At 47.2% G+C, this 56,680-nt stretch carries 60 protein-coding genes, 2 tRNA genes and 3 rRNA genes (2 of these 65 cut by a window edge); 48 read left to right on the plus strand and 17 right to left on the minus strand.

Features of this window, described 5'->3' with window-relative positions:
• From EL111_RS00790 to EL111_RS00985, 40 genes are all read left to right on the plus strand, one after another.
• Positions 1-1,238: ribosomal RNA gene (locus EL111_RS00790) — 16S ribosomal RNA — on the plus strand; it begins 303 nt to the left of the window's first position.
• 104 nt (positions 1,239-1,342) lie between these two features.
• Positions 1,343-1,419, plus strand: a tRNA-Ile gene (locus EL111_RS00795).
• A gap of 10 nt (positions 1,420-1,429) precedes the next feature.
• Positions 1,430-1,505: transfer RNA gene (locus tag EL111_RS00800), tRNA-Ala, on the plus strand.
• A gap of 375 nt (positions 1,506-1,880) precedes the next feature.
• A 23S ribosomal RNA gene (locus tag EL111_RS00805) occupies positions 1,881-4,770 on the plus strand.
• 121 nt (positions 4,771-4,891) lie between these two features.
• A 5S ribosomal RNA gene (rrf, locus tag EL111_RS00810) occupies positions 4,892-5,005 on the plus strand.
• The 16S, 23S and 5S rRNA genes sit together here with 2 tRNA genes alongside, the layout of an rRNA operon.
• A gap of 227 nt (positions 5,006-5,232) precedes the next feature.
• Entirely contained in the window at positions 5,233-5,520 is a 288-nt protein-coding gene (locus EL111_RS00815; RefSeq protein ID WP_126325826.1) for a ComEA family DNA-binding protein, read from the plus strand.
• Positions 5,521-5,736: 216 nt separating this feature from the next.
• Positions 5,737-6,108, plus strand: a complete 372-nt coding sequence (rpsL, locus tag EL111_RS00820) for a 30S ribosomal protein S12 (RefSeq protein ID WP_002218431.1) — start codon at positions 5,737-5,739, stop codon at positions 6,106-6,108.
• A 116-nt stretch (positions 6,109-6,224) separates the two neighbouring features.
• Positions 6,225-6,695, plus strand: coding sequence for a 30S ribosomal protein S7 (gene rpsG / locus EL111_RS00825; RefSeq protein WP_123796429.1), 471 nt, complete (start codon positions 6,225-6,227; stop codon positions 6,693-6,695).
• 18 nt (positions 6,696-6,713) lie between these two features.
• A complete protein-coding gene (fusA, locus tag EL111_RS00830; protein ID WP_123796428.1) occupies positions 6,714-8,819 on the plus strand; it encodes an elongation factor G in 2,106 nt (701 codons plus the stop codon).
• Between the two features lie 103 nt (positions 8,820-8,922).
• A complete protein-coding gene (gene tuf, locus EL111_RS00835) occupies positions 8,923-10,107 on the plus strand; it encodes an elongation factor Tu (protein WP_126325827.1) in 1,185 nt (394 codons plus the stop codon).
• A gap of 16 nt (positions 10,108-10,123) precedes the next feature.
• Complete coding sequence (rpsJ, locus tag EL111_RS00840; protein WP_002642322.1) at positions 10,124-10,435, plus strand: 30S ribosomal protein S10; 312 nt, start codon at positions 10,124-10,126, stop codon at positions 10,433-10,435.
• Positions 10,436-10,672: 237 nt separating this feature from the next.
• Positions 10,673-11,317, plus strand: a complete 645-nt coding sequence (rplC, locus tag EL111_RS00845; RefSeq protein ID WP_123795162.1) for a 50S ribosomal protein L3 — start codon at positions 10,673-10,675, stop codon at positions 11,315-11,317.
• Positions 11,317-11,937, plus strand: coding sequence for a 50S ribosomal protein L4 (rplD, locus tag EL111_RS00850; RefSeq protein WP_123795163.1), 621 nt, complete (start codon positions 11,317-11,319; stop codon positions 11,935-11,937). Before rplC ends, rplD begins: the two co-directional genes overlap by 1 nt.
• Positions 11,934-12,242 (plus strand): 50S ribosomal protein L23, encoded by a 309-nt coding sequence (gene rplW / locus EL111_RS00855; RefSeq protein ID WP_172459274.1) that lies wholly within the window; start codon positions 11,934-11,936, stop codon positions 12,240-12,242. Before rplD ends, rplW begins: the two co-directional genes overlap by 4 nt.
• 13 nt (positions 12,243-12,255) lie before the next feature.
• Positions 12,256-13,089: a 50S ribosomal protein L2 gene (gene rplB / locus EL111_RS00860; protein WP_123795164.1), complete on the plus strand. Its 834-nt coding sequence runs from the start codon at positions 12,256-12,258 to the stop codon at positions 13,087-13,089.
• 5 nt (positions 13,090-13,094) lie between these two features.
• Positions 13,095-13,373, plus strand: coding sequence for a 30S ribosomal protein S19 (rpsS, locus tag EL111_RS00865; RefSeq protein ID WP_002215422.1), 279 nt, complete (start codon positions 13,095-13,097; stop codon positions 13,371-13,373).
• Positions 13,374-13,381: 8 nt separating this feature from the next.
• Positions 13,382-13,711 (plus strand): 50S ribosomal protein L22, encoded by a 330-nt coding sequence (gene rplV / locus EL111_RS00870; protein WP_003749277.1) that lies wholly within the window; start codon positions 13,382-13,384, stop codon positions 13,709-13,711.
• Positions 13,712-13,720: 9 nt separating this feature from the next.
• The gene (rpsC, locus tag EL111_RS00875; RefSeq protein WP_066077354.1) at positions 13,721-14,413 is read left to right on the plus strand and encodes a 30S ribosomal protein S3; all 693 of its coding nucleotides are present in this window, start codon (positions 13,721-13,723) and stop codon (positions 14,411-14,413) included.
• On the plus strand, positions 14,397-14,813 hold the full coding sequence (gene rplP / locus EL111_RS00880) for a 50S ribosomal protein L16 (RefSeq protein ID WP_123795165.1): 417 nt from the start codon (positions 14,397-14,399) through the stop codon (positions 14,811-14,813). Before rpsC ends, rplP begins: the two co-directional genes overlap by 17 nt.
• Positions 14,813-15,004, plus strand: coding sequence for a 50S ribosomal protein L29 (gene rpmC, locus EL111_RS00885; protein WP_123795166.1), 192 nt, complete (start codon positions 14,813-14,815; stop codon positions 15,002-15,004). Before rplP ends, rpmC begins: the two co-directional genes overlap by 1 nt.
• Positions 15,004-15,267 (plus strand): 30S ribosomal protein S17, encoded by a 264-nt coding sequence (gene rpsQ / locus EL111_RS00890; RefSeq protein ID WP_123795167.1) that lies wholly within the window; start codon positions 15,004-15,006, stop codon positions 15,265-15,267. The genes rpmC and rpsQ overlap by 1 nt, the downstream gene beginning before the upstream one ends.
• Before the next feature lie 222 nt (positions 15,268-15,489).
• Positions 15,490-15,858: a 50S ribosomal protein L14 gene (gene rplN / locus EL111_RS00895; protein WP_066077345.1), complete on the plus strand. Its 369-nt coding sequence runs from the start codon at positions 15,490-15,492 to the stop codon at positions 15,856-15,858.
• A gap of 11 nt (positions 15,859-15,869) precedes the next feature.
• A complete protein-coding gene (gene rplX / locus EL111_RS00900; protein WP_123795168.1) occupies positions 15,870-16,193 on the plus strand; it encodes a 50S ribosomal protein L24 in 324 nt (107 codons plus the stop codon).
• Between the two features lie 9 nt (positions 16,194-16,202).
• On the plus strand, positions 16,203-16,742 hold the full coding sequence (gene rplE / locus EL111_RS00905; protein ID WP_123795169.1) for a 50S ribosomal protein L5: 540 nt from the start codon (positions 16,203-16,205) through the stop codon (positions 16,740-16,742).
• A gap of 3 nt (positions 16,743-16,745) precedes the next feature.
• The gene (gene rpsN, locus EL111_RS00910; protein WP_123795170.1) at positions 16,746-17,051 is read left to right on the plus strand and encodes a 30S ribosomal protein S14; all 306 of its coding nucleotides are present in this window, start codon (positions 16,746-16,748) and stop codon (positions 17,049-17,051) included.
• A gap of 14 nt (positions 17,052-17,065) precedes the next feature.
• A complete protein-coding gene (gene rpsH, locus EL111_RS00915) occupies positions 17,066-17,458 on the plus strand; it encodes a 30S ribosomal protein S8 (RefSeq protein ID WP_066077332.1) in 393 nt (130 codons plus the stop codon).
• 13 nt (positions 17,459-17,471) lie between these two features.
• Positions 17,472-18,005 carry a 50S ribosomal protein L6 gene (rplF, locus tag EL111_RS00920; RefSeq protein WP_123795171.1) on the plus strand — a complete coding sequence of 178 codons (534 nt, stop codon included), beginning with the start codon at positions 17,472-17,474 and terminating at the stop codon, positions 18,003-18,005.
• Positions 18,006-18,018: 13 nt separating this feature from the next.
• The gene (gene rplR / locus EL111_RS00925) at positions 18,019-18,372 is read left to right on the plus strand and encodes a 50S ribosomal protein L18 (protein ID WP_123795172.1); all 354 of its coding nucleotides are present in this window, start codon (positions 18,019-18,021) and stop codon (positions 18,370-18,372) included.
• 17 nt (positions 18,373-18,389) lie between these two features.
• Entirely contained in the window at positions 18,390-18,908 is a 519-nt protein-coding gene (rpsE, locus tag EL111_RS00930; protein WP_123795173.1) for a 30S ribosomal protein S5, read from the plus strand.
• The gene (rpmD, locus tag EL111_RS00935) at positions 18,901-19,086 is read left to right on the plus strand and encodes a 50S ribosomal protein L30 (protein ID WP_123795174.1); all 186 of its coding nucleotides are present in this window, start codon (positions 18,901-18,903) and stop codon (positions 19,084-19,086) included. The genes rpsE and rpmD overlap by 8 nt, the downstream gene beginning before the upstream one ends.
• 1 nt (position 19,087) lies before the next feature.
• Positions 19,088-19,522: a 50S ribosomal protein L15 gene (gene rplO, locus EL111_RS00940; protein WP_123795175.1), complete on the plus strand. Its 435-nt coding sequence runs from the start codon at positions 19,088-19,090 to the stop codon at positions 19,520-19,522.
• Positions 19,523-19,535: 13 nt separating this feature from the next.
• Complete coding sequence (gene secY / locus EL111_RS00945) at positions 19,536-20,849, plus strand: preprotein translocase subunit SecY (RefSeq protein WP_123795176.1); 1,314 nt, start codon at positions 19,536-19,538, stop codon at positions 20,847-20,849.
• Positions 20,850-20,853: 4 nt separating this feature from the next.
• Entirely contained in the window at positions 20,854-21,072 is a 219-nt protein-coding gene (infA, locus tag EL111_RS00950; RefSeq protein ID WP_003684714.1) for a translation initiation factor IF-1, read from the plus strand.
• 18 nt (positions 21,073-21,090) lie between these two features.
• Positions 21,091-21,204 carry a 50S ribosomal protein L36 gene (gene rpmJ, locus EL111_RS00955; RefSeq protein WP_003697674.1) on the plus strand — a complete coding sequence of 38 codons (114 nt, stop codon included), beginning with the start codon at positions 21,091-21,093 and terminating at the stop codon, positions 21,202-21,204.
• Positions 21,205-21,271: 67 nt separating this feature from the next.
• Positions 21,272-21,634, plus strand: a complete 363-nt coding sequence (gene rpsM, locus EL111_RS00960; RefSeq protein WP_123795177.1) for a 30S ribosomal protein S13 — start codon at positions 21,272-21,274, stop codon at positions 21,632-21,634.
• Positions 21,635-21,653: 19 nt separating this feature from the next.
• Positions 21,654-22,049 carry a 30S ribosomal protein S11 gene (rpsK, locus tag EL111_RS00965; RefSeq protein WP_002216249.1) on the plus strand — a complete coding sequence of 132 codons (396 nt, stop codon included), beginning with the start codon at positions 21,654-21,656 and terminating at the stop codon, positions 22,047-22,049.
• 19 nt (positions 22,050-22,068) lie between these two features.
• Positions 22,069-22,689, plus strand: coding sequence for a 30S ribosomal protein S4 (rpsD, locus tag EL111_RS00970; RefSeq protein ID WP_123795178.1), 621 nt, complete (start codon positions 22,069-22,071; stop codon positions 22,687-22,689).
• Between the two features lie 25 nt (positions 22,690-22,714).
• Complete coding sequence (locus EL111_RS00975) at positions 22,715-23,701, plus strand: DNA-directed RNA polymerase subunit alpha (protein ID WP_123795179.1); 987 nt, start codon at positions 22,715-22,717, stop codon at positions 23,699-23,701.
• A 24-nt stretch (positions 23,702-23,725) separates the two neighbouring features.
• A complete protein-coding gene (rplQ, locus tag EL111_RS00980; protein WP_123795180.1) occupies positions 23,726-24,100 on the plus strand; it encodes a 50S ribosomal protein L17 in 375 nt (124 codons plus the stop codon).
• A gap of 100 nt (positions 24,101-24,200) precedes the next feature.
• Entirely contained in the window at positions 24,201-24,698 is a 498-nt protein-coding gene (locus tag EL111_RS00985) for a CinA family protein (RefSeq protein ID WP_123795302.1), read from the plus strand.
• A gap of 442 nt (positions 24,699-25,140) precedes the next feature.
• Here the strand turns inward: EL111_RS00985 and rsfS are convergent, their stop codons facing one another.
• The 3 genes from rsfS to EL111_RS01000 form a co-directional block, all read right to left on the minus strand.
• Entirely contained in the window at positions 25,141-25,527 is a 387-nt protein-coding gene (gene rsfS / locus EL111_RS00990; RefSeq protein WP_123795181.1) for a ribosome silencing factor, read from the minus strand.
• A gap of 483 nt (positions 25,528-26,010) precedes the next feature.
• Positions 26,011-26,628, minus strand: a complete 618-nt coding sequence (gene nadD / locus EL111_RS00995) for a nicotinate-nucleotide adenylyltransferase (protein WP_123795182.1) — start codon at positions 26,626-26,628, stop codon at positions 26,011-26,013.
• Entirely contained in the window at positions 26,625-27,212 is a 588-nt protein-coding gene (locus EL111_RS01000; RefSeq protein WP_123795183.1) for a beta-class carbonic anhydrase, read from the minus strand. The genes nadD and EL111_RS01000 overlap by 4 nt, the downstream gene beginning before the upstream one ends.
• Before the next feature lie 108 nt (positions 27,213-27,320).
• On the opposite strand from EL111_RS01000, the gene EL111_RS01005 reads away from it, so the two are divergent.
• From EL111_RS01005 to truC, 3 genes are read left to right on the plus strand one after another with little or no spacing between them, the layout of a single operon-like run.
• Entirely contained in the window at positions 27,321-28,217 is an 897-nt protein-coding gene (locus tag EL111_RS01005; RefSeq protein ID WP_123795184.1) for an NUDIX hydrolase, read from the plus strand.
• Positions 28,218-28,230: 13 nt separating this feature from the next.
• Positions 28,231-29,199: an ABC transporter ATP-binding protein gene (locus tag EL111_RS01010; RefSeq protein ID WP_123795185.1), complete on the plus strand. Its 969-nt coding sequence runs from the start codon at positions 28,231-28,233 to the stop codon at positions 29,197-29,199.
• Positions 29,200-29,203: 4 nt separating this feature from the next.
• Positions 29,204-29,941 carry a tRNA pseudouridine(65) synthase TruC gene (gene truC, locus EL111_RS01015; RefSeq protein ID WP_123795186.1) on the plus strand — a complete coding sequence of 246 codons (738 nt, stop codon included), beginning with the start codon at positions 29,204-29,206 and terminating at the stop codon, positions 29,939-29,941.
• 135 nt (positions 29,942-30,076) lie between these two features.
• Here the strand turns inward: truC and EL111_RS01020 are convergent, their stop codons facing one another.
• From EL111_RS01020 to EL111_RS01040, 5 genes are all read right to left on the minus strand, one after another.
• Positions 30,077-31,612 carry an ABC transporter permease gene (locus tag EL111_RS01020; RefSeq protein WP_123795303.1) on the minus strand — a complete coding sequence of 512 codons (1,536 nt, stop codon included), beginning with the start codon at positions 31,610-31,612 and terminating at the stop codon, positions 30,077-30,079.
• Positions 31,613-31,922: 310 nt separating this feature from the next.
• A complete protein-coding gene (locus EL111_RS01025; protein WP_123795187.1) occupies positions 31,923-33,599 on the minus strand; it encodes a cation acetate symporter in 1,677 nt (558 codons plus the stop codon).
• Positions 33,596-34,000, minus strand: coding sequence for a DUF485 domain-containing protein (locus tag EL111_RS01030; protein ID WP_123795188.1), 405 nt, complete (start codon positions 33,998-34,000; stop codon positions 33,596-33,598). The genes EL111_RS01025 and EL111_RS01030 overlap by 4 nt, the downstream gene beginning before the upstream one ends.
• 635 nt (positions 34,001-34,635) lie before the next feature.
• A complete protein-coding gene (locus EL111_RS01035; protein WP_123795189.1) occupies positions 34,636-36,066 on the minus strand; it encodes a basic amino acid/polyamine antiporter in 1,431 nt (476 codons plus the stop codon).
• A gap of 170 nt (positions 36,067-36,236) precedes the next feature.
• Positions 36,237-37,157: a LysR family transcriptional regulator gene (locus EL111_RS01040; RefSeq protein WP_123795190.1), complete on the minus strand. Its 921-nt coding sequence runs from the start codon at positions 37,155-37,157 to the stop codon at positions 36,237-36,239.
• Positions 37,158-37,274: 117 nt separating this feature from the next.
• On the opposite strand from EL111_RS01040, the gene EL111_RS01045 reads away from it, so the two are divergent.
• From EL111_RS01045 to EL111_RS01055, 3 genes are all read left to right on the plus strand, one after another.
• Entirely contained in the window at positions 37,275-38,384 is a 1,110-nt protein-coding gene (locus tag EL111_RS01045; RefSeq protein WP_231998390.1) for an alpha/beta hydrolase, read from the plus strand.
• Between the two features lie 111 nt (positions 38,385-38,495).
• A complete protein-coding gene (locus EL111_RS01050; protein WP_123795191.1) occupies positions 38,496-38,837 on the plus strand; it encodes a cyclophilin-like fold protein in 342 nt (113 codons plus the stop codon).
• A 1-nt stretch (position 38,838) separates the two neighbouring features.
• Positions 38,839-39,396: a sugar O-acetyltransferase gene (locus tag EL111_RS01055; RefSeq protein ID WP_123795192.1), complete on the plus strand. Its 558-nt coding sequence runs from the start codon at positions 38,839-38,841 to the stop codon at positions 39,394-39,396.
• A 327-nt stretch (positions 39,397-39,723) separates the two neighbouring features.
• Here the strand turns inward: EL111_RS01055 and metG are convergent, their stop codons facing one another.
• The 5 genes from metG to EL111_RS10760 all read right to left on the minus strand — a co-directional run bounded on the left by metG (position 39,724) and on the right by EL111_RS10760 (position 48,566).
• Positions 39,724-41,787, minus strand: coding sequence for a methionine--tRNA ligase (metG, locus tag EL111_RS01060; protein WP_123795193.1), 2,064 nt, complete (start codon positions 41,785-41,787; stop codon positions 39,724-39,726).
• 112 nt (positions 41,788-41,899) lie between these two features.
• Positions 41,900-44,212, minus strand: a complete 2,313-nt coding sequence (gene recQ, locus EL111_RS01065) for a DNA helicase RecQ (RefSeq protein WP_123795194.1) — start codon at positions 44,210-44,212, stop codon at positions 41,900-41,902.
• 106 nt (positions 44,213-44,318) lie between these two features.
• Positions 44,319-46,955, minus strand: coding sequence for a DEAD/DEAH box helicase (locus EL111_RS01070; protein WP_197717760.1), 2,637 nt, complete (start codon positions 46,953-46,955; stop codon positions 44,319-44,321).
• A gap of 10 nt (positions 46,956-46,965) precedes the next feature.
• A complete protein-coding gene (locus EL111_RS01075; RefSeq protein ID WP_197717761.1) occupies positions 46,966-48,390 on the minus strand; it encodes a site-specific DNA-methyltransferase in 1,425 nt (474 codons plus the stop codon).
• A gap of 41 nt (positions 48,391-48,431) precedes the next feature.
• Positions 48,432-48,566 carry a hypothetical protein gene (locus tag EL111_RS10760; protein ID WP_269471078.1) on the minus strand — a complete coding sequence of 45 codons (135 nt, stop codon included), beginning with the start codon at positions 48,564-48,566 and terminating at the stop codon, positions 48,432-48,434.
• A gap of 143 nt (positions 48,567-48,709) precedes the next feature.
• Here EL111_RS10760 and EL111_RS01080 point away from each other — a divergent pair, with 143 nt between their 5' ends.
• A complete protein-coding gene (locus EL111_RS01080; RefSeq protein WP_100296699.1) occupies positions 48,710-49,123 on the plus strand; it encodes a transcriptional regulator in 414 nt (137 codons plus the stop codon).
• On the opposite strand, the gene EL111_RS01085 is transcribed toward EL111_RS01080, so the two are convergent.
• From EL111_RS01085 to EL111_RS01100, 4 genes are all read right to left on the minus strand, one after another.
• Complete coding sequence (locus tag EL111_RS01085; RefSeq protein ID WP_100296700.1) at positions 49,124-49,558, minus strand: DNA repair protein; 435 nt, start codon at positions 49,556-49,558, stop codon at positions 49,124-49,126.
• A complete protein-coding gene (locus EL111_RS01090) occupies positions 49,558-50,592 on the minus strand; it encodes an IS1595 family transposase (protein WP_100296701.1) in 1,035 nt (344 codons plus the stop codon). Before EL111_RS01090 ends, EL111_RS01085 begins: the two co-directional genes overlap by 1 nt.
• Before the next feature lie 329 nt (positions 50,593-50,921).
• Positions 50,922-53,549 carry a restriction endonuclease gene (locus EL111_RS01095; protein WP_123795197.1) on the minus strand — a complete coding sequence of 876 codons (2,628 nt, stop codon included), beginning with the start codon at positions 53,547-53,549 and terminating at the stop codon, positions 50,922-50,924.
• 8 nt (positions 53,550-53,557) lie between these two features.
• A complete protein-coding gene (locus EL111_RS01100; protein ID WP_123795198.1) occupies positions 53,558-55,582 on the minus strand; it encodes a site-specific DNA-methyltransferase in 2,025 nt (674 codons plus the stop codon).
• 942 nt (positions 55,583-56,524) lie between these two features.
• On the opposite strand from EL111_RS01100, the gene EL111_RS01110 reads away from it, so the two are divergent.
• On the plus strand, positions 56,525-56,680 hold the 5' end (the start) of the coding sequence (locus tag EL111_RS01110; RefSeq protein WP_123795199.1) for an ABC transporter ATP-binding protein. Its footprint extends 1,695 nt past the window's final position; 156 of the gene's 1,851 nt are visible here — the first part of the coding sequence; its start codon is at positions 56,525-56,527; its stop codon lies off the right edge, out of view.

The following is a 56,680-nucleotide window of genomic DNA, read 5'->3' on the forward strand; positions in this document are numbered from 1 at the left end:
TGATCCGCCACACTGGGACTGAGACACGGCCCAGACTCCTACGGGAGGCAGCAGTGGGGAATTTTGGACAATGGGCGCAAGCCTGATCCAGCCATGCCGCGTGTCTGAAGAAGGCCTTCGGGTTGTAAAGGACTTTTGTCAGGGAAGAAAAGGGAGATGCTAATACCATTTCCTCATGACGGTACCTGAAGAATAAGCACCGGCTAACTACGTGCCAGCAGCCGCGGTAATACGTAGGGTGCGAGCGTTAATCGGAATTACTGGGCGTAAAGCGAGCGCAGACGGTTACTTAAGCAGGATGTGAAATCCCCGGGCTCAACCTGGGAACTGCGTTCTGAACTGGGTGACTAGAGTATGTCAGAGGGGGGTAGAATTCCACGTGTAGCAGTGAAATGCGTAGAGATGTGGAGGAATACCGATGGCGAAGGCAGCCCCCTGGGATAATACTGACGTTCATGCTCGAAAGCGTGGGTAGCAAACAGGATTAGATACCCTGGTAGTCCACGCCCTAAACGATGTCAATTAGCTGTTGGGCAACTTGATTGCTTAGTAGCGTAGCTAACGCGTGAAATTGACCGCCTGGGGAGTACGGTCGCAAGATTAAAACTCAAAGGAATTGACGGGGACCCGCACAAGCGGTGGATGATGTGGATTAATTCGATGCAACGCGAAGAACCTTACCTGGTCTTGACATGTACGGAATCCTCCAGAGACGGAGGAGTGCCTTCGGGAGCCGTAACACAGGTGCTGCATGGCTGTCGTCAGCTCGTGTCGTGAGATGTTGGGTTAAGTCCCGCAACGAGCGCAACCCTTGTCATTAGTTGCCATCATTTGGTTGGGCACTCTAATGAGACTGCCGGTGACAAGCCGGAGGAAGGTGGGGATGACGTCAAGTCCTCATGGCCCTTATGACCAGGGCTTCACACGTCATACAATGGTCGGTACAGAGGGTAGCCAAGCCGCGAGGCGGAGCCAATCTCACAAAACCGATCGTAGTCCGGATTGCACTCTGCAACTCGAGTGCATGAAGTCGGAATCGCTAGTAATCGCAGGTCAGCATACTGCGGTGAATACGTTCCCGGGTCTTGTACACACCGCCCGTCACACCATGGGAGTGGGGGATACCAGAAGTAGGTAGGGTAACCGCAAGGAGTCCGCTTACCACGGTATGCTTCATGACTGGGGTGAAGTCGTAACAAGGTAGCCGTAGGGGAACCTGCGGCTGGATCACCTCCTTTCTAGAGAAAAGAAGAGGTTCTCCGCATTCACACTTATCGGTAAACTGTAGAAGATGCAAGAAGAAGAGCAACAATATTCGATAGGATATATTGCTCACGACCTTGGGTTTGTAGCTCAGCTGGTTAGAGCACACGCTTGATAAGCGTGGGGTCGGAGGTTCAAGTCCTCCCAGACCCACCAAACACATACTGGGGGCATAGCTCAGTTGGTAGAGCACCTGCTTTGCAAGCAGGGGGTCATCGGTTCGATCCCGTTTGCCTCCACCAAAAAGACTTCACAAATTAAAATAAGCTGCTATAATCGCCGCTCATTTTAATTTGCGAAGTCGGACAAAGTCCGCAAGCATCGATCTTTAACAAATTGGAAAGCCGAAATCAACAAACAAAGACAAAGTTGGTCGGATTGGATAGAGAACGGTTGCGACCGTTTAACATCTCTTTTAAGCAAAGCGCAAGCAAAGCTAAAAAGAAAAACAAACCGGCCACAGTATTTGGGTGATGATTGTATCGAGTTGTTCCCGAAACACAAAAGGCGGGAACAATACACAACAAAGCAGTAAGCTTTATCAAAGTAAAAATCTCTAGTCCCTGTTCTAGTCAACGGAAGAGCGGATTAAGTCAGAGAGGTTCTTGAAATGATAGAGTCAAGTGAATAAGTGCATCAGGTGGATGCCTTGGCGATGATAGGCGACGAAGGACGTGTAAGCCTGCGAAAAGCATCGGGGAGCTGGCAATAAAGCTATGATCCGGTGATGTCCGAATGGGGAAACCCACTGCATTCAGTGCAGTATCCATACCTGAATACATAGGGTATGAGAAGCGAACCCGGAGAACTGAACCATCTAAGTACCCGGAGGAAAAGAAATCAACCGAGATTCCGCAAGTAGTGGCGAGCGAACGCGGAGGAGCCTGTATGTGATAGCCGTTGAGATAGAAGAACAAGCTGGGAAGCTTGGCCATAGTGGGTGATAGCCCCGTATTCGAAATCTCATCGGTGGTACTAAGCATACGACAAGTAGGGCGGGACACGTGGAATCCTGTCTGAACATGGGGGGACCATCCTCCAAGGCTAAATACTCATCATCGACCGATAGTGAACCAGTACCGTGAGGGAAAGGCGAAAAGAACCCCGGGAGGGGAGTGAAACAGAACCTGAAACCTGATGCATACAAACAGTGGGAGCGGACTTGTTCCGTGACTGCGTACCTTTTGTATAATGGGTCAACGACTTACGTTCAGTAGCGAGCTTAACCGGATAGGGGAGGCGTAGGGAAACCGAGTCTTAATAGGGCGATTAGTTGCTGGGCGTAGACCCGAAACCGAGTGATCTATCCATGGCCAGGATGAAGGTGCGGTAACACGCACTGGAGGTCCGAACCCACGCATGTTGCAAAATGCGGGGATGAGCTGTGGATAGGGGTGAAAGGCTAAACAAACTCGGAGATAGCTGGTTCTCCCCGAAAACTATTTAGGTAGTGCCTCGAGTAAGAGACTGATGGGGGTAAAGCACTGTTATGGCTAGGGGGTTATTGCAACTTACCAACCCATGGCAAACTAAGAATACCATCAAGTTGTTCCTCGGGAGACAGACAGCGGGTGCTAACGTCCGTTGTCAAGAGGGAAACAACCCAGACCGCCAGCTAAGGTCCCAAATGACAGATTAAGTGGTAAACGAAGTGGGAAGGCCCAGACAGCCAGGATGTTGGCTTAGAAGCAGCCATCATTTAAAGAAAGCGTAATAGCTCACTGGTCGAGTCGTCCTGCGCGGAAGATGTAACGGGGCTCAAATCTGTAACCGAAGCTGCGGATGCTAGCAATAGCATGGTAGGGGAGCGTTCTGTAGGCCGAAGAAGGTGTGTTGTAAAGCATGCTGGAGGTATCAGAAGTGCGAATGTTGACATGAGTAGCGATAAAGCGGGTGAAAAGCCCGCTCGCCGAAAGCCCAAGGTTTCCTACGCAACGTTCATCGGCGTAGGGTGAGTCGGCCCCTAAGGCGAGGCAGAAATGCGTAGTCGATGGGAAACGGGTTAATATTCCCGTACTTTGATTCAATGCGATGTGGGGACGGAGAAGGTTAGGTTAGCAAACTGTTGGAATAGTTTGTTCAAGCCGGTAGGTGGAAGACTTAGGCAAATCCGGGTCTTCATAACACCGAGAAGTGATAACGAGTGTCTACGGACACGAAGTAACCGATACCACGCTTCCAGGAAAAGCCACTAAGCTTCAGTTGAATCAGAACCGTACCGCAAACCGACACAGGTGGGCAGGATGAGAATTCTAAGGCGCTTGAGAGAACTCGGGAGAAGGAACTCGGCAAATTGATACCGTAACTTCGGGAGAAGGTATGCCCTTCGATGTGAAAGACTTGCTCTGTAAGCATTGGAGGGTCGCAGAGAATCGGTGGCTGCGACTGTTTATTAAAAACACAGCACTCTGCTAACACGAAAGTGGACGTATAGGGTGTGACGCCTGCCCGGTGCTGGAAGGTTAATTGAAGATGTGAGAGCATCGGATCGAAGCCCCAGTAAACGGCGGCCGTAACTATAACGGTCCTAAGGTAGCGAAATTCCTTGTCGGGTAAGTTCCGACCCGCACGAATGGCGTAACGATGGCCACACTGTCTCCTCCCGAGACTCAGCGAAGTTGAAGTGGTTGTGAAGATGCAATCTACCCGCTGCTAGACGGAAAGACCCCGTGAACCTTTACTGTAGCTTTGCATTGGACTTTGAAGTCACTTGTGTAGGATAGGTGGGAGGCTTAGAAGCAGAGACGCCAGTTTCTGTGGAGCCGTCCTTGAAATACCACCCTGGTGTCTTTGAGGTTCTAACCCAGGTCCGTCATCCGGATCGGGGACCGTGCATGGTAGGCAGTTTGACTGGGGCGGTCTCCTCCCAAAGAGTAACGGAGGAGTTCGAAGGTTACCTAGGTCCGGTCGGAAATCGGACTGATAGTGCAATGGCAAAAGGTAGCTTAACTGCGAGACCAACAAGTCGAGCAGGTGCGAAAGCAGGACATAGTGATCCGGTGGTTCTGAATGGAAGGGCCATCGCTCAACGGATAAAAGGTACTCCGGGGATAACAGGCTGATTCCGCCCAAGAGTTCATATCGACGGCGGAGTTTGGCACCTCGATGTCGGCTCATCACATCCTGGGGCTGTAGTCGGTCCCAAGGGTATGGCTGTTCGCCATTTAAAGTGGTACGTGAGCTGGGTTTAAAACGTCGTGAGACAGTTTGGTCCCTATCTGCAGTGGGCGTTGGAAGTTTGACGGGGGCTGCTCCTAGTACGAGAGGACCGGAGTGGACGAACCTCTGGTGTACCGGTTGTGACGCCAGTCGCATCGCCGGGTAGCTAAGTTCGGAAGAGATAAGCGCTGAAAGCATCTAAGCGCGAAACTCGCCTGAAGATGAGACTTCCCTGAGGGTATAACCCTCCTGAAGAGTCGTTCGAGACCAGGACGTTGATAGGTCGGGTGTGGAAGCGCAGTAATGCGTGAAGCTAACCGATACTAATTGCTCGTGAGGCTTGACTCTATCATTTGAAGAACTTCAGATGAAAGCTTACTGATAAGCGATACAACATTACCGAAGTTGATTAAAGAATAAATAAGTGCAGGAGACTGCATAACGGCTTAACCGATTTGTACAGTTTAAGTTTGGCGGCCATAGCGAGTTGGTCCCACGCCTTCCCATCCCGAACAGGACCGTGAAACGACTCAGCGCCGATGATAGTGTGGTTCTTCCATGTGAAAGTAGGTCACTGCCAAACACCCATTCCGAAGCCCCTGACATCATGTCGGGGGCTTTTACTTTGTTGCTTGCCGGGTAGCGGAGATATGGGGGAGGTATGGAGTATGGTGTTGCACAAGTCAGACAGAAGATTGCTGTGCTTCGGCAAAAGGCTTGAAGCACTTGGGGGCTTTATTTATGATGGGGTTGTAGGCGGTATCCGCTCGGATGCCGGGTTGACATCTTGATAACAGAAGGAGAAAGCTCATGAAAAAATTCCTGTTCGGTGCGCTGGCTGCGTTGGCGGCAGGCTTGTCGTTGGCGGCGGTAAACATCAATACGGCCGCTCAGAGCGAGTTGGAGGCCCTGCCGGGCATCGGCCCTGCGAAAGCCAAAGCGATTGTGGCCTACCGTCAGCAGAACGGCGGTTTCAAAACGACGGAAGAGCTGAAGAATGTGAAGGGTATCGGTGAGGGAATTTATGGCAAACTGAAGGCCGAGGTCACGGTGGCGCCGGTACAGAACAAACGTAAGGCCGTGCCGGCTAGCAAGTAGGCTGAACGAAGAACCCGGAAAATCACCGGGGAAAAAGCCGTCTGTAAATCAACTATAGGTTTGCAGACGGCTTCGGTCGGTAGGGGGGTGTGTAAAATGTTACAAAATAAAAGTTTAATTGCCTTATTCTCTTGACTAAACCCTTGCTGAAAAACTATAATTTCGCTCTTGTCGGCATGGTGTCGGCAAGTATTTAACTCAACAGGACGAGAAAATATGCCTACTATTAACCAATTGGTACGCAAAGGCCGTCAAAAGCCTGTGTACGTAAACAAAGTGCCTGCACTAGAAGCCTGCCCGCAAAAACGCGGCGTGTGCACCCGTGTGTATACCACTACTCCTAAAAAACCTAACTCTGCATTGCGTAAAGTATGTAAAGTTCGCCTGACTAATGGTTTTGAGGTGATTTCATACATCGGCGGTGAAGGTCACAACTTGCAAGAACATAGCGTAGTGCTGATTCGCGGCGGTCGTGTAAAAGACTTGCCGGGTGTGCGTTACCACACTGTACGCGGTTCTTTGGATACTGCCGGTGTTAAAGACCGTAAACAAGCCCGTTCTAAATACGGTGCGAAGCGTCCTAAGTAATTCGGACTTCATTAGGCACGTCGGCCGCCTAGTTTGAAAAAACGGCCGAGTAAGTGAATGCTTGTTTGGGCATTCATGGGAATTGTCCCAACTGAATAGATTTAAAGGAAATTAATATGCCACGTCGTAGAGAAGTCCCTAAGCGCGATGTATTGCCGGATCCTAAGTTCGGTAGCGTTGAGCTGACTAAATTCATGAACGTATTGATGATTGACGGTAAAAAATCAGTTGCAGAGCGCATCGTTTACGGTGCTTTGGCTCAAATTGAGAAAAAAACCGGCAAAGTTGCCATCGAAGTATTTAACGAAGCTATTGCTAACGCCAAACCTATCGTGGAAGTGAAAAGCCGTCGTGTAGGTGGTGCAAACTACCAAGTTCCTGTTGAGGTTCGTCCTTCACGTCGCTTGGCTTTGGCAATGCGTTGGGTTCGCGATGCTGCTCGTAAGCGCGGTGAGAAATCTATGGATCTGCGTTTGGCGGGTGAGTTGATTGATGCGGCTGAAGGCCGCGGCGGTGCGTTGAAAAAACGTGAAGAAGTGCACCGTATGGCTGAGGCGAACAAAGCGTTCTCCCACTTCCGTTTCTAATTTTGAAAGGCTAATAAAATGGCTCGTAAGACCCCAATCAGCCTGTACCGTAATATCGGTATTTCTGCGCATATTGACGCAGGTAAAACAACCACGACTGAACGTATTTTGTTCTATACCGGCCTGACCCACAAGTTGGGTGAGGTGCATGATGGTGCGGCTACTACCGACTATATGGAGCAAGAGCAAGAGCGCGGTATTACCATTACTTCTGCTGCGGTAACTTCATACTGGTCTGGTATGGCTAAGCAGTTTAAAGAGCACCGCTTTAACATCATTGATACTCCGGGACACGTGGACTTTACCGTAGAGGTGGAGCGTTCTATGCGTGTATTGGACGGTGCGGTGATGGTTTACTGTGCGGTGGGCGGTGTGCAACCTCAGTCTGAAACCGTATGGCGTCAAGCCAATAAATACCAAGTACCTCGCTTGGCCTTTGTAAACAAAATGGACCGCCAAGGCGCAAACTTCTTCCGTGTAGTTGAGCAAATGAAAACCCGTTTGCGCGCTAATCCTGTGCCTATCGTTATTCCGGTTGGTGCGGAAGATAATTTCGAAGGCGTTGTTGATTTGTTGAAAATGAAAGCCATCATTTGGAACGAGGCCGATAAAGGCGTAACGTTTGAATATGGCGATATTCCTGCAGATTTGGTTGATACCGCCGAAGAATGGCGTCAAAACATGATTGAAGCTGCTGCTGAAGCTTCTGAGGAGCTGATGGATAAATACTTGGGTGGTGAGGAGCTGACTGAGGAAGAGATCATCGGTGCTTTGCGTCAGCGTACTTTGGCAGGTGAAATCCAGCCGATGTTGTGTGGCTCTGCATTTAAAAACAAAGGCGTACAACGTATGTTGGATGCGGTGGTTGAGTTGCTGCCGGCTCCTACCGACATTCCGCCGGTACAAGGTGTAAATCCTTCAACAGAAGAAGCAGACAGCCGCGAAGCGAGTGACGATGCTCCGTTTTCTGCGTTGGCATTCAAAATGTTGAATGATAAATACGTTGGTAACTTGACCTTTATCCGTGTATATTCGGGTGTGGTTAAGTCCGGTGATACAGTAGTGAACTCTGTTAAAGGTTCTCGCGAGCGTATCGGCCGTTTGGTGCAAATGACTGCTGCAGACCGTACTGAAATTGAAGAAGTGCGTGCCGGTGATATTGCAGCGGCGATTGGCTTGAAAGATGTTGCCACAGGTGAAACCTTGTGTGCCGAAGGTTCTCCGATTATTTTGGAACGTATGGAGTTCCCGGAGCCGGTAATTCACGTTGCTGTTGAGCCGAAAACCAAAGCCGACCAAGAAAAAATGGGTATTGCTCTGAACCGTTTGGCGAAAGAAGACCCATCTTTCCGTGTGCGTACTGATGAAGAATCCGGACAAACCATCATTTCCGGTATGGGTGAGTTGCACTTGGAAATCATTGTTGACCGTATGAAACGTGAGTTTGCGGTGGATGCTAATATTGGTGCTCCGCAAGTAGCTTACCGTGAAACTATTCGTAAAGAAGTAGAGTCGGAATACAAACATGCCAAGCAGTCTGGTGGTAAGGGTCAGTACGGTCACGTTGTAATCAAGATGGAGCCAATGGAACCGGGTGGCGAAGGCTACGAATTTATTGATGAAATTAAAGGTGGTGTAATTCCGCGTGAATTTATTCCGTCTGTCGATAAAGGTATTCGCGATACCTTGCCAAACGGTGTGGTAGCAGGCTTCCCTGTTGTGGATGTTCGCGTACGCTTGGTGTTTGGTTCTTCACACGATGTAGACTCTTCGCAATTGGCCTTTGAGCTGGCAGCTTCTCAAGCCTTTAAAGAAGGTATGCGTAAGGCATCTCCTGTTCTGCTTGAGCCGATTATGGCAGTTGAAGTGGAAACTCCGGAAGAGTATATGGGTGATGTAATGGGTGATTTGAACCGTCGCCGCGGCATCGTTTTGGGTATGGATGATGACGGCATTGGTGGTAAGAAAGTTCGTGCGGAAGTTCCGTTGGCAGAAATGTTCGGTTATTCTACCGACTTGCGTTCTGCTACCCAAGGTCGCGCTACCTACTCTATGGAGTTTAAGAAATATGCTGAAGCTCCTGCAAACGTTGCCGCTGCGGTAACTGAAGCCCGCAAAGGTTAATATGGCAGTCAGGCCGTCTGTAAATTGACTGAAAAATGTTGCAGACGGCTTATATGCTGATTATTTGTTCTTTAATTGATCTTTAATGAAAAGGAATTAGCTCATGGCTAAGGAAAAATTTGAACGTAGCAAACCGCACGTAAACGTTGGCACCATCGGTCACGTTGACCATGGTAAAACCACTCTGACTGCTGCGTTGACTACCATTCTGTCTAAAAAATTCGGTGGCGCTGCCAAAGCATACGACCAAATCGACAACGCTCCTGAAGAAAAAGCCCGTGGTATTACCATTAATACCTCACACGTAGAATACGAAACCGAAACCCGCCACTACGCACACGTAGACTGCCCGGGTCACGCCGACTACGTTAAAAACATGATTACCGGTGCCGCTCAAATGGACGGTGCAATTTTGGTTGTATCCGCAGCCGACGGTCCTATGCCTCAAACCCGCGAGCACATCCTGTTGGCCCGTCAAGTAGGTGTACCGTACATTCTCGTATTCATGAACAAATGCGACATGGTTGACGATGCCGAACTGCTGGAACTGGTAGAGATGGAAATCCGCGACCTGTTGAGCAGCTACGACTTCCCGGGTGACGACTGCCCGATCGTACAAGGTTCTGCCTTGAAAGCCTTGGAAGGTGATGCAGCATTCGAAGCTAAAATTTTCGAACTGGCTGATGCACTGGACAGCTACATCCCTGCTCCTGAGCGTGCCGTTGACAAACCGTTCCTGTTGCCGATTGAAGACGTATTCTCAATCTCCGGCCGCGGTACTGTAGTAACCGGTCGTGTAGAGCGTGGTATCATCCATGTTGGCGACGAGATTGAAATCGTTGGTTTGAAAGAAACCCAAAAAACCACTTGTACCGGCGTAGAAATGTTCCGCAAACTGCTGGACGAAGGTCAAGCAGGTGATAACGTAGGCGTACTGCTGCGCGGTACCAAACGTGAAGAAGTAGAGCGCGGTCAAGTATTGGCCAAACCGGGTACCATTACCCCGCACACCAAGTTCGAAGCAGAAGTATACGTACTGAGCAAAGAAGAAGGTGGCCGTCATACTCCGTTCTTCGCAAACTACCGTCCGCAATTCTACTTCCGTACGACTGACGTTACCGGTGCGGTAACTCTGTCTGAAGGTGTAGAAATGGTAATGCCGGGTGAAAACGTGAAAATCACCGTTGAACTGATTGCACCGATTGCAATGGAAAACGGTCTGCGTTTTGCGATTCGCGAAGGTGGTCGTACCGTGGGTGCCGGTGTGGTATCTAACGTTATCGCTTAAGTAAAGGATATAGATAATGGCAAATCAAAAAATCCGTATCCGTTTGAAAGCTTATGATTATAGCTTGATTGACCGTTCTGCTCAGGAAATTGTGGAAACTGCGAAACGCACCGGTGCCGTAGTAAAAGGCCCGATTCCGTTGCCAACTAAGATTGAACGCTTTAATATTTTGCGCTCGCCTCACGTGAACAAAACTTCCCGTGAGCAGTTGGAAATCCGTACTCACCTGCGTTTGATGGATATTGTTGATTGGACTGATAAAACAACTGATGCATTGATGAAGCTGGATTTGCCGGCCGGTGTGGATGTTGAAATTAAAGTTCAATAATCATTATCGAATAAAAGCCAAGCAGTTGTCTGTTTGGCTTTTTTATTGCGTTAGGTCATCTGAAATGTAGGTGTCGTTGTTTTCAGACGGCTTTATTATGAAAACGCTAAGTTTTTATTGATATTTTTTTCAATAGTGCAGTATAATGGCGGACTTAGTACATTTGTGCTAAGTTTTTATCTTTGTCCAAAGGTGGGCCAATCGTAGCCTGCCCCTTTAATTAAAAGGAAAATAATCATGACTTTAGGTCTGGTTGGGCGCAAAGTTGGTATGACTCGCGTGTTCGACGAGCAGGGTGTTTCTGTTCCGGTAACCGTGTTGGATATGTCTGCTAACCGCGTTACACAAATCAAATCCAAAGATACTGACGGCTATGCTGCCGTACAAGTTACCTTTGGTCAGAAAAAAGTAAACCGTGTGAATAAAACCGAAGCTGGTCACTTTGCAAAAGCAGGTGTTGAGGCTGGTCGTGGTTTGGTTGAGTTTGCTTTGACTGAAGAACAATTGGCTGAATTGAAGGCTGGTGACGAGATTACTGTTGCGATGTTCGAAGCAGGTCAATTGGTGGATGTAACCGGTACCTCTAAGGGTAAAGGTTTCTCCGGTACTATTAAGCGTCATAATTTTGGTTCTCAGCGTACTTCTCATGGTAACTCGCGCTCTCACCGTGTGCCGGGTTCTATCGGTATGGCTCAAGATCCGGGTCGAGTTTTCCCGGGTAAGCGTATGGCGGGTCAATATGGTAATACCAAGGCAACCGTCCAAAATCTGGAAGTTGTACGTGTGGATGCCGAGCGTCAGTTGCTGCTTGTGAAAGGTGCTGTTCCTGGTTCTGTGAATAGCGATGTTGTAGTACGTCCGGGCGTGAAAGTAGGTGCGTAATGGAATTGAAAGTAATTGACGCTAAAGGACAGGTTTCCGGCAGCTTGGCTGTTTCTGATGCTCTGTTCGCTCGTGAATACAATGAAGCATTGGTACATCAGCTGATTACTGCTTTCTTGGCAAATGCTCGTTCTGGTAACCGTGCTCAAAAAACTCGTGCAGAAGTAAACCATTCTACTAAAAAGCCATGGCGCCAAAAAGGTACCGGTCGTGCCCGTTCCGGTATGACTTCTTCTCCGCTGTGGCGTAAAGGTGGTCGTGCATTCCCGAACAAACCTGATGAAAACTTCACTCAAAAAGTGAATCGTAAAATGTACCGCGCAGGCATGGCTTCTATCTTGTCTCAGTTGGTGCGTGACGAGCGTCTGTTTGCTATTGAGGCGTTGACTGCTGAAACTCCAAAAACCAAAGTTTTTGCGGAACAAGTGAAAAATTTGGGTTTGGAGCAGGTGCTGTTTGTAACCAAGCAGTTGGACGAGAATGTTTATTTGGCTTCACGCAACTTGCCGAATGTACTGGTTTTGGAAGCTCAACAAGTTGATCCATACAGCTTGTTGCGTTACAAAAAAGTCATCATCACTAAAGATGCAGTTGCACAATTAGAGGAGCAATGGGTATGAATCAACAACGTTTGACTCAAGTGATTTTGGCACCTATCGTTTCTGAAAAAAGCAACGTATTGGCTGAAAAACGCAATCAAATGACGTTTAAAGTAGCTGCCAATGCAACTAAAACCGAAATTAAGGCTGCTGTTGAGCTGTTGTTCGGTGTTCAAGTTGCCGCAGTAACTACCGTTACCATTAAAGGTAAAACCAAACGTTTTGGTCGCACTTTGGGCCGTCGCAGCGATGTTAAAAAGGCTTATGTGAGCTTGGCTGCCGGTCAAGAGTTGGATTTGGAAGCCGCTGCTGCAGCTGCAGAATAAGGAATAAGTTAAAATGGCAATCGTTAAAATGAAGCCAACCTCTGCAGGTCGTCGCGGCATGGTTCGCGTTGTTGCAGAAGGTTTGCACAAAGGTGCACCTTATGCACCTCTGGTTGAAAAGAAAAACTCTACTGCCGGTCGTAACCATAATGGTCACATTACCACTCGTCATAAGGGTGGCGGTCATAAACACCATTACCGCGTTGTAGATTTCAAACGTAACAAAGACGGTATCCCTGCAAAAGTTGAGCGTATCGAGTACGATCCTAACCGTACTGCATTCATTGCATTGCTGTGTTATGCAGACGGCGAACGTCGTTATATTATTGCTCCGCGTGGTGTTCAAGCCGGTGCTGTATTGGTATCAGGTGCGGAAGCTGCGATTAAAGTAGGTAATACCCTGCCTATCCGCAACATTCCGGTAGGTACGACTATCCACTGTATCGAAATGAAGCCGGGTAAGGGTGCGCAAATCGCTCGTTCAGCCGGTGCTTCTGCGGTATTATTGGCTAAAGAAGGTATTTACGCTCAAGTGCGTCTGCGTTCTGGTGAGGTGCGTAAAATCCATGTGGATTGTCGTGCAACCATCGGTGAAGTTGGTAACGAAGAGCAAAGCCTGAAAAAAATCGGTAAAGCTGGTGCAAACCGTTGGCGTGGTATTCGTCCGACCGTTCGTGGTGTCGTAATGAACCCTGTTGATCACCCGCATGGTGGTGGTGAAGGCCGTACCGGTGAGGCTCGCGAACCGGTTAGCCCATGGGGTACTCCTGCTAAAGGTTACCGCACTCGTAATAACAAACGCACGGATAACATGATTGTTCGTCGTCGTTACTCAAATAAAGGTTAATTAATATGGCTCGTTCATTGAAAAAAGGCCCATATGTAGACCTGCATTTGCTGAAAAAAGTAGATGCTGCTCGTGCAAGCAACGATAAGCGTCCAATTAAAACTTGGTCGCGTCGTTCTACCATTTTGCCTGATTTTATCGGTTTGACTATCGCTGTACACAATGGCCGCACTCACGTGCCTGTATTTATCAGCGATAACATGGTCGGTCATAAATTGGGTGAGTTCTCATTGACCCGTACCTTTAAAGGCCATTTGGCTGATAAAAAGGCTAAAAAGAAATAAGGTGAATCATGAGAGTAAGTGCACAACATAAAAATGCCCGTATCTCAGCTCAAAAAGCTCGCTTAGTGGCTGATTTAATTCGTGGTAAAGACGTTGCCCAAGCTTTGAACATCTTGGCATTCAGCCCGAAAAAAGGTGCCGAGTTGATTAAAAAAGTACTGGAATCAGCAATTGCGAATGCCGAGCACAATAACGGTGCCGACATCGATGAGCTGAAAGTGGTAACTATCTTCGTTGACAAAGGTCCTAGCTTGAAACGTTTTCAAGCTCGTGCCAAAGGTCGCGGTAACCGCATTGAAAAACAAACTTGTCATATTAATGTGACAGTGGGCAACTAAGGAAAAGCTATGGGACAAAAGATTAACCCTACAGGCTTTCGCCTGGCGGTAACTAAAGACTGGTCTTCAAAATGGTTTGCTAAAAGCAACGAATTTTCAACTGTATTGAAGCAAGATATCGATGTTCGTAACTACCTCCGTACCCGTTTGGCAAATGCCTCTGTTGGTCGTGTAGTGATTGAGCGTCCTGCTAAATCGGCTCGTATTACCATTCACTCTGCTCGTCCGGGTGTTGTAATCGGTAAAAAAGGTGAGGATATCGAAATTTTGAAACGTGATCTGCAAGCTCTGATGGGTGTGCCGGTACACGTTAATATCGAAGAAATCCGCAAGCCTGAACTGGATGCGCAAATTATTGCAGACGGCATTGCACAACAATTGGAAAAACGTGTCCAATTTCGTCGTGCTATGAAACGTTCTATGCAGAATGCAATGCGTGCCGGTGCCAAAGGTATCAAAATTATGACTTCAGGTCGTCTGAACGGTGCTGACATTGCGCGTAGCGAATGGTACCGTGAAGGCCGTGTGCCGCTGCATACTCTGCGTGCAAACGTAGATTATGCAACCAGCGAGGCTCACACTACTTACGGTGTATTGGGTCTGAAAGTTTGGGTTTACACTGAAGGTGATGTAAAATCTTCTGCTAAACCTGAAGAGAAGAAACAAAGAAAGGCAGGTGGTCGTCATGCTGCAGCCAACTAGACTGAAATACCGCAAACAGCATAAAGGCCGTAATACCGGTATCGCTACCCGTGGTAATAAAGTAAGTTTCGGCGAATACGGTTTGAAAGCTGTTGGTCGCGGTCGTTTGACTGCTCGCCAAATCGAAGCTGCCCGCCGTACCATGACTCGTCACATTAAACGTGGCGGTCGCATTTGGATTCGTGTATTCCCGGACAAACCGATTACCGAAAAACCTATCCAGGTTCGTATGGGTGGCGGTAAAGGTAATGTGGAATACTACGTTGCTGAAATTAAACCGGGCAAAGTATTGTATGAAATGGATGGTGTGCCAGAAGCATTGGCTCGAGAAGCCTTTGAATTGGCTGCTGCTAAATTGCCAGTTCCTACAACCTTTGTAGTAAGACAGGTAGGTCAATAATGAAAGCAAATGAATTGAAAGACAAATCTGTTGAGCAATTAAATGCTGATTTGCTTGACTTATTGAAAGCACAATTTGGCTTGCGTATGCAAAATGCAACCGGTCAATTGGGTAAATCAAGCGAATTAAAACGTGTGCGTCGCGATATTGCTCGTATTAAAACCGTTTTAACTGAAAAAGGTGCTAAGTAATGAGCGAAGCTAAAAACGTTCGTACTTTGCAAGGCAAAGTAGTCAGCGACAAGATGGATAAAACCGTAACCGTATTGGTTGAACGTAAAGTAAAACATCCTCTTTACGGTAAAATTATTCGCCTGTCCACCAAAATTCATGCCCATGATGAAAAAAATGAGTATGGTATCGGTGATGTGGTGGTGATTGCGGAATCTCGTCCGTTGTCAAAAACCAAATCTTGGATTGTAAAAGAGCTGGTTGAGAAAGCACGTACTGTTTAATTTTTGAGACAGTAGTGCTTTAATAAGAAACGAAGTCTTGCAGCAAGTTAAATTTGCGTGTAAACTTCGTTTCTTATCTTTCAGTGTCTTGCTGAAAGTTTCTTCCCGTCGGGATCCAAGACTGGTTTACTAGAACCGTGATGGTTTCATTTGGTAAATAACAATCAAGTTATGAGCTAGGTGAAAAGGGTAAATTAAGTTGGTTAATTTAAAGGTAATAAAATGATTCAAATGCAGACCATCTTAGATGTGGCTGATAACTCTGGTGCGCGCCGTGTAATGTGCATCAAAGTGTTGGGCGGGTCTAAGCGTCGCTATGCTTCGGTTGGCGATATCATTAAAGTTGCAGTTAAGGATGCTGCACCTCGTGGCCGCGTTAAAAAAGGTGATGTTTACAATGCTGTTGTTGTTCGTACGGCAAAAGGTGTTCGTCGTCCGGATGGCGCGCTGATTAAGTTTGACAACAATGCTGCTGTATTGCTGAATAACAAACTTGAGCCTATGGGTACGCGTATTTTCGGCCCGGTAACTCGCGAGCTGCGTACCGAGCGATTCATGAAAATCGTTTCGCTGGCACCTGAAGTGCTGTAAGGAAGATAGAAATGAATAAAATTATTAAAGGCGATCAAGTCGTTGTTATTGCCGGCAAAGATAAAGGCAAGCAAGGTCAAGTAGTTCGCGTGTTGGGTGATAAAGTTGTTGTTGAGGGTGTGAATGTTGTAAAGCGCCATCAAAAGCCAAATCCGATGCGTGGTGTTGAAGGTGGTATTGTTGCTAAAGAAATGCCTTTGGCTATTTCTAATGTTGCAATTTTTAATCCTGAAACCAATAAAGCAGACCGTGTTGGTATTAAATTGATTGAAGGCGAAGGTAAAATCAAACGTGTTCGCGTCTTCAAGTCTAACGGCTCTGTCATTGGAGCATAAGGAGATAACATGGCTCGTTTGAGAGAGTTTTATAAAGATACTGTGGTTCCTGAGTTGGTGAAACAATTCGGTTACAAATCAGTAATGGAAGTGCCCCGCATTGAAAAAATTACCTTGAATATGGGTGTTGGTGAGGCAGTTGCTGATAAAAAAGTAATGGAACATGCTGTTGCTGACTTGGAAAAAATTGCCGGTCAAAAACCTGTTGTAACCGTTGCACGTAAATCTATCGCAGGTTTTAAAATCCGTGATAACTATCCGGTGGGTTGTAAGGTGACTTTGCGTCGCGATCAGATGTTCGAATTCTTGGATCGTTTAATTAGTATCGCATTGCCTCGTGTGCGCGACTTTCGTGGTGTGAGTGGTAAATCATTTGATGGTCGTGGTAACTATAATATGGGTGTGCGCGAGCAAATCATTTTCCCGGAAATTGAATACGATAAAATCGATGCTTTGCGTGGTTTGAATATTACTATTACTACTACTGCAAAAACTGATGAAGAAGCTAAAGCTTTGTTGTCTCTGTTCAAGTTTCCGTTCAAAGGATAATCAATGGCTAAGAAAGCACTTATTAATCGTGAGCTGAAACGTCAAGCTCTGGCGAAAAAATATGCCGCTAAACGCGAAGCAATTTTTGCAGTGATTAACAATGCAAATGTAACTGAAGAAGAGCGTTTTGAGGCACGTTTGAAATTCCAGGCAATTCCTCGCAATGCTGCACCTGTGCGTCAACGTCGTCGTTGTGCTTTGACAGGTCGTCCTCGTGGCACGTTCCGTAAATTCGGTTTGGGCCGTATTAAGATCCGTGAAATCGCAATGCGTGGCGAGATTCCGGGTGTTGTTAAAGCTAGCTGGTAATAGGAGTATTAATAATGAGTATGCATGATCCTATTTCCGATATGTTGACTCGTATCCGTAATGCGCAACGTGCTAATAAAGTGGCAGTTGCTATGCCTTCATCAAAATTGAAATGTGCGATTGCCAAAGTTTTGAAAGAAGAAGGTTACATCGAGGATTTTGCGGTTTCTGCTGATGCAAAACCGGTATTGGAAATTCAATTAAAATACTACGCAGGCCGCCCTGTAATTGAGCAAATTAAGCGTGTATCACGCCCTGGTTTGCGTATTTACAAAGCTTCTAGCGAGATTCCGAGCGTGATGAACGGTTTGGGTGTTGCTATTGTTAGTACTTCTAAAGGTGTGATGACTGACCGTAAAGCCCGCTCTGAAGGTGTTGGCGGTGAGTTGTTGTGCATCGTAGCCTAGTGGAGAGAGATAAATGTCACGCGTAGCTAAAAACCCAGTGACTGTTCCTGCTGGGGTTGAAGTAAAATTTGGAACGGATGCGTTAGTTGTAAAAGGCAAGAATGGTGAGTTGTCTTTTCCGCTGCCTACTAATGTCGCTATCGAACTGAATGATGGTCAGTTGACCTTTGCTGCCAAAGATGAAAGCAAGCAGGCAAATGCTATGTCTGGTACTGCACGTGCCTTGGTTGGCAATATGGTTAAGGGTGTTTCTGAAGGTTTTGAGAAAAAACTCCAATTGATTGGTGTGGGTTATCGCGCCCAAGCCCAAGGTAAAGTTTTGAACCTGTCTCTGGGTTTTTCTCACCCAATTGTATATGAAATGCCTGAAGGTGTTACTGTTCAAACACCTAGCCAAACAGAGATTGTTCTGACTGGTGCAGATAAACAAGTTGTTGGTCAAGTTGCTGCTGAAATTCGCGCATTCCGCTCTCCAGAGCCTTATAAAGGTAAAGGTGTTCGTTATGTGGGCGAAGTGGTGGTGATGAAAGAAGCCAAGAAAAAATAATTGAGGTTCACTAATGAATAAACATGCAACCCGACTCCGTCGTGCACGCAAAACCCGTGCACGTATTGCGGACTTGAAAATGGTAAGATTATGCGTGTTCCGCACAAATAATCACATTTATGCTCAAGTAATTAGTGCTGAAGGTGATAAAGTATTGGCTCAAGCCTCTACCTTGGAAGCTGAAGTACGCAACAGCCTGAAATCCGGTAGCAATGTAGAAGCTGCTGCCGTAGTAGGTAAGCGTATTGCTGAGAAAGCAAAAGCAGCAGGTGTTGAAAAAGTTGCTTTTGACCGCTCAGGTTTTCAGTATCACGGTCGTGTGAAAGCTTTGGCTGAAGCTGCACGTGAGAATGGTTTGAGCTTCTAATATTTGGAGACTTTCAGATGGCAAAACATGAAATTGAAGAACGCGGTGATGGCCTGATTGAAAAAATGGTCGCTGTAAACCGTGTAACTAAAGTGGTCAAAGGTGGCCGAATTATGGCTTTCTCTGCGCTGACAGTTGTTGGTGATGGTGATGGTCGTATCGGTATGGGTAAAGGTAAATCTAAAGAAGTACCTGTTGCCGTACAAAAAGCTATGGATCAGGCTCGTCGTTCAATGATTAAAGTACCTTTGAAAAACGGTACAATTCACCATGAGGTAATTGGTCGTCATGGTGCAACTCGTGTATTTATGCAGCCTGCTAAAGAGGGTAGTGGTGTAAAAGCCGGTGGTCCTATGCGTTTGGTTTTTGATGCTATGGGTATCCATAACATTTCTGCCAAAGTTCATGGTTCTACTAATCCTTATAATATTGTACGTGCTACTTTGGACGGTCTGTCAAAACTGTATACTCCTGCTGATATTGCTGCTAAGCGCGGTTTGACAGTAGAAGAGATTTTAGGAGCTAACCATGACTGAGCAAAAAAAACTCAAAGTAACTTTGGTTAAAAGCCTGATTGGTACAATTGAATCTCATCGAGCTTGTGTGCGTGGTTTGGGCTTACGTCGTCGGGAGCATACTGTTGAGGTTTTGGATACCCCGGAAAATCGTGGCATGATTAATAAAATCAGCTACCTTTTGAAAGTGGAGTCATAATATGTTTTTAAATACTATTAAGCCTGCTGAAGGCGCTACTCATGCAAGCCGCCGTGTTGGTCGCGGTATAGGTAGTGGCTTGGGTAAAACCGGTGGTCGTGGCCATAAGGGTCAAAAAAGTCGTTCCGGCGGTTTTCACAAAGTAGGTTTTGAAGGCGGTCAAATGCCGTTGCAACGCCGTTTGCCAAAACGTGGTTTTAAATCACTGACTTCTACTTTGAGTGCTGAAGTCCGTTTGGGTGAATTGGCATTGGTTGCTGTTGATGAAATCGATGTGCTGACTTTAAAACAAGCAGGTCTGATTCCGGCAAATGCACAAAATATCAAAGTTATTGCTTCCGGTGAGATTTCTAAGGCTGTAACTTTAAAAGGTATTAAGGCAACCAAGGGTGCCAAAGCTGCTATTGAGGCAGCCGGTGGTAAAGTTGAAGAATAAGGCTTAAATCATAGTGGCTAATCAACAATCTTCATCAGGTCTGTCCAAGTTTGGTGACTTGAAAAAGCGTTTGCTATTTTTACTGGGGGCTCTAATTGTTTTCCGAATCGGGGCACATATTCCAGTGCCGGGAGTAGATGCTGTTGCATTAGCTAAATTATACGAAAGCGCTGGGAATGGTATCTTGGGAATGTTGAATATGTTCTCCGGAGGATCGTTAGAGCGCTTTAGTATATTTGCTATCGGTATCATGCCCTATATTTCGGCATCGATTATTGTTCAATTGGCTTCGGAAATTTTACCTTCTTTAAAGGCTTTGAAAAAAGAAGGGGAAGCCGGTAGGAAAGTAATTACCAAATATACGCGGTACGGTACGGTATTACTGGCTATTTTGCAAAGTATGGGTGTTGCGACATTTGTTTTCCAGCAAGGCATCGTTGTCGCTAATCCTGTTGAGTTTCATATTTCAACGATTGTATGTTTGGTTACCGGTACCATGTTTTTAATGTGGCTAGGTGAGCAAATTACTGAGCGAGGTATCGGCAACGGTATTTCGCTAATCATTACGGCCGGTATTGCTGCAGGTATTCCTGCAGGAGTTGTGCAGCTGATTACTTTGACGAATCAAGGGTCAATGAGTATGCTGACAGCGGTATCGATTGTACTCGGTGCATTATTGTTGATTTATATAGTGGTTTATTTTGAAAGTGCGCAACGTAAAGTCCCGATTCATTATGCCAAACGTCAGTTTGGTAGCAATATGATGAAAGGGCAAAATACCCATATGCCTTTCAAGCTCAACATGGCAGGTGTGATTCCGCCAATTTTTGCATCCAGTATTATTTTGTTTCCCTCAACATTGCTAGGTTGGTTTGGTTCAAGTAATACAGATAGCTTGCTATATAAAGTTTCAAGCTGGTTACAGCATGGTCAGCCTGCTTATATTATTTTATTTGCAGCGACTATAGTCTTTTTCTGCTACTTTTATACAGCTTTGGTTTTCAGTCCTAAAGAAATAGCTGATAACCTGAAAAAAAGTGGAGCGTTTGTTCCTGGTATCCGCCCGGGCGAACAAACTTCTAGGTATTTGGAAAAAGTGGTATTGCGTCTAACTTTATTTGGTGCGCTGTATATCACAATTATTTGTTTGATTCCCGAGTTTTTAACGACAGCTTTAAACGTTCCGTTCTATCTCGGTGGTACATCCTTATTGATTCTTGTGGTGGTTACAATGGATTTCCAAACACAAATTAATTCATACAGGATGACGCAGCAGTATGAAGATTTACTGCAAAGACCGGATATGAAATCATTATCACGTAAATAAAACTATGGCTAAAGAAGATACCATACAGATGCAAGGTGAAATTCTTGAAACTTTGCCGAATGCAACATTTAAAGTCAAACTCGAAAACGACCATGTGGTGTTAGGTCATATCTCTGGTAAAATGCGGATGCATTATATCCGCATTTCTCCAGGTGATAAGGTAACGGTTGAGTTGACTCCTTATGATTTAACCCGTGCTCGTATCGTATTTCGAGCAAGATAGACTGTAAAAGGAAAAAAAATGCGCGTACAACCTTCTGTAAAGAAAATTTGCCGTAACTGCAAAATTATTCGTCGTAATCGCGTAGTTCGTGTAATTTGTACTGACCCACGTCACAAGCAACGTCAAGGTTAAGAGGCTAGTTTCCTCTTTGCCTGATTTTGTGGTATAGTGACACACTTTGCCCTAAAAAGGAAAAAATATGGCTCGTATTGCAGGGGTAAACATCCCTAATAATGCCCATATTGTAATTGGCTTGCAAGCCATTTACGGTATTGGTGCGACTCGTGCTAAATTGATTTGTGAGGCTGCAAATATTGCTCCGAGCACTAAAACAAAAGATTTGGACGAGGCTCAATTAGACGCTTTGCGTGAACAAGTTGCTAAATATGAAGTAGAAGGTGATTTGCGCCGTGAAGTAACGATGAGCATTAAACGACTGATGGATATGGGTTGCTATCGCGGCTTCCGTCATCGTCGTGGTTTGCCTTGTCGTGGTCAACGCACTCGCACTAACGCTCGCACCCGTAAAGGTCCGCGTAAGGCGATTGCCGGTAAAAAATAATTTTTAAGGAATTTGATTAATGGCTAAAGCAAACACAGCTTCGCGTGTACGCAAAAAAGTACGTAAAACCGTAAGCGAAGGTATTGTGCATGTACATGCATCTTTCAACAATACCATCATTACAATCACCGACCGTCAAGGCAATGCATTGTCTTGGGCTACCTCTGGCGGCGCTGGTTTTAAAGGTTCTCGTAAAAGTACACCGTTTGCTGCTCAAGTGGCAGCAGAAGCAGCTGGTAAAGTTGCCCAAGAGTATGGCGTTAAAAATTTAGAAGTCCGTATTAAAGGCCCGGGTCCTGGTCGCGAATCTTCTGTGCGTGCGCTCAATGCTCTTGGTTTCAAGATTACCAGCATTACCGACGTTACCCCGTTACCACATAACGGTTGCCGTCCACCTAAAAAACGTCGTATTTAATATTGGAGTGATTTGAAACATGGCACGTTATATTGGCCCTAAATGTAAATTAGCACGCCGCGAAGGTACGGATCTGTTTCTGAAGAGTGCACGTCGCTCTTTGGATTCTAAATGTAAAATGGATTCGGCACCGGGTCAGCACGGTGCTAAAAAGCCGCGTTTGTCAGACTATGGTCTGCAATTGCGTGAAAAACAAAAAATCCGCCGCATTTACGGCGTGCTGGAGCGTCAGTTCCGTCGTTACTTTGCCGAGGCTGCGCGCCGCAAAGGTTCAACCGGTGAGCTGCTGCTTCAGTTGTTAGAATCTCGTTTGGATAATGTCGTATACCGTATGGGTTTTGGCTCTACCCGCGCAGAAGCCCGTCAGTTGGTTTCTCATAAAGCGATTACCGTAAACGGTCAAGTAGTCAATATTCCTTCTTTCCAAGTTAAAGCAGGTGATGTTGTAGCTGTTCGTGAGAAAGCCAAAAAACAAGTACGTATCCAAGAGGCATTGAGTCTGGCTACCCAAATCGGTCTGCCAAGCTGGGTTTCTGTAGATGCAGATAAATTGGAAGGCGTATTCAAAAATATGCCTGATCGTTCAGAATTGACTGGCGATATTAATGAACAGCTGGTGGTAGAGTTCTACTCTAAATAATGCTAGCTCAGTGAGGGACAGTTAAATGCAAAATAGCACAACCGAATTTTTGAAACCTCGTCAAATTGATGTCGATACTTTGTCCACTACTCGTGCCAAAGTATCTATGCAGCCTTTTGAACGTGGTTTTGGCCATACTTTAGGTAATGCTTTGCGTCGTATCTTACTGTCATCCATGAATGGTTTTGCACCTACTGAAGTGGCTATTGCCGGTGTACTGCATGAGTACTCTACCGTTGATGGCGTACAGGAAGACGTAGTCGATATCCTGTTGAACATTAAAGGCGTAGTATTTAAGTTGCATGGTCGTAGTCAGGTTCAGTTGACCTTGAAAAAATCAGGGGCAGGTCCGGTTGTCGCTGGCGATATTGAATTAAGCCATGATGTAGAGATTCTGAATCCTGAGCATGTCATCTGTCATTTGTCCGAAAATGGTCAGATTGAGATGGAAATCAAGGTGGAGCAAGGCCGCGGCTACCAATCTGCTTCGGGTCGTCGTGTGATTCGCGATGAAAACAAGCAGATTGGTGCAATTCAGTTGGATGCGAGCTTTTCGCCCATCAGCCGTGTTAGCTTTGAAGTTGAACCTGCACGCGTAGAGCAGCGTACGGATTTGGACAAATTGGTTTTGGATATTGAAACCGATGGTTCTTTGGATCCGGAAGAGGCAGTACGCAGTGCTGCACGTATTTTAATTGATCAAATGTCTATTTTTGCGGACTTGCAAGGTACGCCGGTTGAAGAGGTTGAAGAAAAAGCGCCTCCTATCGACCCAATCCTGTTGCGTCCGGTAGATGATTTGGAATTAACCGTACGTTCAGCTAACTGTCTGAAAGCTGAAGATATTTATTATATTGGCGATTTGATTCAACGTACTGAAACCGAGCTTCTCAAAACACCAAATTTGGGTCGTAAGTCTTTGAATGAAATAAAAGAAGTGTTGGCCTCTAAAGGTTTGACACTGGGTTCGAAATTAGAAGCTTGGCCGCCTGTAGGCTTGGAAAAGCCGTAAGTTTGAAGATTAAAGGATAATGACATGCGTCATCGTAATGGTAACCGCAAATTAAACCGTACCAGCAGCCACCGCGCTGCGATGCTGCGCAATATGGCAAATTCATTGTTGACTCACGAGACTATCGTGACCACTTTGCCTAAAGCTAAAGAATTGCGCCGTGTGGTAGAGCCCCTGATTACTTTGGGTAAAAAACCTTCTTTGGCTAACCGTCGTTTGGCTTTCAACCGTACACGCGATCGCGATGTAGTGGTTAAGTTGTTCGATGAGTTGGGTCCACGCTTTGCAACCCGTAATGGCGGTTATATCCGCGTATTGAAATACGGTTTCCGCAAAGGCGATAATGCCCCGTTGGCATTGGTTGAGCTGGTTGATAAGGCCGCTGAATCTGCTGAGTAAGCCATAATAAAAATACCATCTGTTGAATAAACAGGTGGTATTTTTTATTGGATAATACCTGAAAATGGGTTTTGTTGGTTTTGAGAAAAGTGAGGAGAGAATGGAGGGGCTGTTAAGTACAATCGCTTCGCATTTAAGTCAATATCATCAAACGGTTACTTGTGCAGAGTCTTGCGCCGGCGGGTTGTTGTCCGGGGCGTTTACATCGGTTACAGGCAGCTCGCAATGGTTTTATCAAAGTTGGGTAACGTATAGTAATCAGGCCAAACAGCAGCTCTTGGGCGTGCATCATGAAACTTTATTGAATTACGGTGCGGTCAGTGCTGAAACGGTACGGGAGATGGCGCAAGGGGCAAGATTGTTGGCTGATGCGGATTATGCTTTGAGTATTTCGGGTATTGCCGGGCCGGGAGGAGGAAGTAAGGAAAAACCTGTCGGTACAGTATGGTTTGGTTTGGCTACTGCAAATCAGGTGATAACGTGTGTACAACATTTTGACGGCAATAGGGAAAATATACGTCAGCAGGCCGTAGCATTTGCGTTGGGTTTGTTGGTGGATAATTTATTTGTTTATCCAGAGAAAAAGCAGCGTTTGTAATCAGAGACATTGCTGTTTTGTCGCTGGGATAGTATTGGACAGTTTGGCAGTGTATTTACTTTGTTGATTGTGTGATTTGCAGACGGCATGGAAGGCTACCGGGCTTGCTGTAATGGAAAGTATGACCGTTCTGCTAACTTGATGCAGCCTTGCCGCTCTTCACCGTACTGTTTGGCGTTGTCCCAATTTATAGTCATTTAAAATAAGAATGATACATCGTTGCTTTGCCTTGCCGTACTATGTGTACTGTCTGCGGCTTCGCTGCCTTGTCTCATTCTTATTTTATTCGACTATATATTCAAGCAGGAGATGTTTGAGGCAGCGGTTTTGGTGAAAAATGAAAGTAATTGAGAACATAAACATAGAAAAGGCCGTCTGCAAAACAGCTTAATGAATACGATTAGGCTGTTTTGCAGACGGCTTTATATGATGTTATGTCGGGTTAGTCTGCCGCGTGCCACGGTTTTTGAGCGCCTGCATGGAAACTTGGTTTTTCTCCGCCCCATAGCGTATCGATGTCGTAGAAATCGCGTACGGCCGGCAGCATAACGTGTACCACCAAGTCTCCGGCATCAACCAAGGTCCATTCGCCGGTATCCCCTTCCGTACTTAAAATTTCAAAGCCGGCTTCTTTCAAGTCAACCGCAACATTGTTGGCCAAGGCTTTTACTTGTCGGGTGGAGTCACCGCTGGCAATAATCATGCGGGCAAACAATGAAGTTTTTTCTTGGGTTTCTAAAACGGAAATATCTTTGGCTTTAATATCTTCCAATGCGTTGACGGCGGTATCTACCATCTTTTGCAGGTCTAACAATTCTTGTTCGTTCATTATGTTTCCGGATAAATCTGTTGAATGGGTGGGATTATATAGATAAGCCGCTGAATTTCCAATATAGGAAAAGGTTTGGTTGCGGTCGGTAATCGAGGGCTTGTGCCGTTCGGCAGCGTATTTGCTTTGCTGGTTGTGATTTGCAGACGGCATGGCAGACGGTCGGGGCTTGCTGTGATGGAAAATATAGCCGTTCCGTCGGCCTGATACAGCCTTGCAGCATTTCGCCGTAGTGTTTGGCGTTGTCCCAATTTAAATCAAAACGGCTGTGTTGCTTTATGGGTATAAATTGTCGAAACGGCCTCTGCAATCTGTTTCACAATAAGGCATACCCAATCGCCGACACGACTGCTTGCTTTGCTCAAATCATTTTGGCAATCAATATGCCGAATGCCGATATTGTTTCACAGCGTGATCGGTTAATGAATATCGGCAAGATGTTGTATGGGAAATCCGTATGGATTTTGGCATGACAGCCGGATTTTATTTTGGCCGGCCGTACAATTTCTGATTACGGATATAACGCGCTACTTGCGGCGGAAGTATGCCGTCTGCATTTTCGCTGTTTTCAAGTAGTCCGCGGATTTGTGTGGAGCTGACATCATAAAGCGGCGTGTTCAGAATTTTGACACTGCCGTTTTGCAGTCCCTCTCCGAACCATGCGTGCAATTCGCGCGGTATGCGGTTGAGGCTGTCTCCTTGGCGCATGGCAACGGCAATGTGGGTTTGGCGTACGAGGGTTTGCCATTTTTTCCAAGTATGCAGCTTCATCAGGCTGTCGCTTCCCATCAGCCACCACAGTTGCGCCTGCGGAAATTGCTGGCGGAAAATCTGCACGGTATCAAACGTGTAGGTTGCGCCGCCGCGTATCATGTCGCAATCGCTGACGGCAAAACGCGGGTCGTCAGAAACGGCCAGTTCGGTCATGGCGAAACGGTGCTTTGCCGGTGTGCGCGTGGCTTGTGTTTTATGGTAAGGGTCGCCGGCGGGCAGGAAGACGACCGTATCCAAACCGAGTTCGTCGGCAAACGCGCGGGCGATGTGGAGATGTCCGTTGTGTATCGGATCGAAGGTGCCGCCGAAAAGTCCGAGTGTTTTCATGCCGAGGTGCCGTCTGCAGAAGAGCCGGTGCTGCCGTCTACTACCAAAGTCAGCTTGCCGGTTGTCGGGTGAATCACCAAGCCGTGAACCGCAACTTCGGCCGGCATCAAGGGGTGGCGGCGGATAATGGATACGGTGTGGCGTACACTGTCTTCCACATTGTCGAATCCGGTTAACCAACTGTCGAGGTCGATGCCGGCGTTACGCAAGGTTTCGACGCGGTCTTCGGGAATGCCTTTGTCGGCGGCTTTGCCCAAGAAACTTTCGGCATTAAGTTTCTGCATACCGCAGTCGTGGTGGGCAATAACCATAATTTCTTTGACTTTCAACTCGAATACCGCCACCAGAAGGCTGCGCATCACGGAGCCCCACGGGTGGGTAACCAGTGCGCCGGCGTTTTTAATCAGCTTGGCATCGCCGTTTTTTAAGCCTAATGCGCGCGGCAAAAGTTCGATAATGCGCGCGTCCATGCAGGAAAGGATGGCCAGTCCGCGTTCGGGATATTTGCCGGTAAAAAACTGGGCATATTCGCCGGATTCGACAAAGTCCTGATTGTAAGAAAGGATGTGGTTTAATTCACTCATTTTCTGCCTCCTGTGTGTGCTGCCGGTCATTATACTCCTGAACTGCCGTATAGTGCTTTCCCGATAAAGCAGTTACAATCGCGCATATGTTTTTTCAGGAAAACCGCCATGTCCGCAGAACGTCCCCTATTTCCCGAACCGCTCGGCGAAGCCGAACATCAAACCTTGTTGGAATGGATACGCAGGGCTTACGGCCTGTACGGAAGCTGGCAGACATTGTGGCTGAACGGCAAGCCGCTGGGTCGGTTGAGCCCGCAATGGGCAGCGCAGGTGGTGAAAGACTGGCACGGGGAAGTCAATGAAAATGCAGACGGCATTGCCTTGAATGCAGACAGTTGGCTGGCTTTGGGCGACGGTTTGCAGCATTTGGCGTTTGAATGGAAACGGTTAGGCCTGCTGCATGGTTGGCGGGACGAGCGTTTCGATGTGTGCGATAGCGACGGCAGCGTATTGTTTGCATTGGAGCGAGCCGCATTCCGGCCGCTTGGTTTGTTGAGTCATGCCGTCCATTTGAACGGCCTGACTTATCAGGACGGGGCGTGGCGGTTTTGGATAGGCAGACGCAGCCCGCATAAAGCCGTCGATCCCGACAAGCTGGATAACTTGGTCGGCGGCGGCATCAGCAGCGGTGAAGACATTACTGCCGCCATGTTGCGGGAAAGTGAGGAAGAAGCCGGGCTGACGGCGCAACAGCTTTCCGGCCTGACATTATGCAATCGTATGCACAGCCTGAGGCCGGTTGCACGCGGTCTGCATAACGAAATCCTGCATATTTTCGATGTTATCTTGCCGTCTGAAGTCCGACCGGAAAATCTGGACGGAGAAGTTGCCGGTTTCGAGCTGTTTACGCCGGCACAAATCGTGGCTGTAATGGCTGAAGGAGCGATGATGCCCGACGCGCAACTGGTTACACTTGATGCGTTCCGCCGCTACGGACTGCTCAGACCCGAACACGAATTGACCCGTCTGCTCCAAGAGATGAGCCGTCCCGTTTCCGCCGCTTGAAAGAGCCGTTGCCATGTTATCCGTCAAACACATCTGCAAAAGTTTCGGCAGCCGAACCGTAGCCGAAGACATCAGCATGGACGTAGAAAAAGGGCAACTTATTGCTGTGTTGGGGCAATCCGGTTGCGGCAAATCCACCCTGCTGAAAATCATCAGCGGTCTGATTGCGCCCGATAGCGGAGAAATCCGGCTGAACGGTGAAAACATCACTCGAAAGCCGTCTGAAAAACGCCATATTGCATTGATGTTTCAGGACTATGCGCTGTTTCCGCATTTGAATGCCGTCGAAAACGCCGCCTTCGGGTTGCGGATGCGCGGTACGGGCAGGCGCGAGGCCGAAAAACAGGCATTGCAGGCTTTGGAAGAAGTGGGCTTGGCCTCTCTGGCACAACGCCGTATCGACAGTTTGTCGGGAGGCGAGCAGCAGCGGCTTGCTTTGGCACGCGCCTTGGCCGGCAATCCCAAATTGTTGTTGCTCGATGAAGCATTTTCCAGCTTGGACAGCCATTTGCGGCAGAAATTGCGGCAGTTGGCTTTGGCGCAAATCCGCAAATCAAACATTCCCGCCGTATTGGTTACCCACTCGCCCGAAGAAGCATTCGGTATGGCAGACGGCATTGTCCTGCTCGATCAGGGCAGGGTGGTACAAAGCGGAACGGCACGGGAAATCCTGCAACGTCCCGCCAATGTCCGCGCCGCCCGTCTGCTGGGGCTGCACAATGCCGACCCGCAACGCTATATCCCGCCGAATGCCATCAGCATTTGCGCGGCCGGACAAAGCGGCAGCGTCCGCTGTACCTTAATGGAAACCGTTGCCCTGCCCGACAGCGTGAGGCTGCTGTTCCGCCACCCCGAATACGGCAGCCTGACCGTAACCGCCGATTGGCAGACTTTCCGTCATGCGGATTTGGCCAACCATACGGAAGTCCATATCGCTGTTGATAAGGCGCGTATTATCGATTTTCATGTACAGGCCGTCTGAAATCATGCTGGAGATACTTTACCGCGACGAACACTGCATTGCTGTCAACAAACCTGCCGGTATGCTGGTGCACAGAAGCTGGCTCGACCGCCATGAAACCCGTTTCGTGATGCAGACCTTGCGCGACCAAATCGGACGGCACGTTTTTCCCGTCCATCGTCTCGACCGCCCGACTTCGGGAGTATTGCTGTTTGCGCTCGACAGCGACAGCGCACGCCTGCTGACACAACAGTTTGAACAGAAGGCCGTCTGCAAAACCTATTGGGCGGTAGTGCGCGGCTGGTTGCCGGAAGCAGGCAGTATCGATTACGCGCTCAAATACCAACCCGACCAAATCGCCGAAGCGCGAACCGAAGCGACCTTGCAGGACGCGGTAACCGACTACCGCTGTTTGGCGCGTACCGAATTACCGTTTGTTTCGGCCCCGCGTTATCCGACCTCGCGCTACTCATGGGTGGAGCTGAGGCCGCATACCGGACGTAAGCACCAAATTCGCCGCCATTTGAAACATATTTTCCACCCCATCGTCGGCGACACCAATTATGGCGACTTGCGTCAAAACCACGCGGTTGCCGAACATTTGGGGACGCGGCGGCTGATGCTGCACGCGCATTCGCTGGTGTTCGATCGTCTTTCGGACGGTAAGCAGGTAAGGATTACCGCGCCGGTGGACGGGCAATGGCAGCAGTGGTTGGCGGTATTCGGTGGGCAGAGCGGTATCCTGCAGTCGGATTCCGAATAAGGATTGGTGTTTGGCGGGTATGTGTTGCGGCACTACTTCTCATGCCCGATTGCATGAAGATGCCTGATTGAATGGGGAACGGGCGGTTTCGGCATGATTGGGCGAAAATCGGTGTTCAGGCCGTCTGCAAAATGTTCAGACGGCCTTTTCTGTTTCTTTTTCGTCCAGCAGCAGGAAAACCAGTAAGGCCAGCGTCAGCAGTATGGCCGTTAGCACCATTGCCCGAGCGTAATTGTCCGCACCGGCGCGGCTCAGGTAGTGATACACCAAAGTGGTCAGCGTTTGCCACTCGGGGCGCGACAGAAAGAGCGTGGCGGCAAATTCGCCGATACAGGTTGCCGCCGCCAAGGTCATGCCGCGCCGCAAAGCGGGCTTCAGTAGCGGTACGGTAACATACCATGCCGTCTGCAAACGGCCGGCACCCATGCTTGCGGCGGCGGCAGCATAGTTGGCAGACAGCCCGTCCCACGCCGCCGATATGTCTTTGGCAACGAAAGGGTAGGCGAGCAGGGCATATGTGGCGATCAGCAGTGGCAGGGAGGCCGTCCATTCAGGATAAAGCAGCAATACGCCGAAAGCCACGCACACCGGCGATACCATAAACGGCAGAAAAGTCAGTGCGCGTATCCACGGTGCACGCCTTGCTGCCATCGCGTACATCACGCCCAAAACGACTGCCGACAGTACCGCCAGGGTTGAGAAACGCAGCGTATTCCATGCCGCCGCCAGCGTATCCGTTTCTGCCCATACCTGCCATGCGCTGCCTGCCGCCAATGCCTGCACCCATATCGCCGCCAAGGGCAGGGCGCAGCAGAACAGCAAAACGGTACATGTTCCGGCCAGCAGCAGACGTTCTCCACCGGATTGCGGTGTGCGCGGCTGTGGCGGGCGCATGGTTTTCCCGACAGCGGTACGGCGGCTCAACCATGCGTACAGCAAACCTGCCGCCGCCGTTACCGCCAACATCAGCCATACCAATACGGAGGCTTGGGCGATGTCCAACTCATAGGCAATCAGTTGGTAGATTTCTACTTCTACGGTGGCATAACGGCTGCCGCCCAGCAGCAATGCCAAGCCGAAACCGGAAAAGCAGTATAAAAACACCAAACACGCGCCCCCTGCCAACCACGGCTTCAATACCGGCCATTCCACCAGCCAAAACCGCTGCCAAGCCCCCGCTCCCAATGTTTGTGCCGTCTGCAAACGCGCTTCGGGTACGCAAAGCAAACCTTGATAGGCGGCGCGTATCAGTACGGGCAAATTGAAAAACACATTGCCGTACAGCAGTAAATAAGGCGTATCCTGCCAGCCTGCCCACAACATACCGTTTGCGCCGAACAGTGCCAGCACGCCCATGGCTGCAACCAAAGTCGGCATGACAAACGGCAGCATCAGCAGGCGCAATAGGGTCCGCCGTCCGAAAAAGTCTAAACGCGCCAAAGTCCAAGCAGCCGGTACGCCCAGCAACAATGTGATGCCACAGGTTGCCGCGGCTTGAATAATGGTCCACCACACGCGCTGCTGCATATAATCGTCGTTCAGCACGCTCCAAGCAATGCCGCCGCCGTCATACAGCGCCAACGCAATCAGCGGGGCAACCACCATCACGGCAAGAAAACCGAGCGGGAGCAGGGCGGTCAGTACGGCGGCAAACAGGCGGAGCATGGTCATGGGCGTAGGTGGCGGAAGGTTGTAGGCGGGAAGGGTATTATCGGGCATGGTGGAAAAATCAGAACGGGCTGAAGCGGATACGGCAGCGTTCTGATTTTCATGGTTGTTGCACACGGTATGATACGGCGTTGCGGTGCCTTGCTCAAAGAGAGTTGGGTTAGGCTGTTGAGGCAGAAAGTCCGCTTACCCGTACGATTGGTACGGTCTGTGGGTTTGCCGCCTTGTTTCATTCCGTGTTGCCCGACCGTATTTTAACAAAAAAGCCGTCTGCAAATGTACAGACGGCTTTGTCAGACAAGTGGAAAGCAGTTTAGTGATCCGAAGCCTTGGCCGCGCCGATACCGGTCATCGAGCGGACATATTGTGCGGCAAAGCGGGACTTGTCTTCAGCCGCTTGTGCGGATTTGTCGCATACCGATACCAGCCATGCCACGACAAAGGCCAGCGGAATGGTAAACAATGCCGGGCTGCCGTAAGGGAATACGGGGCTTTCGTTACCCAATACCGCCACCCACACGTTCGGCCCTAAGACAATCAGGATAAACGCGCCGAGCAAGCCGCTCAAGCCTCCCGCCACTACGCCGCGTGTGGTCAGCCCTTTCCAATACATACTCAACATCAGTACGGGGAAGTTGGCGGAGGCGGCGATGGCGAAGCAGAGGCCGACCATGAAGGCTACGTTTTGGTCTTCAAACGCCAAGCCCAACACCACCGACATCACGCCCAACACCAAAGTTGCCGCTTTGGAAATCCGCATTTCTTCGTGCGGCGTGGCTTTGCCTTTACGGATCACCGAAGAATAAATATCGTGGCTTACGGCAGAGGCACCCGACAGGGTCAGGCCGGCAACCACCGCCAAAATGGTGGCAAAACTTACGGCGGAAATAAAGCCCAGCAGGAAATCGCCGCCGACCGCATTGGAGAGGTGTACCGCCGTCATGTTGACACCGCCGACCATTTCGTACACGGTTTTGCCATCTTTCAGCATTTCGGTGAAAAATTGCGGGTTGTCTTTGGTCAGCAGAATAATGGCGCCGAAGCCGATGATGCCGGTAAGCAGGAAGAAATAGCCGACCAAGCCGGTTGCCACCACTACCGATTTACGCGCCTCGCGGGCATCGGGAACGGTAAAAAAGCGCATCAGAACGTGGGGCAGGCCGCAGGTGCCGAACATCAGTGCCAAGCCCAATGACAGCGCGTCGATTGGGTTTTTCACCATGCTGCCCGGCGCCATAATCGCTTCGCCTTGTTCGTGTTTGTCCACCGCGGCGGCAAACATATTTTCCAAGCTGAAACCGGTATGTTTCAATACCAGCAGCGAAATCAGCGTTGCGCCGCCCAGCAGCAGTACCGCTTTAATCATCTGCACCCAAGTCGTTGCCAGCATACCGCCGAACAATACATACACAATCATCAGCGTGCCGACCAGAATAACGGCGAAAATGTAATCCAAACCAAATAAAAGCTGAATCAGTTTGCCCGCGCCGACCACTTGTGCAATCAAATAAAGCGAAACAATCAGCAGCGTACTGGAGGCGGCAAACAGGCGCACCGGTTTTTGGTTGAAGCGGTAGGCGGCAACATCGGAGAAAGTGAATTTACCCAGATTCCGCAGCCGCTCCGCCATCAGAAACAAGACAATCGGCCAGCCGACCACAAAACCCACCGAGTAAATCAGACCGTCGTAACCGCGGCTGAATACGATGGCCGATACTCCTAAAAATGCGGCTGCCGACATATAATCGCCCGCAATCGCCAAACCGTTTTGCGTGCCGGAAATACCGCCGCCGCCGGTGTAGAAATCTTTGGCGGATTTATTTTGTTTGGCCGCCCATTTGGTGATGAACAAGGTAGAGCTGACAAACAGGAAAAACATGATAATCGCCGTCCAGTTGGTCGCTTGTTTTTCTACCTCTCCGCCGATGGCATCGGCCAACGCACCGCCCGAAGCAAGCAGCATCAGAGCGGGTAAAACATATTTCATCATTTCGCACCTCCGTCCATAACTTCGTCCACTACCGCTTTGGTCATATTGTCGAAGCGGCTGTTGGCAATCCAAACGTACACCGCCGTCATCACGAATGAAAACACAATGACGAATACGCCGATGTAAATCCCCCAAGTCGTGACCCCATCAGGGTTGACCTTGGTGGCGAAAAGTTGGGGATTGGTGCCGATAACCCAGATAAACGAGACGTAAACCAAAAAGATAATGGCGGAGAAAACCCAGCCGATGACCGATTTCTGCAAAGCCATGCGTTGGAACTTCGGGTGGGACAATACCCGTTCTTCAAGGCAGTCGGTAGGAGCAGCAGGATTGTCTGCGGTCGTGGTCGGCTTGGCAGACGGCGGAATAACGCCGCCGGCAGGGAGACGGATGTCGCTCATGATTTTTCCTTTTAGAAGACAAAATATTTTTATAAATAGTTTTGTTTTATAGTCGTTCGGAATAAACATGATACGGCGTTGCGGCCTTGACTCATGATTATTTATCCGACTGTATTTATGGTTTTATTCTGAAGCGGCATCTTGGAAACCGGAACGGGTTTCCCGAATTGAGTAAAAACGAAATTACCCGAAAAGAAAAATCTTGGCAATCATTAATAATTTGTTAATATTTGCTAAAAAGATTTAAAAGGCCGTCTGCAAAAATACACTTCCCGCCGAAGAAGTACGGTTTTGCAGACGGCCTGATAAGATTATTTGCGGTGGACGGTTCGGAAAATGCCGACAAAATAAGGAATGGAACGAAGGTTTGGAATATCTGTAAACATCTTATCAAGCAGATATTTTATGGGAAGCGGCAGCAGAAGACAGGGGTGGTGAAGCGCAGGATAAAAAGCATTTTATGCCGTCTGCAAATATCGAATCGGCAAAAAATGCTGTGTGTGCTGGTGTATGAATGGAGTGTTTTTATTTTTGCAGTCGTTTTTTGAAGAAAAATGGCAGATTGGCGGGCAGGGTTGGCAGACGGCAAAAACGGGGCGCATACATACGCCCCGTTACCTTTTCATCCGGATAAATCAGCCGCCGAAACTGCCGATAAACTGACCCAGCGCAGGAACGGCCAATACCGCCAATACCGCCAAAATCACTTTTTCATAAGTATTGAAACGCCAAGAGCCGTGGTGTTTGCGTTGCGAATAGAGAAACAGCAATACGCCCGGCAGATAGAGCAACACCGAAAACAGCAGGTATTCCGTACCCGCCGCATACACAATCCACAGCGCGTACGCAGTGGCAATCAGGCCGACGAGCTTGTATTTCAACGGCAACTTCCGCTCAAACGACAGCTTCAGCAGATACGCGCCGATAAGAAAATACGGAATCAGAATCATCGAAGTGGAAATCAGCAGCAAGGCTTCGTAGCTGTTGCCCGTCTGCCAAACCAAAAACAGGCAGAGCTGCACGGTCAGCGTGGTAAACAGCAGCGAGCCGTGCGGCACTTCGTTTTTGTTCAACTTGACAAATGAGGCCGGAAACGCGCCGTTTTTCGCACCCAGATGCGGGATTTCCGTCGCATACAGCGTCCAGCTCAGATACGACGACAGCACCGACACAATCAGACAGAAGCTGATAAGCACCTTGCCCCAACCGCCGACCATGTGCGCCAACACGCCCGCCATCGACGGATTGGACATCGCCGCAATGTCCGCACGCGGCAGCACGCCCTGCGCCAACAGCGTAATCGCCACATACATCGCCAGCGTGAGGGAAACGCCGATAACGGTTGCCCTGCCCACATCGGCACGGCTCTTGGCGTGTTTCGACAATACCGCCGCGCCTTCGATGCCGGTAAACACCCACAGCGTAATCAGCATGGTGTTTTTCACTTGGGTCATGATGTCCGCATCGGGGTTTTCCGGCGTGGCGAGGCTCGCGCCCGTCCAATCGCCCATGAAAATATCGGCTTTGAAGAAATACGCCGCCAAGCCGATAAACAGAATCAGCGGAAACACTTTCACAAACGTCGCCACCAAGTTCACGCCTGCCGCCTCTTTGATACCGCGCGCCACCAGCCAATAAACCAGCCACGCCACCGCCGATTCGCCCAAAAACGCGGCAAACGTATTGCCCTTGCCGAACAGCACCGCACCGGAGGTGTCGGTAAACGTGCCGACCGCTTCAAACGCCACCACCAGATAACCGACAATGCCGACAGTGGTGCAGAGCCAGTAGCCCCAAGCAGAGAAAAAGCCCATCAGGTCGCCGAAACCCGCACGGGCGTAAGTGTAGATGCCGCCGTCGAGATCGGGGCGCAGCTTGGCGAGCATGGCAAACGAAATGCCGAGAAAAATAATGCCGACGCCGGTAATCAGCCAGCCGATCAACAAAGCCTGCGAACCGGCCACCGAAGCCATGTTCTGCGGCAAACTGAAAATACCCGAGCCGATCATGGAGCTGATGACCAAAGCCGTCAGCGCCGCCAGCCCGATTTGGGATTTGGAAGACATAAATCGCTTTCTTATCAGAATAGTTAAGACAGGATAAATCAGGAAAAGAAAGATTATAAAACAAAAGCCGTCTGTAAATGGAAAATACGCATATTTACAGACGGCCTGACGGGTGCAAAATGCGGAAAATCAGGCGAAAAGGCCGTCTGCAAACGGGCAGACAGCCTGTTTTACCGTTTGCTTGGGCTGATTTTGGGCAAACGGGTGTCCAATATTTCCGCCAACACATCAAACACCACTTTTACCCGCACAGGCGTTACCGTGCGTTGCGGGCGGTAGAGGTAAATCTGCCAATTCGGGCGGGAAAGTTTGGGGAAAAGTTCGATCAGATCGCCCGTTTGCAAATACGGCTCGCACTGCCAATCCAGCAAAAAGCCAATGCCTAAGCCTGCCTGCACCAGTGGCAAAACCGATTGGTAATCGTTGGTGAGAGCAATTGGGCGACTTGGCGTGATTTGAATGTCGGTATTGAAATACCAGTTTTCCGCCCGTCCTGTGTTGTGGTCGATACAGCCGATCAGCGGAAAATCCGCTAAATCCTGCCAGCGTTTCGGCTTGCCGTGTTGGGCAAGAAAATCCGGCGTAGCAACGATTTTTTCGCGTGTCGAACCCACGGTTTTGACGATAAAGCGGTTGTCTTGCACCGTACCGATGCGTACGCCCAAGTCAATCTGATGCTCAACCACATTCAAACGCACCGTGTCTTTGCGTAAATCCAGCACCAAATCAGGATAGGCTTTCAGCCGCTCGCCAAGGGCTTGGAGAACGGCTTTTTCATTAGGCAAATCAGGAATGGTCAAGCGAACCACGCCAGCCATTTCATCGGCTAAATGCGAACGGCTCGGCACAAACAAGGCTTCGCTGTCGGCAAGCAGTTTTTTGGCTTTGGGCAAGAATTGCCCGCCAAAATCGGTGAGTTTGACTTGTCTGGTATTGCGTTGGAACAGTGCTTCGCCCAAATAGTTTTCCAGTTCGGCAATCACGCGTGTTACCACTGGTGCAGACACCGCAAGGCGGTTTGCCGTTTCTTTAAACTGCAAGGTTTCTGCAAGGGAGCAGAATACTCTTAGGGCTTCAAATCGGTTTTGCATAGGCTTTTATTATTTCCAAATAAGAAATTTTAAAATTCATTTTTATAAATTTTATAGAAACAGTTTCCTCATTACAATAGCCTCAATTTCAATCATCTTACATTTATCGGAGTACAAATGAAAAAAATCTTAAAAATGACCGCACTTGCGGCAGCCTTGGCCTTTTCAACAACCGCTTTAGCCAATATTGAGGTAACACCAATGAAAAACGTACAAACTGTAACTGTCAGTCAAGAATGGGACAAAACCTTTGCAAAAAGCGATAAGGTAGAACATCAAAAGGTCCAGTTCCGTAACCGCTTTGGTAATACTGTGGTGGGCGATTTGTATATGCCGAAAAATGCCAAAGGCAAACTGCCTGCGATTGTGGTGAGCGGTCCATTCGGGGCTGTAAAAGAGCAATCATCAGGCTTGCACGCCCAAACTTTAGCGGAGCGTGGTTTTGTTACGTTGGCGTTTGATCCGTCTTTTACTGGCGAAAGTGGCGGTGCGGTGCGTGATGTAGCAAGCCCTGAAATGTTTACCGAAGATTTTAGTGCGGCAGTGGATTTTCTCGGTTTGCAGGCTTTTGTCAATCGTGAAAAAATCGGCGTGTTGGGCGTGTGTGGTTTGAGCGGTATGGCAATCAGTGCCACCAGCGTGGATAGCCGTATCAAAGCGGTGGCAACCACGGCAATGTACGATATGAGCCGTTCGATGAGTAAAGGATATGAGGACTATTACACGCCTGAACAACAGCAAAAAATCATCAAACACATCAGCGAACAACGCTGGAAAGATGCTGAAAACGGCAATTTCGCCCTTGGCTGGCACGAGCTTGGCTTTGATGAAAACGGCAATGTGGCAACAGGCACAGAAGTGTTGCCGAAAACATTAGAAGCCAATGCCCCTGAAATGCTCAAACGCTTCCACGATTATTATCGCGGACGGGCGTATCATAAAAACGCCATCAACTCAAATAGTGCGTGGACAGCCACAACGCCGTATTCTTTCTTTGCGTTTCCGTTAATGGCAAATACTGATTTGCTCGGCGATAAACCTGTGTTGCTGGTAACAGGCACAAACGCCCATTCACGCTATTATTCTGAAGATGTGTACAAACAACTACGCACCCCGAATAAAGAACTATTGATTGTGAATGGTGCAGATCACGTTGATTTGTATGATAATTTAAACAAAATCCCATTTGATAAATTTGAAGCGTTCTTTAAAGCGAATTTGAAATAAGGCAAAGCAGGGGCGGCGAAGGCTGCTCCTGCCATTTTATTGAGAAAACATATGAAAAAAAGTATTTTGTTATGTGGCTTATTATTCGCCACGGTTGCCCACGGAGCTTCAATGAACCTGAAAATTACCTTAGACAATCAAGTCGTTTCCGCTACCCTTGAAGACAACCCGACTTCGCAAGATTTCATCAAAAAACTACCGCTTGAAGTGGAATTAGAGGACTATGTCGGCAAAGAAAAAATCTTTTCTGTCGGCAAACTTTCCACCAAAAACGCCCCAAGCCGTTACCAAGGCAAAAAAGGAGATATTACCTACTATGCACCGTGGGGAAATATGGCGTTGTTTTACGGCACAGACAATCCAAACGCCAGCGGATTGATTTATTTGGGGAAAATCAACGGCGACATCAGCCTGCTCAAAAAAGCGAAAACCATTAAAATCGAGAAAAACTAAAATGCACGATTTCCCGCTCAACCAATTTCTTGCCAAAGAAAGCCCCGAATTTGCCGACATTCATCAAATCGTTGCTGAAAATCAGCCACTGTTGGCAAAGCTAAAATTTGAACCATTAAGTGCGGTTGAAACTCGCCAAGTTTTAAGCGAATTAACCCAATCTGAAATTGACGAAAGCCTTGTCGTCAACCTGCCGTTTTATTGCGATTTCGGCAGGCATTTGCGTATCGGCAAAAACGTCTTCATCAATATCGGTGCGACTTTCAGCGATGTGGGCGGTATCATCATCGAAGATAACGTGCTCATTGCCCCCAATGTCACGATTGCCAGCGTCAACCACCCCCTCGATCCTGCCACACGCCGAGGGATTATCCTTGCGCCCGTGCGGATCTGCAAAAATGCGTGGATTGGGGCTAATGCCACGATTGTAGGCGGTGTTACCATCGGCGAAAATTCCGTGGTGGCGGCAGGTGCGGTGGTCACCAAAGATGTGCCGGCCAACAGCGTGGTGGCCGGTGTGCCGGCGAGAGTGGTGAAGAAAATTGAGGATTTGCGCTAAGCAGTTGGTTTTCTGTTGCTTTGTGGCTTGTCCGGCTGTGCAGGTTGTGTTTTTTGATGTGGTCATTGCACACACAATGATACGGCGTTGCTGCCTTACCGTGCTGCGTGATTTGACCATACTGTTTTGTTGTGATGATTTTGCGGCTTGATCATGAATATAGTCATTTAAAATAAGAATGATACAGCGTTGCTTTGCCTTGCCGTACTATGTGTACTGTCTGCGGCTTCGCTGCCTTGTCTCATTCTTATTTTATTCGACTATAAAAGGCCGTCTGTAAAATCCTGTGTTGATTTTACAGACGGCCTTTGGTTTTGAGGAAACGGCTTAGCCCACTTTATCGCCCGGTTGCGCGCCTTCGTGTACGTCCAGCAGGCGCAGTTTGCCGTCTTGGGCGGCGGCGGAGAGTATCATGCCTTCGGATACGCCGAATTTGGCCATTTTGCGCGGGGCGAAGTTGGCAACGGCGATGACCATGCGGCCGTTCAATTCTGCCGGATTCGGATAAGAAGCGGCGATGCCGGAGAAGATGATGCGTTTTTCAAAGCCGAAATCAAGGTCGAATTTCAAGAGCTTGGTGCTGCCTTCTACGGCTTCGCAGTTCAATACTTTGGCGACGCGCATGTCGATTTTCATGAAGTCGTCGAAACTTGCCTGTCCGGCTACCGGCGCGTATCGGCTTGCTTCGGCGGCGGGTTCGGCGGCAGCCTGAATGCTTTGTTTGTTGGCTTCGATTAAGTTATCCACTTGTTTTTGCTCCACTCGTTGCATGAGGTGTTCGTATTTGTTGATGGTATGTGCGCCCAGCGTTTCGCGGGTGTTTGCCCAAGTGAGTGCCGGTATGTTGAGAAAGGCGGCGGCGTTTTCGGCTACTTTCGGCAACACGGGGGCGAGGTAGGCGGTAAGCATGGCGAAGGCGTTGATCAGCTCGCCGCACACTTCGTGCAGACGGACTTCCTGTCCTTCCTGCTTGGCCAATTCCCACGGTTTGTTGGCATCAACGTATTCGTTGACAAGGTCGGCCAGTGCCATGATGTCGCGCAGGGCGCGGGCGTATTCGCGGTTTTCGTAGCTTTCGGCGATGTGTTCGCTTTCGGCGGCGAGTTTGGACAGCAATGCGCTGCCGGACACGTCTTGCAGACGGCCTTCAAAGCGTTTGGCGATAAAACCGGCGGCACGGGCGGCGATGTTGACGTATTTGCCGACAAGGTCGCTGTTGACGCGGGAAATAAAGTCGTTCAGGTTCAAATCGATGTCTTCGATTTTGCTGTTGAGCTTGGCGGCGATGTAGTAGCGCATCCATTCGGGATTGAGTTTCTGATCCAGATAGGATTTGGCGGTGATAAACGTGCCGCGCGATTTGGACATTTTTTGGCCGTCCACCGTGAGGAAGCCGTGTGCGAATACGCCGCTGGGCGCGCGGTGGCCGGAAAAATGCAGCATGGCGGGCCAGAACAGGGCGTGGAAATAGAGGATGTCTTTACCGATGAAGTGGTACATCTCGGTGTCGCTGCCCGCTTGGAAAAATTCGTTGAAATCAATACCGATGCGGTCGCACAGGTTTTGGAACGAGGCCATGTAGCCCACCGGCGCATCCAGCCAGACATAGAAATATTTGCCCGGCGCATCGGGAATTTCGAAGCCGAAATAAGGCGCGTCGCGGGAAATGTCCCAATCGGAGAGGCCGCCTTCGCCGTTTTCGTCGGGGTGCAGCCATTCTTTCATTTTGTTGAGTGCTTCGGGCTGCAGGTGCGGTTTGCCGTCGTGCGGATTGGTGCCGGCCGTCCATTCTTTCAAGAAGTCGGCGCATTCGCCCAATTTGAAAAAGAAGTGTTCGGATTCTTTCAACACCGGCACAGCACCAGATACGGCGGAATAAGGCTTGATCAGCTCGGTGGGGGAATAGGTGGTGCCGCACACTTCGCAGTTGTCGCCGTATTGGTCGGCCGCATGGCATTTCGGACATTCGCCTTTGACGAAGCGGTCGGGCAGGAACATATTTTTTTCAGGGTCGTAAAGCTGCTCGATGACGCGGCTTTCGATTTTGCCGTTGGCTTTCAAGGCGCGGTAGATGCGCTCGGAATGGGTTTGGTTTTCCGGCGAGTGGGTAGAGTAATAGTTGTCGTAACCGATGAGAAAGCCGCTGAAATCCGCCAGATGTTCTTCGCGTACGCGGGCAATCATGTCTTCGGGTTTCACGCCCTGTTTTTGCGCCGCCAGCATCACGGGCGTGCCGTGGGTGTCGTCGGCACAGCAGTAGTAGCATTCGTGGCCGCGCAGCTTTTGGAAACGCACCCAGATGTCGGTTTGGATATGTTCGACCATGTGGCCTAAGTGGATGCTGCCGTTGGCATAGGGCAGCGCGGAGGTGACGAGGATTTTGCGTGTCATGGTTTGTATTTCGGACAGTCGGATAAAAGGGAAATTATACCGTAAATTAACGGGAGGGGTGGGGCGGCGGGGACAATGCCGTCTGCAAAACAGCAGTTGGGCAGGGTGGTGCTTATTCTTGTAATTCTGCCAGCAGGTCCTCTCCGTATGCGGCCAGTTTTTCTTCACTCATGCCGTGGATTTCCGCCAACTCTGCCAAACTTTGCGGCTGCTTGGCGGCGATGGCGCGCAGGGTGATTTTGCTGAACACTTGATGCTCGGGTATGTCGGCGCGGCGTGCGGTTCTGCCGCACCATTCGAGCAGGCGGCGCATGAGTTTGCGCGTGGCGGCGGCTTGTTCGTCCAGACTGTCGGCAAAGGGGTAGCATACGGAAAGGAGGTCGGTGGCGTATTTGCCGATACGCACTTCGCCCAAGCCGTAGATGCCTTGTAAATCGAGGTCGGTTTCGGGGGTAAGGCGGATAAGGTCGGTCAGGCTGTCGTCGGTGCAGATTTTGCCCTCGGCCACGCCTTCGGTTTGGGCTTGTTTGGTGCGCCATGCGGTGAGCGCCTGCCACATGGCTTGATTGCGTTCGCCGGTCAGGCCGTCTGCAAACGGACTTGGATTTGCAGACGGCCTGTTGCCGCTGTCGGCGGCGTTCAGGCATATGGCCAGCAGGTCTTGACCGTATTTTTGGATTTTGGCTTCGCCCAAGCCGTAGATTTCATGCAGTTCTTGCAGGTTTTGCGGCATTTTTTCGACCATATCGCGCAGGGTTTTGTCGCCGCAGACAACGTATGCCGGCACTTCTTCGGCACGGGCTTTTTCCATGCGCCAGCCGCGCAATGCCTGCCATACGCGCTCTTCACGTTCGGTACGCAGCCATTCTTCTTTCGGTTTTTGCGTGGCGGTTTTTTCGCGCTTGAGCGGGCGCAGCCATACTTCGGTTTCGCCTTTGAGGACGCTGCGGGCGGATTCGGTCAGTTGCAGGGCCTGATGCTGCTGTGGGTTGACGGTCAAATAGCCCAAGCTGATGCACTGGCGGATGACGCTGCGCCATTCTTTGTCGGTGAGGCTGTTGCCGATGCCGAAGGTGGAAAGCCGGTCGTGACGGTTGCGCTGTATCCAGTCGTCGCTTTTGCCGCGCAATACGGCGGTAACGTAACCGGCGGCAAAACGCTGGCCGACTCGGTATATGCAGCTCAATAATTTCTGCGCCAATACTGTGCCGTCAAAACGCACGGGCGGATGCAGGCAGTTGTCGCAATGGCCGCAGGGCTGCGATGCTTCGCCGAAATGCCTCAGCAGCAGTACGCGGCGGCATTCGGCAGTTTCGCACACCGACAGCATGGCATCCAGCTTCTGCATTTCGATTTGTTTTTGTATGTCGTCGCTTTGGCCTTCGGCAATGCGCTCGCGCAGTAAAACCCAATCGTTCAGGCCGTAACACAGCCAGCTGGCGGCAGGCAGGCCGTCGCGCCCCGCCCGTCCGCTCTCCTGATAAAAATGTTCGATGCTTTGCGGCATGTCGAGATGGGCGACAAAGCGTACGTCGGGCTTGTCTATGCCCATGCCGAAGGCTACGGTTGCTACGACGATGATGTTGTCTTCCCGGGTAAAGCGGTGCTGGTTGGCTGCGCGCATTTCCATGCTCAAGCCTGCATGGTAGGGAATCGCGTCCAAACCGTGTTCGCATAAAAAGGCGGCCACATCTTCAACTTTTTTACGGCTGAGGCAATACACAATGCCGCTTTGCCCGTTCATTTGTTTTTGAATGAAATCCAAAAGCTGCTTTTTGCCGTTGTTTTTTTCGATGACTTGGTAATAGATGTTGGGACGGTCGAAGCTGGCGATGTATTCGGGCGAATCGTCCAAATGCAGGTAATGCTTGATGTCGGCCCGTGTGGCGGCGTCTGCGGTGGCGGTAAGCGCGATGCGCGGTACGGCGGGATAGCGTTCTGCCAGTATGCCGAGTTGTTGGTATTCGGGGCGGAAATCATGCCCCCATTGGCTTACGCAGTGGGCTTCGTCGATGGCAAACAGGCTGATGTTTTGTTGGTCGAGGAAACGCAAAAAACGCTCGCTCACCAAACGCTCCGGTGCGACATAGAGTAATTTCAGACGGCCTGCATGGATGTCATCGGCAATACGCCGTGCTTCTTCGGCTCCGGTACCGCTGTGTACCGCTGCGGCAGCCACGCCCGCCGCGTGCAGGTTGGCCACTTGGTCGTTCATCAGGGCAATCAGCGGCGACACCACTACCGCAACGCCTTGGCGCATCAGTGCGGGAATTTGGTAACACAATGATTTGCCGCCGCCGGTAGGCATCAAAACCGTCAGGCTTCGGCCGGCAGCCAGCGTTTCTACCACAGCCTCTTGGTTGCCGCGGAATTCGGGGTAGCCGAATACATCGTGCAGGACTTGTCGGGCTGTGGTCGGAGGCATGGCGGTGTGATGGGAAAAGGGAAAGCGTTATTTTAACGGTTTTAACGGGAAAACGCACAAAAAAGCCGTCTGCAAAAACGGTATCGGATTTTGCAGACGGCATGATTTATGCAACAGTATCCAGCAACTGCTCCCGAACGTCACGCCCTTGTTCATCTTGTTTGACCGCCATGATAAACAGGCATTGGCCACCGCTTAATTTCGCCCATCGCTCGGCGATTAAGCATTTTTCCTTGCTGTCGTCATTGGTTTTGTAGGGTTCGCCCTTGTATTCCACCACCAAAATCCGTCCGTCTGTCAATTCGGCGATAAAGTCGGGGTAGAAATTGTCTTTGGCCAGCGGCAGTCCAAAACCGCGTTTCACAGGATTGCGCACCCAATGTTTCACTTGTGGCAGGCTGTCAATGACTTTGGCGCAATCGAGTTCTTCGCCGCTGCTTTTTAAATCTTCAATTTGGGCAAAATAGCTTTTGTTGAAACGATAGTTACCTGAATAAAACGGCGGTTGGGGCGCGTAATGCTTCAAATCAAAACAAAATTGATGTTGCGCATCCAAGCAGGCTTGTACATCATTGCCGCCAAACAAACTTTGCTGATAGCAATCTGCCACTGCTTTTTGCCGATAGCCTTGAATCAACGCCTGAATATCCCGTGCCAAGGCAAATTTTTGTTGCAACAAATCGGCAAGCGACACATTGGGCTTGGCAAGCAAATCATCTGTCAAACGCTGTAAAAACGCCAACATGACCGCTTGCGGTATATCAGATACGCGGACGTGATTATCCAGCCAACGGATAAAATCGTTTTGGCTCAAATCCAGCCAATCATCGGTCAAATGTAATTGCTGTCCGTAAAAACGCTGCGTGAGTTTGTCGCCGTCAATATCTACGGCGAAACTGTCGCTGCCTGTTTGCACGCGGAATTTTTCCAGTCGGGCAGGATAATCCAAAAGATGCCAGCCGCGATAATCCAGTAAAATATCAGGGTCTGCCAACATCAACTCGCCCTGAATATTTACGCATAATTGCGGAATGGCGGCAAAGATTCTGCCTTGTTCGGCAGGGGAAGCGCTTTTGGCGATTTTGGCTTGATGAATGGCAATTTGTTGTTTTAACAGCGTTTGTTTTTTACCTGTTGCTGTTTTTAAAATTGCGGATTGCAAATTATCTGAAAGATTGCCCGATACTTGCACCAAAAATCTGCCGTCTTGTTCGGTGGCAATCAGTTGGGATTGTTCGTCTGATGTTAGGTTTTCAGGCAGCCTGTCCAATTCCAACACGGTAGGCACATATGCCGTCTGAAAAACCGGCAATTCATGTTCATCAAACAAATTATCTTGCCCTGTCTGCCCCATGCGCAGCATATCCGCCACTTCCAGCGTTTCAAAGCCCATGCCGATGAGTTTGTCTTGCAGATTCTTCGCCGTTTCGCCAAAACTTTTGGACGACAAATGCGCATAAGCGCGGTTTAAATCTTCCATTTTTCGGCGTTTGGCATACGGCATACGCAACACACGCCCCAAAAGCTGCTCGGCTTCTTTGCTAGACGACACGTTTTGCACCGAACAAAATACATAGGCAAACGGACAATCCCAACCTTCTTTTAAGGCCTCCACCGTGATGATGTAGAGAATCGGGCAGTTTTTGTCATACAAATCCACCTTATCCAGCTCGCGTTGCGACCCTGTAACCACGGCGATTTCACGCTCGTCAATTTTCAATTCTTCCAGCAGATACCGCTTTAACACCTCAACCGTTACCGCGCCGTTTTTGGCCTCTGCCTGAAACAGTACAATCGGACGTACATAATCGCTTTCGTGTTGGGCTTTTTGTGCCAACTCGCTGCGCCGCAAATACGCCCCGTCCACCGCCTGTTGCCAAGTTTCGTGTTCGGTTAAGATAATCGGCAGTTTGATCATCTCTTCTTTTTTGAGCACATTTGCGCCAACGTGATACAGCACATTACTGCCGCAACGCGCATCAACATTGGGCGTGGCGGTAAATTCCAAAATCGCAGACGGCAACAAATTGGCAAGCACATCAAACGTCAATGGCGTGCGGGCATTATGCGCTTCATCTACAATCACAAAAGGGCGGTAGGCTTTGAGCAGATTGGCAAACGAATGTTTGGTTTTGCCAAGCTGTTTTGCCTGCAAACCGTGTTCTTGCAAATCGGTTGGTTTGACTGTCTCCAAAGTCGCCAAAACATCAGACGGCAAACGTGCAAAATGCGGGGCTAAATGCTCGTTAAACGCATAAATTTTGCGGCCGTCTTCTTTTTCCACACGGAAATTTTGCAAAGTAGACACCACGATAACCGCCTTATTGCCAAAATCCTGCGGGCGCAACAGGGTAAATTCTTCGGTTTCAATCACCATCACTTGACGGTTAAACACCTTATCCAACGCCATGCGGTAAGGGTGTTTGGGGTTTTTCAAGGCTTCGGCAGTTTGGCTTTTAATCGTTTTGCCCGGCACCAGCCACAACGCCACAGGAAAATCACAACTCAAATACGCCTTTGCCACCCGCTCGATACTGTGCGAAGCAAGGAGTGTTTTACCGCCGCCTGTGGGAATGCGCACGCACACATAAGGAATATCGCGCAAGGCTTCGTGTTCGCTCGGCACTTTATAGGCAAAAGGCTGTTCATCGGCAAACGCCGCCGCCACATCTTTTTTCAGGCAGCCTGAAAAATAACGGCCGACACTTTCCAGAGCATCTTGTTGGTATGTTTTTAACTGCATGATTTTCCCCTTATTTATCCATCACATCATAAGGAATTCTTTTAAAAACAATATTATGGTTTGCCAAATATTTCTCAATCGAAGTCGCTTCGCCGTAAACGACAATATCCAAACCCTGTGCTAAAAACTCCTTAATCTGTGGCAACTCCCATAAAATTTTGCGGGTCAAAACATTGCCGCCGTCAGGACGTTTGTCGCCCAAAATACCGTTATACAACAGATAATAAGCCGTGTCGTTCATCACGCCGAGCAGGGGCGATTTTGCAGACGGCCTTGCAAACGGCACACGATGGGTTAAATACCAAATATGCGCCGCCAACGCATCAAACCCGATAGACGGATGGATCGCGCCGTATTCGTCAAATACTACTTCACCCAACTCGCAAAACCGAAACGCGCCGCCGCCTTGCCAGTTGGCACTGCCCGAAACGCCGCCCTGTTCGCCGTCAATCACTTTTTTTAAGCGCGGCACAACATGGGTTTTGGCGTGTTCGCCGATTTCAATGCCGATATAACGGCGGTTCATTTTGTGGGCAACGGCGGCGGTTGTGCCGCTGCCCAAAAAGCTGTCCAGGATTAAATCGCCCTCGTTGGTGGCGATTTGTAAAATGCGTTGGATTAGGCGTTCGGGTTTGGGGGTAGCAAAGATTTCTTGATTGTTAAATTCACGAACTTCTTTTTTGGCTTCTGTATTTCCGCCGACTTCATCTTGTAATAAGACGGTTAAAGGAACAATTCCTTGTTTAACTTGGTGCAAGAAACGTTTAACCATTGGAACGCCATCGCCATTTTTTCCAAAAACAATTAAATTGTCTTTGAGCATTTCAAAATATTTTTCTTCTCGCACCAACCAACATCTGCCTTTTGGTGGCATGACAATTTTTCCTGTTGGTGTTGTAATTGGATAGATATTGTCGCTAACACCAGTTTTGGCAAATTGAGCACCACGTTGTCCGCCAGTTAAACTAATCGTGAAATTATCAGGCGTGTATAAACCTCGTGGGTCATCGGTGCGATTGTATTTGGCATTCTGTTTTTCTGTTCGTTCCAATGGATTGGCTGTCCATTTTTCCTTATTTTTTGCGTAACAAAGAATGTGGTCATGGTTATCAGAAAGCCAAGTTGCGTGTCCCTGTGGTGCAGTTTTCTTTTGCCAAATTAAATTTGCCACAAAGTTTTTCCGCCCAAAAATCTCATCGCACATCACTTTGCAATAATGGCTTTCGTTGTCGTCCAGCGTAATCCAAATACTGCCGTCTTCCGCCAGCAAATCACGCAAAAGTTCCAAACGCGGATACATCATATTCAGCCACAGGCTGTGTTCCAAATTGTCGTCGTAATGGGAAAATGCACTGCCCGTGTTGTAGGGCGGGTCGATAAAAATACATTTGACACTGCCGGCATAAAACGGCAGCAAAGATTTCAGCGCGGCCAAATTGTCGCCCTGAATAATCAGATTATCGGTAAGTGCTTGATTTACCGAAATTTGCGGGGGGGGGGGGTAAGTGTTTGAATACCATAAGAAAACGCCTGATTTTCGCGCAGCAGGCGGTAAGGCGTTTTGCTTGCGGCTTTAACGGCATCTTCTTTGCCGTGCCAAGTGAGTTGCATAAGCGTACCCCGATGAAAAGTGTAATAAAATTAGCGTGCTATTTTAGCAAATTTGCCGGTATTATGTAGCAGTTGCACAAAGATTTAACTAAGTGTTTTTGCTACATTTTTCTTATCTCATTGTAATTTAAAGGTAAGAAAAAATGAATGCGTTAGAAAAGTTATTGATTGAAGAAATTTCCCTTGCAGAACAAGAAAGGGCTGAATTTGAAGCTAAGATAAAGGGGTTAAATCAGAAAATTTTAGACTATCGAACTGCGCTAAATCACGCAAGAGATTCAGATTTTTTATTAAGCAAGAAATCTCGCAATGTACGCTTTCAGTCGTCTCCATGCCAATTAGTGGCGCATATCCTTAAAAAGCAACCTGAAAAATGGTTTCATACAAATGAAATTACCCTTCAAGCATTGAAATTAGATAACCAGCCTATTGATAATGGTGTGCCACGCTTACACTTGCAAACAATGCATAGCACACTAAACCATCTTGTTAAACATTCATTGGTTGAGAAAAAGGTAGAAGGGAAAACGTGTTATTGGCGTTTGAAGGCAATGTAGTTATATTTTCAATCTCCACCGCACATCATTTGCTTTTAATGCTACTCGTTCTACTACGCCTTTATTAAGCCAATGCTTCAATGCACCACGCACTGAAACAGTATGTTGCGGTTGAATGATGGGGTCTTGTTTATCTCGAATAAGGACAAGTTCCGTTAATTCATTAACAGTAAAGTAATGATTTGGTTTTACTTTCATTTCAGCAAGCACCATTTGGCGTAGTTTTCCCTTGAAACGATGCTGATAAGTGCGGTAGGTATAAAGCTCCGTATTGTATTCATCAGTTAGGGCTTCTTCTTGCATAACCTCAATGGCTGCTTGTAGTTTATCAAGCTTACTCTCCACCAAAGCAAGATGTTCTAGCACTTGCTTACGTTCACGTTGCAAGCGGTCAATTTTTGCTTGAATTTGACTTAAATAGATTTTCTTTGCCATTACATTACCAGTCTTTCTACTTGCCTATGGTTGCCTTGCCAGTAGCCTTTCCAAGCATTATCTGATGATGTGCTGAGGCATTTACTGGTCACATCATTGAAAATGGTTAAATTATCCAGTTTGCGAGTATCTTCACGATAGGCTATTTCGTTTGCGTAGTTATCAAGGTAGATATTACTCATTTTATGAACTTGTCCGTAATACATACGTTTGAAACGTGCAAAGTAACTTTCGGCAAGGTTATTGGTAATCCCTTCATCACTACGATATTCTTTTTGATGGTTCACACGTTGTAAGTCGTAATCCACTATCAATTCATCATAAGCACTGTTTTCATCGGTATGAATACGGCTGTTTGGCTCAATATATGCAGTAGCCAATTTCTTCACGGATTCCGTGTTTTCTGACAAAATAGGAAACGTGATGGTTCTCTTTGCACCGACTAGTTGCGGATTAGACAAAGTGTCCTGTTCAGTGTAACGTTCACGCATAACCAGTACGCCACGTTTATTGGGATTGGCATTTTCTTTTAAGCGTCTATCTACTCGGTCTGCTTTCTTATTCTTTGGACGTGGAGCGGAATGCACGTAAGTACCATCAATATGGATTTCGCCTGATAATGGGAAAAGTTCACGTTGTACAATCAGGCTTTCTCGGATTTTATGTGATAAGGTAAAAGCGGTTTTGTACTGCACGTTTAAATCTCGAGAGAGCTGACAGGCTGAAATTCCCTTAACTGCATTGACAAATAAGGCAATAGCGAATAAATAGGTTTGAATTGGCAACTTATGGTTTGCAAAAATTGTCCCTGACGTAATGCTAAACGTGTGTCTGCAATGTTTGCATCGCCACTGCTTGCGAGTAGAGATAAAGTAGGCTTGATGTTGCACACCGCATTTTGGACACACGACGTTCTTTTCACTTCCCCAGCGGATACCGCAAAGCATCGAAAACGCTTCGCCATCAGATAGACGAGCTATCTGGATGGGTGAAAGCGTTCGAGCTTTGCTGGTTAAAAGGAAGTGTTGAGCCATTGCAATTATCTAAGTTATATTAAAAGGCTTTACTTGCTGAAAAATTGCGGGTTTATGTAGCAGTTGCATAAAACCTAAATCTAATCTTAACCGAATAAAAATACCTTTACCCATTTATACAGGTAAAGGTATTTTACTTTATTTTTATTTCAAACACTAAAGTGAATTAAGATCAAATATTAACTAAGTGTTTCTAATTCATCTTTAGTTAAAGGGGCTACACTTCGTCTTTATCTTATATTTAAAGCAATACGTACCCCCACACCTATCGAAGTAGATAAGATATTTACGGATAAATAATAACTAAGATAGAATCTTACTATTAGTTTCTATCTAATCTCAGATAATTTTTCTATAACCTGATATTTTACGCCATCAAAAATATTTAAGGAAAAATGTTTTTTAGCACATTGAATTTTTTGACGTTCACTTAAACTGAGAGAACTTTCATCAATTCCTGATTGAATGCCTTTGCCTGTATTTTTGGTTTCCGCTACAAAATAAACTTTTGAACGGTTATTCATTACCACAGCCCAGTCAGGGTTGTAATTACCAATTGGGGTAGGAATTTTAAACCAGTTAGGCAATTTGAAATACATTCGCACATCCTCATTGTTTTCGCATTCTTGGGCAAACTGTTTTTCAGTGTATGAATCTAGTGAAATATAATTAGCGAAAATAGTTTTGTGTTGTTTTTCTTTATCACTTTGATTGACTTCAAAGGTGTGTTCATTGAAAAAGATTTCCAAGCCGTTTTTTTCCAATTCTTTCCATTGAATTAAAGTCTGTTCATAGCCATTTTTTTGTGGATCAACTTGTGAATACTCAATACCATCAATCATTAAGCCATTTAAGGCTTGTAAAATTTTTTCACTCACCATATCAATAAAGCGTTGCGGATTATTAGCAAGCTCGTGCAAGCGGTCGGATTTTTGCAAAATTTCACAAATAGTTTGGCGAGTTAATTGGGTTTTACGCTGAATAGCTTGCAATACATCAGGGATTTCCCAATGAGTATCAATTTCTGCATAGCGAGAATTGGTTTCTTCACCCCAAATACCTTGTTCAGATTGACGTAATTTTGCCTTTTGCACATTCAGTTGAACCCGTTGAATAGTGGGCATTTCTCTCATCAATTTTATCGCACTTTCAATCAGTTTTTCTCGTTCAAATCGCACGGAATAACGTGTTTTTTGTTGTAATTTTTGCCAAATTTCAATAAATGTGGAATCAAGGGTAAAGCCTTTTCGATAACGTTGTTGCAAGCGAGTTTCTCTTGATTTTACGCCACCATTGGTAAATTTAATTCCGCATTCATCTTCATATTCTTTTTGAAGATTTGCCGCAAAACTTTGGTAGCTTTCATTAGGAATCACTGTGAGGATATTTACACTTTCATCATAAATGCGTTCGCCTTGTTGGTTTACCGCCAAACGCAAGCCACGCCCAATTTCTTGGCGTTTTTTAATTGGCGAACGGGTTTCATTTAGTGTACAAATTTGAAATACATTTGGGTTATCCCAGCCTTCTTTTAAAGCGGAGTGAGAAAAAATAAAACGCAACGGCGAATCAAAAGAAAGTAGTTTTTCTTTATCTCGCATAATTAAATTATAAGTATCTTCGTCTGCTTTTGTGCAACCCGTAGTATCTTTCTCCTTACCTTTATCTTGGGAAAAATAGCCATCGTGTACCCCGTTTGCACTCATTCCTGTTTCACGCTCATAGATTTCATTAAACCAGCGGTAAAATTTGCCGTTATCACGGTAATTCGCCACCTTATCAATAAAAAACAGAGAAAGCACTTTAATGCCTTTGCTATTCAGACGTTTTTCTTTGGCTAAATGCTCTTTAATGGTACATTCCATTTGCTTTTTCATAATTTCATCACGCAATAAGTCATCATCTTCACTTTGTGTGAGAATTTGCCCGTTAGATAAGCGAATCTCAAACGGATCGGCACTTAACTCATTGATAATAAAACCGTGTCGATAACTCTCGTTTTTACCTGATTTTTCATAGAGATCATCACCAGCTTGTATGGTAACTGGTTTTTTCTTGGTTTCTTTATCAGTTTGAATGTGAATTTCAATTTTAGCTTTGAGTTTTCCTTTACCAACAATAGGTTCTTTTAGCACGATATAAGCACCGTTCACATCGTTTTCTGCTAGCACGGGTTCTACTTCGATTTGTTTTACCAATTTTTGGTTATAAGCTTCAAGTGGATTAAGACTATAAATTTTGTGATATGGATTTTTATGCGTAGCGGAATAACGTAATACAAATAAAGGATTAAGTGCTTCAATTGCTTGCTTACTCAATTCCGTTTCCATATTTTGTGGTTCATCAATAATGACAATCGGCTGAGTTTGACTAATTTGCAAAATTGGTGCTTCACCACTTTCGTTGATACGGTTAATCACATTATCATCTTTTTTAAAGCTATCAATGTTCATAATCAAGATTTCAATATGGTTATTGGTAGCAAAACCGCGTAAAGCATTTAGCCTGTCGCTACGGTACACAGTGGTATTGATGGTCGGTTTATCAAATAAATTGTCAAAATGTTCTGCGGTGGCTCGTACAGTTTGTTGCACCCCTTCACGAATGGCGACACTTGGCACCACGATCACAAATTTTTGCCAACCGTATTGTTTATTTAGCTCAAAAATGGTGCGTAAATAGACATAAGTTTTGCCCGTGCCCGTTTCCATTTCAACAGAAAAATGCAAGCCGTGATCGGAAAGTACGGTTAATTTTTGATGGAATTTTTCCTGCACCGCATTTAAATTTTTCTCAATTTCTTCAAAGGGTAAAGCCAACTGATTTGCCATAATCGGCTGATTGCCCACGGTATTAAGAGCAAATGCAGTGGTTTTGTTTAATTCACCTTTAAATAAGGTAACCACCGCTTCAATGGCTTGTTGTTGGTGGACGAGTTCTTCGAATTTTAATTGCATAATGCCCCCTAAAATGTTTCAAAGGCAATGCCAGCGTCTTTTAATTGCAAGGCGAGATTAGCTTTTAAAGCATCGTTGCCGTTAAATACTTTATCTAAGGCAAACACTTTTTGTGGTTGTGCATCGATAATGTGATTAAGCATTTCATTGTGATACTGCGTTAATAAAAGAGCGGTCTTTCTTTTACCTGTTTTATCATTGAGCCAAACGAGATAATCCGCAAATTCAAAGGAATCTGTTAATTGGAAGCCTAAACGCAAAGCAAGCTCATACGCCATATTTTCCACCGTGGCTGTGGGTTCAACAATATCTTGGAAAATATCTAATTGTGCTTTGATATTTTTTACTTCATTATTTTTTGGAGTTTGCCATTGTTTAAAATTACTTTCGCTTAACTTAAACACTTTAAAGCCTATATCCAGCGAGTGATTTTCGGGAAGATTTTGCAAAATTTGCGCCCCAGCACGGCGGATACGCTCTTTTGAGATTTCTGCGATATTTTCAGATACCCCCAATGATTGACAAAATTCGTAAGCCATTTTTTGTTTTTTATCTTTTGGATTTAATTCTTCAGGTAATTGAATACAAATGTATTGGCGTTGTTTTTCTTTAATTTTTAAATTTAACTCCATAATAGCATGAGCAAATGAGCCACTTCCACAGAAAAAATCACAAATTAAATCGCCTTCATTTGAACCAATACGAATTAAATTTTTAAGCAATTCTAATGGTTTAGGATTTTGAAATATTTTTTTATTAAATAATTTTTTGATAACCTCTGTACCATTTCCGCTACTGTAAGCTGGTTTATAAAACAAAGACTTAGCTTTTTTTCCACTAGCTATATCATCTTCTAAACGTTGCTTTTTATAGAATGAAATTTTCCCATTTTTTGAATGTTTGATAATAAATTCATTCAACGATTTGCTTAATGTATCTTTTGAACGTCTCCAGGACATTTCCTTGCCATCTTTTGTTATTGGGTAGACAATAAAATCATCATTAGCCAATTTTTCGACAGACATTCTTGAATAATCTCTACTTACAAAAATAGGATAATAACCATTAGGACGTTGTTCTCTTGCTCCATCTTCGCCTGTTCGCATTAAAGTTGCACCTTGATAAAATTTTCCTTTTTCGTCTTCTTGATCATAATCTGCAAAATCTTCTTCAGTCAAAGGGATACCATTTAAATCGTCAACAGAACTTTTATTTTTCATATACACGATCGTATATTCATGAGTTCCAGCAAACCCAAATTCATCATTATTTCCTTTTAAATTCATAATGGTTGGTAAAGATGCAACAAAATTTTCCGCCCCAAACACTTCATCACACAACAATTTCAACTGTGCCTGTTCATTATCATCAATACTAATAAAAATCACACCGTCATCACGCAAAAGCGTTTTGGCTAAATGCAAACGAGGCAACATCATTGAAAGCCAGTTGCTGTGATAATGCCCGTTATCCTTGCTGTTTTTGCGGAATGCCCCTTGAAATATACCATCACGTTTAATGTAGCCCTCAGCATCTTTATCGCCTACACGTTTAGCATATTCCTCTCTTGTTTCAGAAAATTTATCAGGGTAAATAAAGCTGTCATTGCCAGTGTTATAAGGTGGATCAATGTAGATCATTTTCACTGTGCCTGCGTAAGCCTTTTGCAGAATTTTTAAGGCTTCCATATTTTCAGCTTCAATAAATAGATTTTGCGTAGTGTCAAAATTTACACTTTCTTCTTTACAAGGGGAAAGCGTGTTAAAAGAAGGGGATTGTAGAGTACGGTAGGCACTGGATTTTCCCGCCCAGTTTAGACAGTAATGCTCATTATGATCGGCAAGGTTTTCCTCACCTAACACGAGTTTGAGTTTTTCCCAATCAATTTTATTTTCACAAAAAATTTCAGGAAAAAGCTGTTTGAGTTTTTCAAGATTATTTTGTTGAGAAGGGTTGATATTATCCGTTAAACTGCTGTGCTGTGCTGTGCTGTGCTGTGCTGTGCTGTGCTGTGCTGTGCTGTGCTGTGCCATTTTTTGTTTCCTCAAAATAGTTTGTCAAGTATTATTTCAATTCTGTGTTAATCGCTTTAAACGATACTTCTACCGCTTTCTGTAATTCATTCGGCATTGCTCGATAATGATTATGCCCTAAATGCAGTATAGCACATTAAGTCTATTTTATTGCTAGTCGTAAACAATGGCGTTGCAAGCATTGCAATCACACTTTTCGATTAAATCAGGCATAATTTTGCTAATCATAAGTTATCTTTAAAAATTTATCTGTATATTTTAATTCGCTTTGTGAATGTGGCTAGAGTGCTTTTTCATTATTTCTAATCGGTTCGTAAGTATTCAGAAAATAGCTATCGTTGTTTGGTTCAAGAATAAATAGGATCTTTAAGGATTTGAATTTTCTTTAGTGAATTTTCTCGACTTTTAGCAAGTTTTACGTTGCATTGAAGTGTATTGATTTTGCGATTGATGAGGGAATAATAGTGCGGATTTGTCATAATAAAAATCTCCATCAATATAATTATGTAATGGAGATTTTAATGATAATGATAGTTAGATCTTTGTGCAACTGCTACATACTACCGAAATTTGCCCAAACAATCCCAAATTTATACGGGGTGGTGTGTGGTGGAGACTTCATGCCGTCTGCAAAACGGGCAATGTGGCTTGCAGACGGCATGAGGGGGAGGTTTGGCCGATGGTTTCTCGGGGGTTAAAAGAGCCTTACGGTTTTAAGCCTTTTTCTTGTCTGCGCCTTTCGGTACAATTCCGAATATTCTTGAAATCAGGGTTTGTGCTGCTTGGCGTGTGCAGCTCTGTATCGTTTATGTATTGGATACTATGCGGGCGGGTGCGGTGTATGCTGTGATGTTTTGGGTTGGTTCCGCCTGTTTTGCAGACGGCTTTTGAGCTTGAATGCCGTCTGCAAATTATTTTTTAAGAGATTAAGTTGTTGAAATAATGATAAATAAGATTTTTTCTTGGTTTGAATCCCGTATCAATCCGTATCCTGCGGAAGAGGCGCAAACGCCTGAAAAAGGCTTGTGGCGTTTTGTGTGGAGCAGTATTGTCGGGGTGCGTAAGTGGATTGCGGTGTTGGCGGTGATGACGGCCGGT

The sequence above is a fragment of the Neisseria animalis genome (assembly GCF_900636515.1).
In the GTDB taxonomy this organism is placed as follows: domain Bacteria; phylum Pseudomonadota; class Gammaproteobacteria; order Burkholderiales; family Neisseriaceae; genus Neisseria; species Neisseria animalis.

Bases quoted from the DNA above. Each gene is read 5' to 3' on its own strand.
- EL111_RS01070 (WP_197717760.1), bottom strand. From the start codon at position 46,955: ATGCAGTTAAAAACATACCAACAAGATGCTCTGGAAAGTGTCGGCCGT.
- rpsM (WP_123795177.1), top strand. From the start codon at position 21,272: ATGGCTCGTATTGCAGGGGTAAACATCCCTAATAATGCCCATATTGTA.
- recQ (WP_123795194.1), bottom strand. From the start codon at position 44,212: ATGCCTCCGACCACAGCCCGACAAGTCCTGCACGATGTATTCGGCTAC.
- EL111_RS01050 (WP_123795191.1), top strand. From the start codon at position 38,496: ATGAACCTGAAAATTACCTTAGACAATCAAGTCGTTTCCGCTACCCTT.
- rpsD (WP_123795178.1), top strand. From the start codon at position 22,069: ATGGCACGTTATATTGGCCCTAAATGTAAATTAGCACGCCGCGAAGGT.
- EL111_RS00985 (WP_123795302.1), top strand. From the start codon at position 24,201: ATGGAGGGGCTGTTAAGTACAATCGCTTCGCATTTAAGTCAATATCAT.
- rplB (WP_123795164.1), top strand. From the start codon at position 12,256: ATGGCAATCGTTAAAATGAAGCCAACCTCTGCAGGTCGTCGCGGCATG.
- rplV (WP_003749277.1), top strand. From the start codon at position 13,382: ATGAGAGTAAGTGCACAACATAAAAATGCCCGTATCTCAGCTCAAAAA.
- EL111_RS01000 (WP_123795183.1), bottom strand. From the start codon at position 27,212: ATGAGTGAATTAAACCACATCCTTTCTTACAATCAGGACTTTGTCGAA.
- EL111_RS10760 (WP_269471078.1), bottom strand. From the start codon at position 48,566: ATGCAACTCACTTGGCACGGCAAAGAAGATGCCGTTAAAGCCGCAAGC.
- rpsQ (WP_123795167.1), top strand. From the start codon at position 15,004: ATGAGCGAAGCTAAAAACGTTCGTACTTTGCAAGGCAAAGTAGTCAGC.
- rpsL (WP_002218431.1), top strand. From the start codon at position 5,737: ATGCCTACTATTAACCAATTGGTACGCAAAGGCCGTCAAAAGCCTGTG.
- fusA (WP_123796428.1), top strand. From the start codon at position 6,714: ATGGCTCGTAAGACCCCAATCAGCCTGTACCGTAATATCGGTATTTCT.
- rplW (WP_172459274.1), top strand. From the start codon at position 11,934: ATGAATCAACAACGTTTGACTCAAGTGATTTTGGCACCTATCGTTTCT.
- truC (WP_123795186.1), top strand. From the start codon at position 29,204: ATGCTGGAGATACTTTACCGCGACGAACACTGCATTGCTGTCAACAAA.
- EL111_RS01085 (WP_100296700.1), bottom strand. From the start codon at position 49,558: ATGGCAAAGAAAATCTATTTAAGTCAAATTCAAGCAAAAATTGACCGC.
- rpsK (WP_002216249.1), top strand. From the start codon at position 21,654: ATGGCTAAAGCAAACACAGCTTCGCGTGTACGCAAAAAAGTACGTAAA.
- rpsC (WP_066077354.1), top strand. From the start codon at position 13,721: ATGGGACAAAAGATTAACCCTACAGGCTTTCGCCTGGCGGTAACTAAA.
- EL111_RS01025 (WP_123795187.1), bottom strand. From the start codon at position 33,599: ATGATGAAATATGTTTTACCCGCTCTGATGCTGCTTGCTTCGGGCGGT.
- rpsG (WP_123796429.1), top strand. From the start codon at position 6,225: ATGCCACGTCGTAGAGAAGTCCCTAAGCGCGATGTATTGCCGGATCCT.
- rplP (WP_123795165.1), top strand. From the start codon at position 14,397: ATGCTGCAGCCAACTAGACTGAAATACCGCAAACAGCATAAAGGCCGT.
- EL111_RS01030 (WP_123795188.1), bottom strand. From the start codon at position 34,000: ATGAGCGACATCCGTCTCCCTGCCGGCGGCGTTATTCCGCCGTCTGCC.
- rplO (WP_123795175.1), top strand. From the start codon at position 19,088: ATGTTTTTAAATACTATTAAGCCTGCTGAAGGCGCTACTCATGCAAGC.
- rplR (WP_123795172.1), top strand. From the start codon at position 18,019: ATGAATAAACATGCAACCCGACTCCGTCGTGCACGCAAAACCCGTGCA.
- EL111_RS01040 (WP_123795190.1), bottom strand. From the start codon at position 37,157: ATGCAAAACCGATTTGAAGCCCTAAGAGTATTCTGCTCCCTTGCAGAA.
- infA (WP_003684714.1), top strand. From the start codon at position 20,854: ATGGCTAAAGAAGATACCATACAGATGCAAGGTGAAATTCTTGAAACT.
- rpsJ (WP_002642322.1), top strand. From the start codon at position 10,124: ATGGCAAATCAAAAAATCCGTATCCGTTTGAAAGCTTATGATTATAGC.
- rplN (WP_066077345.1), top strand. From the start codon at position 15,490: ATGATTCAAATGCAGACCATCTTAGATGTGGCTGATAACTCTGGTGCG.
- rplF (WP_123795171.1), top strand. From the start codon at position 17,472: ATGTCACGCGTAGCTAAAAACCCAGTGACTGTTCCTGCTGGGGTTGAA.
- nadD (WP_123795182.1), bottom strand. From the start codon at position 26,628: ATGAAAACACTCGGACTTTTCGGCGGCACCTTCGATCCGATACACAAC.
- EL111_RS01100 (WP_123795198.1), bottom strand. From the start codon at position 55,582: ATGGCACAGCACAGCACAGCACAGCACAGCACAGCACAGCACAGCACA.
- rsfS (WP_123795181.1), bottom strand. From the start codon at position 25,527: ATGAACGAACAAGAATTGTTAGACCTGCAAAAGATGGTAGATACCGCC.
- rpmC (WP_123795166.1), top strand. From the start codon at position 14,813: ATGAAAGCAAATGAATTGAAAGACAAATCTGTTGAGCAATTAAATGCT.
- rplE (WP_123795169.1), top strand. From the start codon at position 16,203: ATGGCTCGTTTGAGAGAGTTTTATAAAGATACTGTGGTTCCTGAGTTG.
- tuf (WP_126325827.1), top strand. From the start codon at position 8,923: ATGGCTAAGGAAAAATTTGAACGTAGCAAACCGCACGTAAACGTTGGC.
- EL111_RS01055 (WP_123795192.1), top strand. From the start codon at position 38,839: ATGCACGATTTCCCGCTCAACCAATTTCTTGCCAAAGAAAGCCCCGAA.
- rpsH (WP_066077332.1), top strand. From the start codon at position 17,066: ATGAGTATGCATGATCCTATTTCCGATATGTTGACTCGTATCCGTAAT.
- rpsN (WP_123795170.1), top strand. From the start codon at position 16,746: ATGGCTAAGAAAGCACTTATTAATCGTGAGCTGAAACGTCAAGCTCTG.
- EL111_RS01020 (WP_123795303.1), bottom strand. From the start codon at position 31,612: ATGACCATGCTCCGCCTGTTTGCCGCCGTACTGACCGCCCTGCTCCCG.
- EL111_RS01090 (WP_100296701.1), bottom strand. From the start codon at position 50,592: ATGGCTCAACACTTCCTTTTAACCAGCAAAGCTCGAACGCTTTCACCC.
- EL111_RS01005 (WP_123795184.1), top strand. From the start codon at position 27,321: ATGTCCGCAGAACGTCCCCTATTTCCCGAACCGCTCGGCGAAGCCGAA.
- EL111_RS00815 (WP_126325826.1), top strand. From the start codon at position 5,233: ATGAAAAAATTCCTGTTCGGTGCGCTGGCTGCGTTGGCGGCAGGCTTG.
- rpsE (WP_123795173.1), top strand. From the start codon at position 18,390: ATGGCAAAACATGAAATTGAAGAACGCGGTGATGGCCTGATTGAAAAA.
- metG (WP_123795193.1), bottom strand. From the start codon at position 41,787: ATGACACGCAAAATCCTCGTCACCTCCGCGCTGCCCTATGCCAACGGC.
- rplX (WP_123795168.1), top strand. From the start codon at position 15,870: ATGAATAAAATTATTAAAGGCGATCAAGTCGTTGTTATTGCCGGCAAA.
- rplC (WP_123795162.1), top strand. From the start codon at position 10,673: ATGACTTTAGGTCTGGTTGGGCGCAAAGTTGGTATGACTCGCGTGTTC.
- EL111_RS01010 (WP_123795185.1), top strand. From the start codon at position 28,231: ATGTTATCCGTCAAACACATCTGCAAAAGTTTCGGCAGCCGAACCGTA.
- rpmD (WP_123795174.1), top strand. From the start codon at position 18,901: ATGACTGAGCAAAAAAAACTCAAAGTAACTTTGGTTAAAAGCCTGATT.
- rplD (WP_123795163.1), top strand. From the start codon at position 11,317: ATGGAATTGAAAGTAATTGACGCTAAAGGACAGGTTTCCGGCAGCTTG.
- EL111_RS01045 (WP_231998390.1), top strand. From the start codon at position 37,275: ATGAAAAAAATCTTAAAAATGACCGCACTTGCGGCAGCCTTGGCCTTT.
- EL111_RS00975 (WP_123795179.1), top strand. From the start codon at position 22,715: ATGCAAAATAGCACAACCGAATTTTTGAAACCTCGTCAAATTGATGTC.
- rpsS (WP_002215422.1), top strand. From the start codon at position 13,095: ATGGCTCGTTCATTGAAAAAAGGCCCATATGTAGACCTGCATTTGCTG.
- rpmJ (WP_003697674.1), top strand. From the start codon at position 21,091: ATGCGCGTACAACCTTCTGTAAAGAAAATTTGCCGTAACTGCAAAATT.
- EL111_RS01095 (WP_123795197.1), bottom strand. From the start codon at position 53,549: ATGCAATTAAAATTCGAAGAACTCGTCCACCAACAACAAGCCATTGAA.
- EL111_RS01080 (WP_100296699.1), top strand. From the start codon at position 48,710: ATGAATGCGTTAGAAAAGTTATTGATTGAAGAAATTTCCCTTGCAGAA.
- EL111_RS01035 (WP_123795189.1), bottom strand. From the start codon at position 36,066: ATGTCTTCCAAATCCCAAATCGGGCTGGCGGCGCTGACGGCTTTGGTC.
- rplQ (WP_123795180.1), top strand. From the start codon at position 23,726: ATGCGTCATCGTAATGGTAACCGCAAATTAAACCGTACCAGCAGCCAC.